The following is a 55,705-nucleotide window of genomic DNA, read 5'->3' on the forward strand; positions in this document are numbered from 1 at the left end:
GGGGGGGGGGGGGGGGGCGCGGCGCCGCCCCGCGCCCCCCCCCCGGGGGGGGGGGGCCGCGCCGGCGGGGGGGGGGGGTGTTGGGGGGGGGGGGGGGGGGGGGGGCCGCCCCCCCCCCCCACTGCTCACCCACACTCCCTTGCCCTACCCGCCCGGGACTTCACCAGCTTCGGAGAACTCCCCGATCAGAGCCAGCATGCGATCAATCAGCCGTAGCTGCGTCTCGGGGCCGAGGTCGTTCAGGTTCACCGCGCCCGGCGGCAGCCCCGGAACCTCGCTGGAGTCGATGACGTAACTCCAGTGGGCACCGGTGCCGTAGCCGAGGACCCGCCGACACAACCACTCCTGAAAGCCGTTCAACGGCCGCCGATCCAACGCCTGGTTGAACCCCTCGACGAATGCGACTGCGGTCAGGTACCTGTCGTCGAGCAGATACATGCGCCGACGACGTGTGAGGTGAAAAAGCAGCTCAGGAACATCCATGTTCAGTGCATCGTCGCACCGCGGCGGGGTCAGACCCGGGTGAGCCGGACGGCGTCGGCGATGACCAGGCCGGTGGCGCTGCTCCACCGGCTCACCGCCACCCGGTTGGCGTCCCCGGCCGGAAGCGTGAACGTGCCGAGGGACCGCCACTGCCCGCCGGTGGCCCGTTGGTCGACGATGATCGTCCGGTTGCCGGTGCTGGTGGCGACGATGTACGGGGTGGCGCTGTTGTAGCCGGAGGTCGCCGGCCACCAGGCGTCGACCCGGTAGTTGGCCGTGGCCGGGACGTTGAACTTGTACCACGCGGCGTCGCTGGACGCGACGGGTTCCGCGTACCGGTAGTCGGCGCCGTACCGCTGCCCGGAGTACGTCGACACGCCCCAGTTGGCGCTGGCGGTGAACCGGCCAGCGGTGGTGTTGTCCACGATGGAGGACCACGCCGGGGGGTTGCCGCCGGACATCTTCGCCGCCACGTCGGCGCGCATCACGTTCAGGTCGATGAAGGACGGGTCGATCTTGCCGCTGGTGCTGGTCTCCCGGTGCCCCCGGGCGTAGCTGCTGTCCCTGCCCAGCCGGGTGAGCACGGCAGCGGTGGCGGCGATCGACGCGTTGTACTGCGCGGCGGTCATCTCCTGGTTGACGCCGTTGTAGTCGATCTCCCACCCGATCATCAGGGTGTTGCCGTCCCCGGCCGGAATCGGCCCACTGCCGCCGCTGGCCCCGGCGTGGTTGCACCGGCCGGCCGAGATGACGTGGAAGACCCCGTTGTAGTCGACGAGCGCCTGGCAGAGCGGGCCGGCCAGATCCGAGCGGCCGTTGATGCAGATGCCGAGCGCCGGGTGCGGATTGCTGGCGCTGGAGGTAGCGGCGGTGTGGTGCCAGAGCACCCCGATCGGATCGAAGGATCCCGGCCGCATCCGGTTGAGCCAGTCACCCTCGACGACGACCTGGACCCCGGCGGCGCGCAGCACGTCCACGAGCCAGGGAATCGTGGCCATCAGGACGCCCCGAGAAGGTCGGCCAGGCACTCGACCTTCGGCGCGGCGCTCGCCGGGGTGGGCCGAGCGACGGTGGTCAGCGCGACGGCCACCAGGGCGGGGATGCCGAGCATTCCGCGGCGGCGCAGACGAATGGATGGTGACCGGGCCATGAAAATCCTCCAGCGACGACGGGTTCGAACACATCGACGAACGCGATGACGGGCACGCTATACCGTCATGAGCGTCGATGTCGATACCCTTCATCAACGGGCCGGTCACTGAAGGAATTTGGCAGCGGGAGCGCCGTCAGGCGCCGCCGAGCGCATCGATGTCGCGCATCTCCTCCGCGGTCAACGAGAAGTGGAAGACGTCGAAGTTGGCGGTGATCCGTTCCGGGGTCACCGACTTCGGGATCACCACGATCTCGTGGTCGATGTGCCAGCGCAGCACCACCTGCGCGGGCGAGACGCCGTGCGCAGCGGCGATCCTGGTCAGCACCGGGTGGCTGAGGTCGCTGGTCTTGAACGGGCTGTACCCCTCCAGCACCACGCCCCGGTCCCGGTGCTCGGCGTGCCGCTGCCGGTCGTACAGCGCCGGGCTCCACCGGATCTGGTTGACCGCCGGGTTCTCCTCGGTCGCCTGGATCAGCTCGTCGATCTCCGGGGTGCTGTAGTTGCTGACCCCGACCGACCGGGTCAGGTTCTCGTCCCGGGCGGCCAACAGCTCCCGCCACATCGGGATGCTGTCGGTGGGCGACGGCGGCCAGTGGATCAACCAGAGGTCCACCTGGTCGACGCCGAGCGCCTCCAGGCTGGCCTCCAGCGTCTCCCGCTCCCGGCCCACCCGGTTCGGCGGAACCTTGGTGGTGATGAAGACGTCCTCCCGGCGCAGCCCGCTCTCCTTCACCGCCCGGCCGACCTCCCGCTCGTTGCCGTACATGGTGGCGGTGTCGAGGTGCCGGTAGCCGGTGTCGAGCGCGGCCAGCACCGCGTCGTAGCCGGCCTGGCCGGTGGCCTTCCAGGTGCCGAACCCGAGCAGGGGCATCCGCACTTCACCGGGGAGCAGGACGGTGGGCTGGTCGGTGAGGTCCATGAGGACCGTTCTACCCCGCCGCGGACCCGGCCGGCGAGCGAACCGGACACTCCGGTGTCCAGCGTAACCGTCCGGTTTGCCGGAGAATGCGGGTGTGACGGACCGGCTGGAGGAGTACCGGCGCCGACGGGACGCGGCCCGCACGCCCGAGCCGGTGCCGGAGCGGAGCCCGACCGCGGCCGGCCCCGGCGACGGCAACGCCCGCTTCGTCATCCAGCAGCACCACGCCCGCAGCCTGCACTGGGACCTGCGGCTGGAGCACGAGGGCGTGCTGGCCTCCTGGGCGGTGCCGCGTGGCCTGCCCCGCGACCCGGGCCGCAACCACCTCGCCGTGCACACCGAGGACCACCCGATGGAGTACCTCGACTTCGCCGGTGAGATCCCCGCCGGCGAGTACGGCGGTGGCCGGATGGTCATCCACGACCGGGGCACCTACCACTGCGAGAAGTGGCGTGACGACGAGGTGATCGTGACGCTCTCCGGTGAGCGGACCGCCGGCCGCTACGCGCTCTTCGCGACCGGTGGGCGGGACTGGATGGTCCGGCGCACCGACCCGGCTCCGCCCGGCTGGACGCCGATGCCCGAACTGGTCCGCCCGATGCACCCCACGCCCGCCGCCGGGCTCCCCCGGGACGGCGCCGCGTGGGGGTACGAGCTGCGCTGGGACGGGGTCCGGGCGATGGCGTACGTCTCCGGCGGACGGCTCCGGCTGCTCTCCGAGACCGACGAGGAGATCACCGCTGGGTACCCGTGGTTGCGCGCGCTGGCCGAGGCGCTGGCGCCGACGGAGGCGGTGTTGGACGGGGTGCTGGTCCGCATCGACGGCGCCGGCCGGGTCCGCCCGGCCCGTCCGGCCAGCGGCGGTCGGGTTCCGGCGGGCGCCCAGTACCTGCTCGTCGACCTGCTGTGGTTGGAGGGCGTGAGCAGCGTCGACGTGCCGTACGCGCAACGCCGGGAGCTGCTCGATGGGCTGGCATTGACCGGTACGCACTGGCAGACTCCGCCGTGGTTTCCGGGCGCCGGCGACGAGGCGCTGCGCACCGGGCGGGAGCAAGGTCTGCCCGGCGTGATCGCCAAGCGGCTGGACTCGGTCTACGAGCCGGGCCAGGGCAGCCGACGCTGGCTGAGCATCGACGCGGTCTGACGGCGAGGAGCGACGTGTACCTGACCCACCTGGACTGCCCGCGCTGCGGCCGGGAGTACGCCGCCGACCGGTTGCAGAACCTCTGCGAGTGCGGCTCCCCGTTGCTGGCCCGCTACGACCTGCCGGCGGTGGCGAAGGCGGTCACGCCGGAGCGCTTCCCGCTGCGCCCGGCCGACCTGTGGCGTTACCGGGAGCTGCTGCCGGTCGCCGACCCGCGGCACATCACCACGCTCGGCGAGGGCTGGACGCCGCTGCTGCGCGCGCCCGCGTACGGCGCCGAGATCGGCATCACGGACCTGATGGTCAAGGACGAGGGGTTGATCCCGACCGGCTCGTTCAAGGCGCGGGGCGCGGCGGTCGGCGTGAGCCGGGCCCGCGAGCTGGGCGCCGAGCGCATCGCGATGCCCACCAACGGCAACGCCGGATCGGCCTGGGCGACGTACGCGGCGCGGGCCGGGATGGGTGCCACCATCGTCATGCCGCTGGCGGCGCCGACCATCTGCCGGAACGAGTGCGTTGCCGCCGGGGCCGACCTGCGCCTCGTCGACGGGCTGATCAGCGACGCCGGCCGGCGGGTGGCCGAGCTGATCGCGGAGTCCGCTGGCGCGATCTTCGACGCCGGCACGCTGCGCGAGCCCTACCGGCTGGAGGGCAAGAAGACGATGGGGTACGAGATCGTCGAGCAGCTCGGCTGGCAGGTGCCCGACGTGATCATCTACCCGACGGGTGGCGGGGTCGGTCTGATCGGCATCCACAAGGCGCTGCACGAGATGCGCGAGCTGGGTTGGATCGGCGACAAGCTGCCCCGGCTGGTGGCCGTGCAGTCGAGCGGTTGCGCGCCGATCGTGCGGGCCTTCGCCGCCGGCGACGAGCGGGCCGAGCCGTGGGCCGACGCGCACACCGTGGCGTTCGGCATCACCGTGCCGGCGCCCCTGGGCGACGAGCTGATCCTGGGCGCGCTGCGGGCGTCCGCCGGCACCGCGGTCGCCGTCGACGACGCGGACATCCTGGCCGACCTGCGGGACTTCGCCACCCGGGAGGGGCTGCTGCTCTGCCCGGAGGGCGCGGCCTGCCTGACCGCGGCGCGGCAACTGCGCGCCGGCGGGTGGATCCGCGCCGGTGAGCGGGTCGTGGTGCTCAACACCGGCGCCGGGCTGAAGTATCCGGAGACCGTCGACGTCTCCGGCGTACCCGTGCTGGCCTGAGACCGGCGGGTCCCCCGCGGACCGTGCGGTCCGCGGGGTGCCCTCCGGCCGGCCTACTGGTAGGTGATGTCGGACGGCGCGTAGAGGCAGTTGACGCCGTCGGCGCCCTCGCCGATCTCGGTCGGCTCGTCGCCCTTCGGCACGCCGCGGTACTTGACGCAGATCGAGGTGTCCCGGTCCGGGTCGTCGACGATCGTGATCCGGCTGAACCGGGCGGTGTCGCCCCAGTTGGTGTTGATGCCGGCGATCGCGTCGGTGTCCCGGACGACCACGTTGTCGATCACCACGTGCCGCTGGTACGAGGTGGAGCAGTTGCCGCAGGCCCGGTAGAGCTTCCCGGCGTTCTCCACCCGGAAGTTCTTGATGTAGACGGTGCCCGAGCCGTTGTGCTGGAAGACCTTGTCGCTGGCGGACCGGGCGCCGCCTCCGTCGACGGTGTACGTGGTGCCGCCGCGGAAGGTGGCGGCGTCCTCGCCCACGTCCTCCCACCAGACGTTGATCAGGGTGCAGTTGCCCTCGCAGTGCACGCCGTCACCGGCTGGCGCACCGATGATCACGTTGCGCAGGGTGGCCCCGGCGGCCAGCTCGAACATCGGGTCCTGGCTCTCGCTCTGCCCGCCGTCGCCGATGCCGTAGTAGCGCTTGAGCCCGCCGTCGAAGGTGCCGGAGACCGGGATCGTCGCGTCGACCTTCTGGCTGCCGGTGGGCGTCGGCCAGCCTGCCGGCGGTGGGGTGGTCGGGCCCGGCGTGGTGGGTGGCGGCGTGCTCGGCGGCGGCGTGCTCGGCGGCGGGGTTGTCGTCGGCGGGGTGGTCGGAGTGCCGCCACCGGCCGAGTCGACAGCCACGTCGTCGAAGCTGCCACTGGCGTACGCGGTGACCAGGCCGATCCGGCCGGCGCCGGCCAGGCTGTTGCTGCCGGCGGCGATCTGGGTGCCGTTGACGAAGCCCCGGATGGTGCTGCCGCTGGTCTCGATGCGCAGGGTGTACCAGGTGCCGGTGCCGATGCCGAGCGACGCGGAGCCGATCGCGGTGATGGCACTGCCGTTGACGTCCTGGAGTTCGGCCCGACCGGAGCCGAGCAGGGCCAGCCGGTACATCTTGGTGCTGCTGGTGGACCGTGCGGCCAGCCCGACCAGGGCGCTGGACGAGCCGAAGCTCACCGGCCTGACCCGGGCCTGCACGGCGTAGTCGGTCCAGCTGGTCTGGCCGGCGAACTGCCGGGCCAGTTCGCTGCCGGCGTTGGACTGGTTGAACACGCCCGAGCCGTCGACGGCCCAGGTGCCGCCGGACTTGGACCAGCCGGAGGCGTTGCCGTCGTTGAAGTCCTCGGTGAAGACGGTGGCCGCGAAGGCCGAGGTCATGCCGGCCGCGAGGGCTGCCGCGGTCGCGCCGGCGCCCACCGCGAGCAGCAGTGGTCGTCGGCCGGGGAGTCGTCTCTTCTGCACAGTTGTCCTCCTTGACGCATGTGGTGGCGATCCCCCGGCCGTCCGGGCGAGGACGTGTGGGCACCACGTGATGCCACGACCTGGGATCGGTGCGCCCCGTCGGATGCCCGGTTTCCGGAGCGGGGTGAAGCGGGATCAAAACCCTGGGGAAAGGGCTTTCCCGTCTCTTCGAGGCTAGGACCGCGTACGCATCAGCGTCAATGCCTGGCGCTTGCAGGTCTGTTGCAGGATTCACCGCACGGCAACGCGGCACGTCGCGGTCGATCCCGCCGGCGTACCCCGGTCAGTAGCTGTCCGGCTCGGTCAGCCGCCAGGCCGCGTTGATCAGGCCGATGTGCGACAGCGCCTGCGGGGTGTTGCCGAGCTGCGCACCGGTGACCAGGTCGATCTGCTCGCTGAACAGACCCACATCGTTCGCGTGCTCCACCACCTGCTCGAACAACTCCTCGGCCCGTCGCCGCTCGCCGGCCATCACCAGGCACTCCACCAGCCAGAACGAGCAGAGCAGGAAGCCCGCGGGGTCGTCCGTCCAGCGCCGGACCAGCCCGTTCTCGGTGCCGAGTTCCCGCTCCACCGCAGCGATGGTGGAGCGCATCTGGGGGTCGGTGGCCGGCAGGAAGTGCGCCACCGGCATGAAGAGTGCCGAGGCGTCCATCTCGGCCGAGCCGAACGCGCCGGTGAACGCACCCAACCGGTCGTTCCAGCCCTGACGGAGCACCTCACCGCGGATCTCGTCGCGGATCGCGGCCCAGCGACGTGGATCGGCCCGCTCGCCGAGCCGGTCGGCGAGCCGCACCGCCCGGTCCATCGTCAGCCAGCAGAGCACCTTCGAGGAGAGGTAGTGCCGTTCCCGGTCCCGGGTCTCCCACATGCCCCGGTCGGGCAGGTGCCAGGTGCTCGCCACCTGCTCGGTCAGGCCGAGCACCATCTCCCGCAACTCCCCGTCGAACGTCGTGCCGAGGTAGTCGCGCAGCCGCCAGACCGCCGACATCACCTCCCCCGGCACGTCGAGCTGCCGCTGCCGCCAGGCGTCGTTGCCGATCCGGACCGGCGCGCTGCCGACGTGGCCGCGCAGGTGCGTGCACTCGTGCTCGCTGAGGTCCCGCTCCCCCCGCAGCCCGAACAGCACCGGCACCGGATCGTCGCCGATCCGGCCGATCGAGCGCGACACCCAGGCGAACAGCCGGGCCGCCTCGGTAGGGCAGGCCGCCACCCAGAGGGCGCGCAAGGTCATCGAGAAGTCGCGCAGCCAGGAGTACCGGTAGTCGTAGTTACGGTCGCCGCCGAGCCGCTCCGGCAGCGACGTGGTCAACGCCGCGGCGACCGCGCCACTGCGGGCGTACGTGAGGCCGGTCAGCACGGTCGCGCTGTGCCGGACCAGATCCCGGTACCGGCCGTCGTACCCGTGCGCATCCCGGTACGCCTCCCACGCCTGCGTCGTCTCGGCGAGCGCGGCCACCGGATCCAGCCGAGCTGGCTGGGCGCCGTACGTCTCGCCGAACGCCACGTCCAACCCGACCACCTGGCCGGCGGAGACCTCGAACTCGTGGGTCACCCGGTCCCGGCTGGCGCGCAGCGGCAGGTCGCCCGCGTGCAGCACCAGCACCACCGGACCGGCGCCGGCCAGCACCCCGCCGTCCGGCCGGTTGTGCAGGTACGGGGTGAGCAGCCCGTACTCGGGCCGGGGCGCGAAGTCCAACGCCATCCGGACCCGACCGGACAGCCCCTCGACCACCCGGATCAGCACGGCCGGCGAGTTCTTGCCCAGTTCGTGCGCGCGGGCACCCATCTCGGCGGCGAGCGCGTCGGTGACGGCCACGCTGCCGTGCGGTGTGTGGTGCACCGTGCGCAGCACCAGCGTGTCCGGCCGGTACGCGCGCTCCACCCGGTACCCGGGCCGGCCGGCGCCAACCGGCGCCAACCGGAAGTGCCCGGCGCGCGGGTCGAGCAGCCGCCCGAACACGGACGGGCCGTCGAACCGGTCCGGACACCACCAGTCGATCGAACCGTCCCTGCCGACCAGCGCGCCGGAGCGGGAGTCCGAGAGGAACCCGTAGTCGGAGATCGCCGGCTGCTGCTCCACCCGCCGCGGGTACCCGGATCGGCCCGGATCAGACCGCGCCAGCGGCTCCGTCAGCCGGTCGGCGGCTCGTCCTCGCCGGCCTCCTCGGCCGCGTCGGCCTCCTCCTTGGTCCGGTGCACGGCCTGGTCGGCGTGCTCCGGGGGGCCGTAGACGGTGTACAGCACCAGCGGGTTGGGGCCGGCATTGACGAAGTTGTGCTTAGTGCCCGACGGCACCACGACGAGGTCGCCCGCGACGACCTCCCGCTTCTCGCCGGCCACCCGCGCCTCGCCGACGCCGCTGACGAAGGTCAGGATCTGGTCGATGCCCTCGTGCACCTCCTCGCCGATCTCTCCACCCGGCGGAATGGTCATGACGACCAACTGGGTGTGCTCCCCGGTCCACAGCACTCGGCGGAAGTCCGGACTCTTCTCGGCGACGGTTGCGATCGTGAAATGCTCCATGTCGCGCTCATACCCGGTTCGGGGGCGCGCCACGCCGGGACGCGCAGATGGTGGAATTCCCCACGCTGGGCAGGTTTGGATCTGCCCCGACCGGGGATCGACAGGCTGACCGGTGCACGCGGCCGGTCGAGCCAGGTCCCCGCCGGCGTACCGCCGAACGGCTGCGGTGGTGGGAGACGGCCAGAGCGCGGCGACGTTCCGACCACGGTCGAAGCGGCGCCGTGCGCTCGTCTGTGCACCCCGGCCGGCTGGTCAGCCGTCGCGGTGCAGCCAGGCGAGCAGGTCCGGCGGCGCGAGGGCGGCCGTTCGCGCCCGGTAGCGCGCCTGCCCGGCCGGGTCCAGCAGGTCCCGCCCCTGCCCCGAGCCACCTTGGCGGAAGAAGGCCCGGCGGTCGCGCAGCACGCCGAGCGTGTCCGGGGCGAGCTGGTCGGCGCGCTCCCGCATCCGGCCGAAGGTGGCCGCCTCGACCAGCTCGGGCCAGCGCTCGGCAGGCACCGTGAGGCCCCACCGGTCCGCGAGGCGACGCATCTGGCCGCCCAGATCGGCCCGCAGGTCGTCGTAGTGCACCAGCTCGACGTTCGGCTCGTGCCGACGGGCCCAGGCGTCGCTCAGGTGCCACAGCACCCCGGCCAGTGAGTCCAGCTCGGTGCGCGGGTCGGCCTCCCGGTCGACCCAGCTCGGCAGCCACTGGCGTACCGGCAGACGCGTCCGGGGCGGTCCGGCCGGCGCCGGTTGACCGGTCAGCTCGGCGAGCCGCACCCGGTCCAGGTTGCCGGCCTGGTGGTAGAGGGACACCGCCATGTCCAGCGGGTGCCGGGCCACCACCACGTAGTGCACCCGGGGGTCGAGCGGCACACCGTCCAGCGGGGTGTGCGTCTTGATGAACCGTCGGTGCGGCTGGGCGGCCAACCGGCGGTACACCTCGTCCTTCGGCTCGACCAGCCAGTCCAGCCACGGTGACAGCTGGGTCAACGGCGCCGGCAGCTCCGGGGTGCCCAGCACCAGCAGGGCACAGATCATCTGCATCCAGGTGGTGCCGCTCTTGGACCGGGTGCTGATCACGATGTCGCCGTCCCGGAACGGGAAACCCGTCCAGCGCCCGCTGTCCTCGTCGTCGGATCGGTAGCGGTGGGCCGGCGTGAGCATCCGGCGAGCGTAGTCGCCGAGCCGACAGCCGAGCAGCCGATTTTAGATTGGACGGCCTGTGACATATGCGCATGCCTGGCTAGATTTGACGTATGGTGCCCGCCCACGGAGGCCGGGCGGCGGAACCTGTCTACCGCCCCATCCTCGCCAGCCGGCGCGGCGAGCTGGAAGCGTTGAGCCACCTCGACCCCGCGGCCGCCCCACTGCTCGCCCCGATCCTGGAGGTCGGCGCTGTCGATCGGTCCACGATGGACGTTCTCCGCCGGATGCCGGCCGGACTGCTGACGGCCGTCGACGTCACCGGCCTCCCGGACAGCCCCGACACGGAACTGGCCCGCTGGGGCGTACCGCTGGTGCCGGTGGTCGGGCTCGCCGAGAGCGACCGGCGTCTGGTCGCGCACGGCGCGGCGGCGCGGACGTACGCCCGGCGGGCGCTGGTCCGGCTGCGTGCCGGTCAGGACCGGGCTGGGCCGGCCGCGAGCACCACCGCCGTCGAGCGGATCTGGCGGCTCACCGGGCTGGTGCCAGAGGAGTGCGACCTGCTGGTGGACGCCGGGGACGTGTGCTGCCCGGCGGACGTGCGGCTGGCCGAGCCGCGGGTACGCCGGCTGCTGGACTGGGCCCGCCGGCACTCCTGGCGGTCGGTGACGGTGGCGGCGGGCGGGATGCCGCCGACGCTGTCCCGGCTGCCCACGGACGAGCCGGTCCGGCTCGACCGCTGGGACTGGCAGCTCTGGCAGCGGCTGACCGACGCCGGGGTCGGCTACGGCGACTACGGCGTCGGCCCGGCCCTGCCGGGATCGGGTGACCCCGGAGACCGGCTGCCCACCGTGCGCTACACCGCCGACGGGAGCTGGTGGGTCTACCGCTGGTCCCGGCGGGGCGGGCGGGGCGACGACCGGTTCGCCGACCTGTGTCGCACGCTCGTGTCGGCGCCGCACTGGCCGAGCACCGGCGCGGCCTTCTCCTGGGGCGACCACGAGCTGCTGCGCCGGGCTCGACGGGGTGCCGGTGCCGGCTCGGCCGCCAACTGGGCGGCATGGAGCACGTCGCACCACCTGGCGCACGTGCTGACCGCGCTGTTGCGCCCGGCCGGCGGCAGCGCCCCGGGTTCGCAGCCCAGGCCGGACCCGCCGCAGCGCGGGCGATCGCTGCGACAGCCGCGCGGCGGCGAGACCCGCCGCGCCGGTTGAGCCGGGCTGCTACTTCTCGGTGAAGCCGAACTGGATGATGCCCTCGTCGTCGACGGTGGCGTCCACCGAGGCGTCGCCGAGCAGTTCGGCGGCGTCCTCGTCGAGGAAGATCCGGGCGCCCTGGTTGTCGACCACGCGGTCGCCCTGCGCCGGCTCGGGCACCAGTTCCACGGTGAGCGATCCGGCCTCGGTGTCGGCGGCGATCCGCACCCCACCGTCCTCGGCCACGTCCTGTTGGTTGGCGAGGTCACGGATGACGAGCACGGCGTTGTCGGTCATGGTGAGCATTGGCGGAACTCCTCGTGGATTCTCGGCTCGCGGTCGGTTACCGCGCAGACCGGACAGTCGGTCCGCGTACGAGCACACGTGGGAGGCGACAGAAGGGGCGAACGGTCGTCGCCGTCGCATCGCGTCGGGGCAGCTGACGGGCCCCGTCATCACCTACGTTGCCCGCTGCCGGGCGATCCGTCAAATAGAGCCGGATCAGTCGAGAGCGGCGACCAGGGCGAGCCACGCACGAATCTCGTTGACCGCCGCGCGGCCGGCGCGGTTGGCCCCGATCGTGCTCGCCGACGGGCCGTACCCGACCAGGTGGATCCGCTCGTCGGCGGCCACCCGGGTGCCGTCCATGGTGATACCGCCGCCCGGCCCGCGCAGCCCCAGTGGGGCGAGGTGGTCGAGTGCGGCCCGGAAGCCGGTGCACCAGAGGATCACGTCGGCGGGCACGAACCGCCCGTCGGCCCAGGCCACCCCGTCGGGCGTGATCCGGTCGAAGACGGGTAGCCGGTCGAGCACACCGCGCTCGCGCAGCCGGCGTATCTCCGGGGTGACCGGCAGCCCGGTCACGCCCACCACGCTGCCCGGCGGGCGCCCGGCGCGCACCGCCACGTCCACCCGGGCCACCGCGGCCCGGCCCAGCTCGGTGCCGAACTCCTCGTCCCGGAACTCCGGCGGCCGACGGGTCACCCAGGTGGTGGCGGCCGCGACGGTGGAGACCTCGGCGAGCAGTTGCACCGCCGAGGTGCCGCCGCCGACCACCACCACCCGGCGGCCGGCGAACTCGGCCGGCCCCTGGTAGTCGGCGGTGTGCAGCTGCCGGCCCCAGAAAGACGACCGGCCCGGGTAGTGCGGCCAGAACGGCCGGGTCCAGGTACCGGTCGCGTTGATGAGGGCCCGCGTCGTCCACTGGTCGCCGTCGGTGTGTACGTCCAGCCGGCCGTCCGGGCGGGAGTGCACCGCGCGGACCCGCACCGGCCGCTGGACCGGCAGGTCGAAGGCCTTCTCGTACTCGGCGAAGTAGGCGCTGACCTGCTCGGCCGCCGGCCCTTGCGGGTCGGCGGGCGGGAAGGGCAGCCCGGGCAGGTCGTGGATGCCGTGCACCCGGTCCATCCGCAGGGTCGGCCAGCGATGCTGCCAGGCTCCGCCAGGGCCGTCGTCGCCGTCGAGGATGACAAAGCCGCTGCCCGGGGCGAAGCCCGTGCGGCGCAGGTGGTAGCCAGCGCTCAGGCCGGCCTGGCCGGCACCGATCACCACGACGTCGACGGAGTGGGTGTCCACGTGGGGTGCAACACCGCGGGTACCGCCGCTGTGCCCGCCGCCGGCCGTCGCGCCGATCACAGACCGCCGATCCGACACGAAACCGCCTAAATTATCCCTAGGCTGGACGAATGGAAGACGCCCGCCGCGCCGCCGCCGAGTTCCTCGGCACCCTGCTGCTGGTCTTCTTCGGGGTGGGCAGCGCCGTCGCGGCGCGGGTCCAGGGCGGCGTGGTGGTGGTCGCGCTGGCCTTCGGGTTCGTCATGCTCGCCCTGGTTTACACCATCGGCCCGCTCTCCGGCAGTCACGTCAACCCAGCGGTGACGCTCGGCGTGCTGCTCTCCGGAAAGATCTCGGCGATCGGCGCGGTGGCCTACTGGATCGCGCAGTTCGCCGGCGCGACCGTGGCCGCCTTCGTGCTGTGGGCACTGACCCGCTGGGGTGACGTGGCGGACCAGTCCGGGGCGCTGGGCTCGAACGGGTACGGCGCGCACATCAACCGGGGCGGCGCGGCCGTGCTGGAGGTCGTACTGACCTTCCTCTTCGTGCTGGTCGTCCTGGTGGTGACCAGTCGTAGCGAGAATCCCGGCACCGCCGGGGCCGCCATCGGACTGGCCCTGGCCGCGACCCAGCTGGTCGGCCTGACACTGACCGGCGCCGCGGTCAACCCGGCCCGCGCCTTCGGCCCGGCGGTCTTCGAGGGCGGCGTGGCCCTGCGGCAGCTCTGGGTGTTCATCGTCTTCCCCCTGCTCGGCGGGGCGCTCGCAGCACTGGTGGCACCGCTGATCATGGGGGCGCAGCGGCACTACTGGGGCGGGCACGACAAGTCGGTCGGCCGGCCGACCTAGCACGACTGGCAATAACCTTCGTCTGAGACTCTTCTCCGGCGGATACCTTCGTGGCAGCATCAGCGCATGCATCGTCGTCACTTTCCCAGGGCCCTCGCGCTGCTCGCGCTGGTCGCCACCGCGGCCACCGCCGGCGCGCCCGGCGCCACCGCCGAGTCGCCCACCCCCGCGACGACCCGACTGAACGCCACCATCGACATGATCCTCGCCGACACCCGGCTCGCCGGCGCGCAGGCCTCGGTGGTCGTGGTCGACACCAGCACGGGACAGACCCTCTACGACCGCAACGGGGACCGTCGGCTGATCCCGGCCTCCAACACCAAGCTGCTGACCTCGACCGCCGCCCTGGAACTGCTCGGCCCGGGGCACCGCTTCACCACCGACGTACAGACCACCGGCAAGCGTCGCGGCGGGCTGCTCTCCGGCAACCTGTACCTGCGCGGCGGGGGCGACCCGACCATGCTCGCGGCCGACTACGACGCGCTCGCCGCGCAGGTCGCCGCCGACGGCGTCCGGGTGGTGACCGGCACCCTGATCGCCGACGACTCCCGCTACGACCGCACCCGACTCGGCCCCGACTGGACCTGGGACGACGAGCCCTACTACTACGCCGCCCAGGTCTCCGCGCTGACGGTCGCGCCCGACACCGACTACGACGCGGGCACCGTGATCGTGCACGCCGCCCCGGCCGACCGGGCCGGCGCCCCGCCCGTGGTCAGCACCACCCCGCCCACCGATTACGTCCGAATCGACAACCGGGCCGAGACGGTCGCCGACGGCGAGACCTCGATCTCGATCGAGCGCGAGCACGGCGGCAACACCATCGTGGTGAGCGGACAGATCGCGGTCGGCGATGCGCCGGCCAGCGACTGGGTGACCGTCTGGGAGCCCAGCGGCTACGCGGCCGACGTGTTCCGGGCAGCGCTGCACCGGCACGGCGTCCGAGTGCTCGGCCGGACCGTTCTCGGCCAGCCCACCCCCGAGGCGGCCCACCCGGTGGCCCGGCACGACTCGATGACCCTGGGCGAGCTGATGACGCCGTTCCTCAAGCTCTCCAACAACGGGCACGCCGAGGTGTTGACCAAGGAGATCGGCAGGGTGCTCTCCGGTTCGGGCACCTGGTCGGCAGGGCTCACCGCGATCAGCGAGTACGTCGCCGACACCGGGATGGACACCGGCAAGCTGCGCCAGCGCGACGGATCCGGCCTGTCCCGGCGCAACCTGGTGCCGGCGACGGAGTTCGTCGACCTGTTGGCCGCCGTCCGGGCCGAACCCTGGTTCGCCACCTGGTACGCGGCGCTGCCGATCGCCGGGCAACCCGAGCGGTTCGTCGGCGGCACGCTGCGCAGCCGAATGGCCGGCACCCCGGCCGCGGGCAACGTGCACGCCAAGACCGGCAGCCTGACCGGAGTCTCCGGCCTGTCCGGCTACGTCACCAGCGCGGACGGCCGGCTGTTGGCGTTCTCGATCCTGCTGAACAACTACCTGACGGCGTCGGTCAAGGCGCTGGAGGATCAGATCGCCGTGGCGCTGGCCGGATACCGCGAGGACGGCTCGACCGCGGCGCGGACGGCAGTGCCGTCGGTGCCGGAGACGCCCCGCACCCCGGAGGGTGTGGAGTGCTCCTGGGTCAAGCCGATCACCTGCTGAACGGCGCGGCGCGTACCCCAGCCGCCGGTCAGGCCGGACGGTCCGGCACGGGGATCACCGCCGTCGGATCGCCGCGCTCGATGAGCGCGGCGATCTCGGCGGCCCGCAGGCCGCGCAGCGCCAGCACCCGGGTGCCCCAGCGGTGCAGCCGGCATGGGTGCGGACTGGCGTCGTTGCGGCAGACCATCCCGCCGGACCACCGCTGGGGCGCGTGCACCACCACCGCCCGCACCGCGAACTGGGCGTCCTCGCCCGTCACGTACGGCGGCAGGGGGATGTCGCGGAGCACCTCTCCGGACGCTTCACCGGCGCCGGACGAGGCGGCGAGACGGACGCGGTGGGCGGTACGGGCGCTCATCTTGCCTCCACACTGGATGGTCGGACGAGGACAGCAGAAAGTTACGTCCTCCTCGACCCCGCCCGACGGACAAACTGTCCCGCAGTCTGAGCGCGACAACAGACGCCAGGTCAGACCCGTTCCAACACCACCACCGGGATCTCCCGGTCGGTCTTGGCCTGGTAGTCGTCGTACGCCGGCCAGATGGCCGCCATCGTGGACCACATCCGCGGCTTCTCCTCCGGCGTCGCGGTGCGGGCCCGCGCGGTGAACGTCTCCCCACCGACCTGCACCTCGACCTGCGGCTCCGCCAGCAGGTTGAGGAACCAGGCCGGGTGCTTCGGGGCACCGCCCTGCGACCCGACCACCAGGTAGCCGTCACCGTCCCGGCCGTAGATCAACGCGGTGCGCCGCAGCTTGCCGCTGTGCCGACCCCGGGTGGTCAGCAGCAGCGTGTAGACGCCTGGCCGCCACTCGTGCCCCTCGGCGCCGCCGGTCTCGACGTACCGCTGGATGTGCTCGGCGACCCAGCCCTGAGGGCTGTCCACCACCTGCTCGCTGGCCGTCATCGGCGCTCCCTACGGATCGGTGGCACTCGCGCCCAGGCTACTGCCGCCAGCCGCTGCCGGCAGGGCGAATGCCGTGCTGACGGCGGCCGGTCAGCGCACCGCCACGGCCTGGAGGCCGACGTTGCCGCAGTGCTCCGTGAAGACCTTCTCGACGGTCCAGGTCAGCACCAGACGGGCGCCCTTCGGCAGCCGGAACCGGATCGTGAACTGGGCGCTTCGGCTGGTGTACGGGTCCTCCAGCCGCACGGTGCTGGTCGGCCCACCGGTGGACAACCGCGCGTCCAACCGGCCGCGGGCCATCCAGGTCCCGGCATAGAGCTGGACCGTGCGTGGCTCGCCGCTGCCGGCGACGGCAAGGCTGAACCCGTTGCCGGCCCCGCAGGTGTAGACGCCGTTCGGGCTGCCGCTCACCGACCGCTCCGGCGTGCCGTCGGACCAGCGGACGGTTTCCTGGTTGCCGTCCCAGCCGACCCGGGTGCCGGCGCCGCCCCCGTCGATGATCTCCCCGGAACCGGCGCGCTTGCGGACCGTCGATTCGCCGCCGCTCAGCCCCCAGTGCATCCAGTCCCTGGTGCCCACGGCGGTGAGGTTGACCTCGGCGGGTATCTCACCCTGGCTCACCGACAACGTCGATCCCGCTGCCGGTGGTGGCGCCGGCGGGACCGACGCACTGACCGACGGCGTCGGGTCGGGCGAGGGTGGACGCTGCCGGGGACGCAGGCCGGGCGTCGCCGGCCCGGTCTCGGTGGTGCGCCCCTCGGCACCCGGGAGGCGGGTGGAACGGGCGACGGCTCCGGCGTGTACGCCGTCCGGGCGACCTGCCTGCTCGTCGCCGGCCTCCGGCTCGGATCGCGTGCCGAGGTACGTGACCAGGACCACCAGGCAGACGAGCACGGCGAGCCCTTCCACCGCCCAGAACCGACGTCGCCGGGCACGGGCGAGGCGGCGCAGCGCGCTGCGGGTCTGCCTGATGGTGACGACGCGCGGTCGATGCGCCGGTAGGTCGGAGGACTCGTCCCCGGCCCGCGAATTCGCCCGCGTGCGGTCTTCGTCCGCCACCGACCCCTCCAACTCCGCCGCCCGGCCGTCATCGACCCGTGCCTATCGCACCGTCCACTGTGGGCCTTCTCACGTCTGCGCCGACGTGATCGACACGCTAGATCCGGACGGGCGGGCGTGTCCAGCCGTTACCGGAAGTATCGGACGCACGGGCACGCTCGGACGGGGACGTCGGTCGCCGCGAGCACCCCTCGCGTCAGCCGATTTGGAAGCCGAGCGCCTGCGCGATGATCACGGCCTGCTCGCCGTCGATGATGGCACCGGCCCGCTCGACCACCGTCGGGTCGAGCGCGGTCAGGTCGCTGCCGCGCAGGTCGGCGCCGCCCAGCCGGGAGCTGTGCAGCTGCGCGCCGGAGAGGTCCACGCTGCTCAGCGTGGCGCCGGTCAGGTTGGCGCCGGTCAGGTCGGCCTCGCGCATCCGCACATCGGTGAGCCGGACGCCGCGCAGGTCCGCGCCGGGCAGCGCGACGAAGGACCAGTCGCCGCCGGAGACCGTCAGCGGACGCAGGTCGCACTGGGTGAAGGTGCTGCCGACCATCTTGCAACCGGTGAACTCGGCCTCGAAGAAGTTGCACCGCTTGAAGGTGCAGCGAGTGAAGGCGGAGTCGACGTGCCGGGAGGCGTTGAACAACACGTTGCCGAACGTGCAGCCGGTGAAGACCGCGCCGCGGCTCACCGCCTCGGTGAGGTCCACGTGGAAGAACTCGCAGCCCACGAAGTGCCGGTCGGTCAACTCCTCGCCGTACCAGTCCTCGTGGCGGAAGGTCACGTCCTCGGTCAGCTCCGGCATCCGACCAGGCTAGTGCCGGCCACCGAACGACGGGTCCGGGCAGCCCCTTCCGGTATGGGCGAACCGACTAGTAGTTTCGGCGACGTGAGTGTGGCCCGGAGCAAGGACCCCGATCAGATCGGCTTCGACCCGGCGCGACTGGCGCGGATCGACGAACACTTCGGCGGGTACGTCGACGACGGCCGGCTGGCCGGCTGGCAGGTGGTGGTCACCCGCCGCGGCGAGGTGGCGCACTCCTCGACGTACGGGCTGCGGGACCGGGAGTCGGGTGCTCCGGTCGAGGCCGACACTCTCTGGCGGATCTATTCGATGACCAAGCCGGTCACCTCGGTCGCGGCGATGATGCTGTGGGAAGAGGGCCGGTTCGAGCTGACCGACGAGATCAGCCGCTGGCTGCCGGAGTTCGCCGACCTGCGGGTCTACTCGAAGGGGTCGACGCTCAAGCCGTACACAGTTCCGGCGATCGAGCCGATCCGGGTCTGGCACCTGCTCACCCACACCGCCGGCCTGACGTACGGCTTCATGCAGACCTCGGTGGTCGACGGGCTCTACCGGGCCGCCGGCTACGACCTGTACCCGCCAGCGGACGTCGACCTGGCCGGTGCCTGCGCGGCGTTCGGCGAGCTGCCGCTGCTGTTCCAGCCCGGCACCGCCTGGGGCTACTCGGTCGCCACCGACGTGCTCGGCCGGCTGGTCGAGGTGGTCTCGGGGCAGAGCCTCGACGCGTTCTTCGCCGACCGGATCTTCGGCCCGCTGGGCATGACCGACACCCGGTGGTGGGTCGAGGGCGACGAGGCCGAGCGGCTGGCGGCGCTCTACGCTCCGGACCCGCGCAGCGGCCAGGCGGTCCGCTACGACAGGCTCGGCTCGCTCGCGTACCGCAAGCCGGTGTTGCACTCCGGCGGCGGCGGCCTGATCTCCAGCGCCGCCGACTACCACCGCTTCACGCAGATGCTGCTGCGCGGCGGCGAGCTGGACGGGGTCCGTCTGCTCGGGCCGCGCACGGTGCGCTTCATGACCCGCAACCACCTGCCCGAGGGTCAGGACCTGGGCACGCTGTCCACCGGCGGCTTCGCCGAGACGACCCTGGACGGGGTCGGCTTCGGCCTCGGCTTCGCGGTGATCGACGACCCGATCCCCAGCCGGGTGCCGAGCAGTGTCGGCGAGTACTACTGGGGCGGGGTGGCCAGCACCGCGTTCTGGGTGGACCCATCCGAGGAGATCACCGCGCTCCTCTTCACCCAGCTGATGCCGTCGAGCACGTACCCGTTGCGCTCCCAACTGCGCCAGCTCGTCTACTCCGCCCTGGTCGCCTGACGGGGATCGCCGTTCCACCGACGGGCGGTGCGCCCGGTCCCTAGCCTGGGCTGGTGAGCACCATCGTCGTGTTTGGCGCGGGCGGCACCGCTGGTTCGCGGGTCACCGCCGAGGCGATCGGCCGGGGGCACCGGGTGATCGCGGCGGTCCGTCGCCCGGAGGCCACCTCGTACCTGCCCGCCGGGGTACGGGTCGTGACCGGGGACGCCACCAGTGAGCGGAGCGTCCGGGAGGTGGCGCCGGACGCGGACGCGCTGGTGGTGGCGATCGGCGGTGGCGGACCCGAGCTGTGGCGGAACGCGGCGGAGAACCTGGTGACCACGCTGCGGGGGATGCCGGCCGCGCCGCGGATCATCCACCTGGGCGGCGGGTCGACCCTGCTCACCCCGCGCGGCACCCGCATCGTGGACGAGCCGGACTTTCCGGCGCAGTACCGGGACTCGGCGCTGGGCCAGGCCGATGCCCTGGACTACTACCGCACCGCCGCCGACGGGGTGACGTGGACCTACGTCTCCCCGCCGCCGCTGGAGTTCCACCCCGGCGAGCGCACCGGGCACTACCGCACCGGCACCGACCAGCCGGTGACCGACGATCAGGGCCGCTCGGTGCTGACCTACGAGGACCTGGCGGTGGCGATCGTCGACGAGATCGAGCAGCCTCGGCACCAGAACGCGCGCTTCACCGCCGCGTACTGACTCGGCGGCCGGCCGGTCATGGTCAGCCGGCGAGCCGCGCCGGGAAGCCGCCGGTGGCGATCGGACCCCACGCGTCGATGGTGACCCGGATCAGCGACTTGCCCTGGCGCACCATCGCCGCCCGGTAGTCGTCCCAGTCCGGGTGCTCGCCGGAGATGCACCGGAAGTACTCGACCAGCGGCTCCAGCGCTTCGGGCAGGTCCAGCACCTCGGCAGTGCCGTCGAGCTGCACCCAGGGCCCGTTCCAGTCGTCGGAGAGCACGCAGGCCGAGACCCGGGGGTCGCGGCGGATGTTGGTCGCCTTGGCCCGCTCGGGGTAGGTGGAGACGACCAGCCGGCCCTGGCCGTCGATGCCGGCGGAGACCGGGGAGGACTGCGGGCGGCCGTCGGCCCGGGTGGTCATCAGTACGACGCGGTGTCGCGGCCGAAGGAAGTCGAGCAGGGTGTCCCGGTCGACCCGGGTGTTCTTCGCGATGCTGGGCGCCATCACTCGTTCCTACCAGGGCGGCGGCCGATCGGTGGCGGCGGGTCAGGAGGGCCGGGTGGCGGCGCGGTGCACCACCTGGGCGGGCACCCGGGGCCGGCCGGACGGGCGCCAGGCCCGGCCGTTGGCGTAGATAACCCGGAAACCGAGGTACGAGGCGAGCGGCGCCCAGTGCGCCGAGCCCATTCGCAGCTCGGCGGCATTGTGTCGCTGGCCGTTGGCCAGCACGTCGAGCAGTACGGTTTCGAAGGCCGCTGATTCGACCCAGTCGACTTCCCGGGTAAAACCGCAGATCAGCGCGGCGCCGGTGACCTCCAGAAACTCGCGCAGCACCGCGTCCGAGGCGCGCAGCACCGAACAACTGCCGAAATAGAGTCGGCGCCCTTCGGCGCGGCCGGCCATCAGCTCGGCCACCTCGTTCAACTCCACCGACTGCCAGTCGGTGAGGCAGAGCCGGCTCGGCTCGCCGTGCATGGCGAAGAAGCCGACCCGGTGGTCGGCGTACTGCTTGAGCAGCCAGCGGTCCAGGAAATAGAACAGCTCGTCGCGGGTCGCCGCGTCCTTGTGGATGAAGCGGATCTTGCCCAGCCGTTCCAGCAGCTCGAGGGTGGGCAGCACGGAACCTCGCTCGTTGAGGTCGCGGTGCCACTGCCCCTCGACACAGAAGACGCCACCGCGTGCCACGTGCACCTCCGCCAGTCCGCCGCCCGGGGCTGACGTTACCGCTCGAGTACGACAGGGGAACATCACCCTCGGTGTGGCTAATCGCGACGTTCGGTGTGGTTAGCCCCGTACGCGGGGCTAACCGGGTGAATGGCTGTTTCACAAATCAGCTCAATTCCCAGCCAAGACCCAGGTAACGCGAATCGTGAGAACATTTCTCGTTAATTACCGCCAACGGCACTGATCAGTGCGAGGGTGGAAATCACGGGACGTCCCGGTCGATGTCCCGAAGCCCACCCCATTCGCTCTCCTATCGGGAGGACTTCTGTGCGCGTAAACACCTTGAAGCGGGCTGCCGTCGCATTCGCCCTGGCACTGCCCGGGGCAGCGATCGCCGCGGTGATCGCCGCGCCAGCGGCGCACGCGGACGGCTGCTACACGTGGAACCGCACCCTGAACCAGGGACGCTCCGGCGACGATGTCCGCCAGTTGCAGATCCGGGTCGCCGGCTGGGCCGGGAACCGGGACATCGTGGAGCTCGACGGCCGCTACGGACCGAAGACCGCCGCCGCGGTCAAGCGGTTCCAGCAGGCGTACGGGCTGCGCGCCGACGGGATCGCCGGCCCGCAGACCTACGCCAAGCTGTACCAGCTCCAGGACAGCGACTGCACGCCCGCGCACTTCACCTACAGCGAACTGGACGACGGGTGCGGCCGGGGCGGGTACAGCGGCGGCCCGCTGTCGGAGGCCCAGACCCGGCAGAACGCGCTGGAGACCATGTGGAAGCTGGAGGCGCTGCGCAGGAGCCTTGGCGACAAGCCGCTCAACGTGACGAGCGGGTTCCGCAGCCGGGCCTGCAACAACCAGGTCGGCGGCGCGTCGGACAGCCAGCACCTGTACGGCAACGCGGCCGACGTCACCTCGCGGACGTCGTCGCTGTGCGAGGTGGCCCGTGGTGCCCGCAACAACGGCTTCAGCGGGATCTACGGGCCGGGCTACCCCGACCACGACGACCACGTGCACGTCGACTCGCGGCGGGAGAACAACAGCGACCGCAGCTCGAACACGACGAGCTGGTCCGCACCGGACTGCGGAATCGGGGCGGGCAACGACTGACCCGTACGGACAGCACGACGTCGGCCCGGCGTGGGTGGGGAAACACCCGCGTCGGGCCGACGTCCTGTCGCCCCGGGCCGGGCGGCGGAGGGGTAGTGCCGCTCAGCTCGCCCGGGGCCAGCGCGGCGCGGTGACGGGGGGAGTCACCGGCCGGCCGGGAGCGGTGGGCCGTACCCCGGGTGGGACGACCCGCGCGGCCTGGTGCCGCGCCGGCAGGCCGCCGGTACGCGGCGCCTGGGCCGGGTAGCCAGCGGGACGCGCGGGCGCCGACCCGTTCGCGGTGAACGGGAAGGGCACGTGCACGAACGGGTTGCCGTGCCGGATCAACGCTTCGATCTGGCGTTCGTTGAGCCCGTGCGTCTCCAGCACCCGTCGCCCCCAACGGTGCAGGCGACACGGGTAGGAGGCACCGTCGTTGCGGCACAGCGGCCCGGTCGGCCACTCCTCGGCGGTGTGCACCACCACCGCCCGGACCGCGAGCCGGACATCCTCGGGGGTCAGCGGCGCCGGCATGGGCACCTCACCCAGTACCTGATCGATGGGATCCGTCGACTGCTCACCAACTCGCACGGCAGGCCTCCCGCAGTTCGGCAGCGGTACGGCGGACCCACCGCACCGACATCCTCGGGCAGTGGTACGGCCGGCATCGGACAAAGGTTCAATTCCGGTACCCGGTAAGGAGATCGTCCGGGGACAACACGCGCACCCCGTCGACGGCCGCGCCGCTGCGCGACACGGCCAGGGCCGGCACAGGCGGCAGCTGCCTCCACGAATACATCCACCGATGGAACACTCAAAAATGAGTGTGACCTCAGACCAGGCCGGCGTCGTGCACCAGCAGTGCCACCTGGACCCTGTTGTTGAGGTCGAGGCGGGTCAGCAGCCGGGAGACGTACGCCTTCACCGTCGCCACGCTCATGAACAGCTCCCCCGCGATCTCCGCGTTGGTGCGGCCCCGGCCCACCGCGACGGCCACCTGCCGCTCCCGCTCACTGAGCCCGGTGAGCAACCGCAGTGCCCGCTCCCGGCGCGGGTCGGGGCCGGCCGGACCCGGGGCGGCGGCGGTCACGTGGGCGATCAGCGTCCGGGTCACCGTCGGGGAGAGCGTCGCCTCGCCGGCCGCCACCCGGCGCACCGCGTGCACGATCTCCGCCGGCGGGGTGTCCTTGAGCAGGAAGCCGGCCGCCCCGGCGCGCAACGCCCGCAGCACCTGCTCGTCGGCGTCGAAGGTGGTCAGCACCAGCACCTCCGGCGGTTGCGGCTGGGCACGCAGCGCCTCGGTGGCGGTCAGCCCGTCCACCCGGGGCATCCGGATGTCCATCAGCACCACGTCCGGGGCGTACGCGGCCACCGCCGCCGGCACCTCGCCGCCGTCGGCCGCCTCGCCCACCACGATCAGGTCCGGCAGGCCGCCGAGGATCATCGAGAGCCCGGCCCGGACCAGCGCGTCGTCGTCCACGATCAACACCCGTACCGGCGAGGTGCCGGTAGCTGCCCCGGCCTGGCCGGGCGGCCCGGTCACGCCGGCCACGGCAGCCAGGCCGCCAGCCGGAAGTCGCCCGCGTCGTCCCGCCCGTACGCCAGCCGGCCGCCGGCCAGCGTGACCCGCTCGGTGATGCCGACCAGGCCGGTGCCAGCGCCCGGCACCTCTCCCCCGGCCGGGGCGCCCACCGGCCACCGGTTGCCGATCGCCACGGTCAGGCCGGTGCCCGGCCCGCCGGCCAGGTCCACGGTGACCGCCGCGCCGGCCGCGTGCTTGCGGGCATTGGTCAGCCCCTCCTGCACGATCCGGTACGCGGCCCGACCCAGCGCCGCCGGCACGTCCCCCGGCGCGACGACGCTGTCACTGACGTTGACCCGCACACCGGCCGTGCGGGACTCGTCGATCAGCGCCGGCAGGTCGGCGAGGGTGGGCTGCGGAGGTTCCGGGGCGTCGCCGTCGCCCTCCGCCCGCAGCACCCCGATGACCTCCCGCAGGTCCTGCAGGGCGGCGTGCGCGCTGCCCCGGATCACCCCGGCTGCCCGGGCCACCTCGTCCGGCGGCGCGTCCGGGCGGAACTCCAGAGCGCCGGCGTGCAGGCTGAGCAGCGAGATCCGGTGAGCCAGCACGTCGTGCATCTCCCGGGCGATCCGGGTGCGTTCGAGATGGCGGGCCTGGGCCACCCGGAGCTGCTGCTCGGCTTCGGCCCGCTCGGCCCGGTCCCGCAGCGACACGATCAACTGCCGCCGGGCCCGCACGAACATCCCCCAGGACAGCACGACGAAACTGAGCACCACGCCCCACGACGCGGTGGCCCAGTACGGCATGTTCGGGTCCGGGCGCAGCAAACTGAAGACCATGTTGGTGACCAGTCCGGCGCCGGTCACCGCCACCGCGACGGCAGTCCGCCGGTGCACCACCACGGTGAAGTAGAGGATCAACAGCGGGATGGCCGCGGCCATCGAGAACAGCGTCAGCGGTGTGGTGGCCACCACCAGCCCGAGCGGCCACCGCCGACGCAGCCAGAGCAGCCCGCAGCAGGTCAGCCCGAGCAGCGCGTCCACGCCGGCCATCCAGTCGTGCGGAAGCGCGGTCGTCATCGCCGGGTCGGGCGACAGGGCGTCCGCGGTGGCGAAGAGCACCCAGACCAGGGAGAGCAGGAACGCCAGGGTGTCCACCGCCCAGTCCCGGGTGGTGCGGCGCGGTCGCCGGGTGGCCGCGTCCGGGCTGGCCGCGCCGGCCAGCGCCCCGGGCAGCAGCCAGGGGTGTTCCGGCACGGCGAGGCTGGTCACGAGGCCATGCTAGGCAGCCGACCGGCACCACGACCAGCTACCAAAGTCGAGACCGGTCGGTCGACCAAGGTCGGTGCGGCGCCGACCGGTGGCCGCAGCGGATGGCCGGGCGGCGCGGGCAGGCTCGACGACATGATCACCGTGGAGAACCTCACCAAGCGATACGGGCCGCACCCGGCCGTGGACGACGTGTCGTTCCAGTGCGAGCCGGGCACGGTCACCGGCTTTCTTGGCCCGAACGGCGCCGGCAAGTCCACCACCATGCGGATGATCTGCGGGCTCACCGCACCGACGGCCGGCCGAGCCACCGTCTCCGGTCGGCCGTACCGGGAGCTGCCCAACCCGGGGCGGGAGGTCGGGGTGCTGCTGGACGCCTCCGCGCAGCACGCCGGACGCACCGGCCGCGAGGCGTTGACGCTGTCCGCGTACACCATGGGGTTGGACCGGCGCGAGGTCGCCGCGAAGCTCGACCTGGTCGGGTTGAACGCGGTGGCCGCCAAGCGGCGGGTACGGGCGTACTCGCTGGGCATGCGCCAGCGGCTCGGGCTGGCGCACGCGCTGCTCGGTGACCCCCGGGTGCTCATCCTCGACGAGCCGGCGAACGGCCTGGACCCGGAGGGGATCTTCTGGATGCGCGGCCTGCTGCGCGACTTCGCCGACCGGGGCGGCACCGTGCTGCTCTCCTCCCACCTGCTGCGCGAGGTGGAGGCGATCGCGGACCGGCTGGTGGTTATCGGGGGCGGCCGGATCGTGGCCCAGGGCAACAAGAACGAGCTGCTCGCCGGTGGCGGCACGCTGGTCCGGGCCCGCGACGGCGCGGCGCTGCGCCGGGCGCTGGACGCGGCCGGCCTCACCGCCGCGGACGGCTCCGACGGGCTGCTCGTGCAGGCCGACGCCGAGGTGGTCGGCCAGGCCGCCGCGGACGCCGGTGTCGCGCTGGCCGAGCTGCGCCCCGCCAGCGGCGGTGGCCTGGAACAGCTCTTCCTCACCCTGACCGCCGGCGAATCCACCAAGGAGGCCGTCCGATGACCACCACCACCGCGCCCACCGCCGGCGCCGTCGCGCCCCGGCAGCACAATCCGGTACGCCGCCCGTCGCTGCTCCGGCTCACCGCCGTGGAGCTGCGCAAGCTCGCCGACACCCGGGCCGGCCGCTGGCTGCTGATCACCATCGGCCTGGTCGCCGCCGCGATCGTCACCCTCCAGCTGATCTACGCCAGGGAAGCCGAACAGACCTTCGTCAACTTCTTCACGCCCTCGCTGCTGCCGATCGGGGTGCTGCTGCCGGTGCTCGGCATCCTGTCGATCACCAGCGAGTGGTCCCAGCGCACCGCCCTCACCACGTACGCGCTGGTACCCCGCCGGGAGCGGGTGGTGGCCGCGAAGCTGATCGCGGTGGTGGTGGCCGCACTCGCCTCGGTGCTGGCCAGCCTGGCCATCGCCGCCGCCGGGACGCTGGTGGCGTCGGCCACCGGCGGCGCGGGCAGCTGGCGCATCGACGGGGCGCTGATCCTGAACGCGGTGATCCTCCAGGTCACCGGCGTACTGATGGGTGCCGCCTTCGGTCTGCTGCTGCTCAACCCGCCGCTGGCCATCGTCGGCTACCTGCTGCTGCCCACCCTCTGGGGAGTGCTCGGCGAGGTGGTCCGGCCCCTGCGCGGCCCGGCCAGTTGGCTGGACACCAGCCGGACCATGGAACCGTTGTTCAGCAGCGACACCATCACCGGCGAACAGTGGGGGCGGATGGCGGTGTCCCTGCTGGTCTGGATGGTCCTTCCGCTGGCCGCCGGCCTGGTCCGGACGCTCCGCCGGGAGGTGTCCTGACCATGGATGTCGCCGGCAACCGTCCGCGCACCGTGGTCAGCGGCGGCCCACTGGAGCTGGTGGTCATGTGGGGCGGCTTCCCGCTGCTCGGTGCCGCCGCCGGCGGCCCTGCTCGCACTGGCGGCGGGCTGGGTCGCCGGGCTGCCCTGGGCACCCGTGCAGTGGCTCTTCGGGCTGCTGGACCGGCTGCCCGACGCGCAGGCCATCGCCGGCACGGCCGCGGTGGGTGCGCTGGCCGGTCTGGTCGTCGCCGGGAACGGCACCGCCGAACGGCTCATCGTCACCGTCGACGCGGCGCAGGTCCGGCTGCGCCGCGCCGGCAAGGACCGGACCGTCGGGCGGGCCGAGACCCGGGTGGTCTTCGTCGACGACGGGCGCCTGATGCTGCTCGACTCCGACGGCGCCGAGCTGGCCCGGGAGTCGACGGACCTGCCGGCCGACCGGCTGGCGGCGGCGTTCCGGACGCACGGATGGGGGTGGGCGGACGGCGATCCGCACCGGTCGGCGTACCGGCTGTGGGTGCCCGAGCTGCCCGGTCTGCCCACCGGAGCGGACGCCCTGCTGCAGGCACGCGACCGAGCGGTCCGGAAGGATCGCCGAGACGACGCCCGGGAACTGCGCCGGGAGTTGGGCCGGCTCGGGGTGGTGCTGCGCGACGAGGAGAAGCGACAGTACTGGCGGCTGAACGGGCGCGCCGTCACGCCCGGGCAGCAGGAGACGACTTCTGCCGAGCGCGGGCCGGAAGGGCGGTAGCGTCTCTCCCAGGAGATCACTGGGAGCGCGCGATGACCGATCGGCAGCCGTACCGGGTGGTGGCCCGACACCCGGGCTTCGAGCTGCGCCGGTACCCGGCCCACCTGGTGGCCGAGATGCAGGTCGAGGCGTCGTTCACCAGGGCACCGCTGGAGGCGTTCCGGCCGCTGGCCGCGTACCTCGGCGGCGCCAACCGGGCGCGGCACCCGGCCGGGCTGACGACACCGGTGATGCCAGAGGCCACCGGCACGGAGAAGATCCCGATGACCGTGCCGGTGGTCCAGGAGGAGGGCGAGCGGCCGGGCGCGTACCTGGTTCAGTTCGTCATGCCGGCCAACTCCACCGCCGCCACCCTGCCCGAGCCGGTGGACCCCCGAGTGCGGATCCGCGAGATCCCGGCACAGCTCGCGGCGGCGATGCGTTTCTCCGGGCGGTGGACGGAGCAGGCGTTCGGGCAGCGGGCCACCGCGCTCGGCCGGGCGGTCACCGCGGCCCGGCTACAACCCACCGGCGCCATCCGGTACGCCCGCTTCGACTCGCCGTGGAAGCCGTGGTTCCTGCGCCGCAACGAGGTCGTGCTGCCGGTGGTGGAGTGAGTCAGCGACGGTCGACCAGGGTCGGTAGGGCCAGCAGCAGCGCCATCCCCAGCCCGGAGAGCAGCCCGGCCAGCGAGAGCAGCACGTCGGAGTCGGCGGCGTTGATCGGGCTGTTGCCCGCCAGCGCCGTGAACGTCGCGCCGATCGGCAGCAGCACCATCATGGCGATGGCCGCGACCACCAGCATCGGCACCGGGCCCACCAGCGCGGCGAGGCCAGCCAGCGCGTGACGTCGCCAGGCCGGTCGACCGCCCGGCCAGTCCCAGGCCAGCAGCGTGACGCCGGTGAGCAGCACCGCCCCGAGTGCGAGCTCCACCAGGAGCCGCGGGCCGGGCGGGACGGCACGGATCAGCCCGACACCGAACGCCGCCGCGACGCCGAGAGCCGCCGCCAGCCAGAACCGGGCACGGGCCAGAGCCGGAGCCGCAGCCAGGGCGGCGCCGATGGTCAGGGCGACCAGCAGCGCCGCCGTGGCCACCGCCGCCTGGTTCAGCTCCGGCTCGCGGTCAGTCGGCGACTCCATGCCGGCGGCCACGAGCGTCAGCACCCCGGCCACGCAGGACGCGGCGATCAACGCCGGCCGGTCCGGACCTGCCGGCGGCGCGCCTCGCTCCCGCCACAGCAGGACCGCCGCCAGCGCGCCGACGACCGCGCAACCACCGGCGGCGATCAGTACGGTCGCCCCGTCGCCGCTCGGATCGGCCCGGTCGATCGCCACGTCGGCGGCGACCCAGAGACCACCGAGCAGCACCGCCGGGCCGCTCCAGCGCAGGCGCCCCCGGCCAGCCAGCACCAGCCCGAGTGCCACCGCGACGATCGCCGCGAACCGCAGGTCCCGCGCCCAGTAGGCGTTGTTACCCGGCAACCGCTCCGACCACGGGCCGAACGGTTCGGTCAGCGGTTGCAGCACCGTCATGCCGATCGCCCAGAGCACGACGGCGGCGGCGGACAGGAGCAGCCCGACTGGGCGCGCGGATCGCATCCGTGGACCGTAGCGGCCCGACCGCCCCCTCGGGACCCTCGGAAGGCGGCCGGGCCGGAACGCGGGTCATCCGGCGATGACGCCAACCGGCGATCGGGCGGGACGGTGGCGCAGCAGCCGCCACGTCGGCAGCACGCTCGCCACCACCGCGAGCAGCAGGCAGAACCCCACCACCCCGCCGATCACCGGCCACGGCACGACCAGGCCGACCGGGGCGCCGACCTGTTCGGCGAGGCCGGCGCGGATGCTCAGCAGGCCGGCGAACGCGACAGCCCCGCCGAGCACCGCGCCGATCAGCACCACCAGGGCGGATTCGGCTGTGACCAGCCAGAGGACCTGCCGCCGGGTCGCCCCGGCCAACCGGATCAGCCGCAGATCCGCGGCCCGGCCGGCGGCGGCCAGCAGCACCGTGTTGGCCACCGCGATTGCCCCATAGCCGGCCGACACCCCGATCAGCAGGAGCGTGAACAGCCAGACGAGGCGGTCCTCGGCGCGGTCCGCCTCCGCCGCCCAGGCGGCGACGTCGACGATCCGCGCCCCGACCGGAGGATCGATCCGGTCCCGGACGTACACCGCGGAGGTCAGCGCCGACGGGTCGTGCGCCCGCACCACGGCTCGGGGCAGGAGCAGGTCGCCGGGGATCGAGTCGTCGGTGACCACGGCGACGACACGCAGCGACACCCGTTCCCCGTCGGCGAAGACCACCGGGTAGGGCTCCGGCGGCAGCCCGACCGCCGGCACCGCCGAGGCGGTGAGCACCACCGTGTCGTCGCCGCGCAGGTCATCGAGCGAGCCGGCGACGACGGTGAGCACCCGGTTCGCCGCGGCGAAGCCCGCCGGGTCCACGCCGAGCGCGTTCAGTGGCAGGTCCCCGACCCCTGCGCCGGGGTCGGTGCTGAAGACCGTGGTGGGCAGGAGGGCGGTGCCGCCCGTCGAGGTGACGGCCCGGTCCGACAGGCCGGGTGCGCGGTCGGGCACGACGACCCAGCCGGCGTTCACGTTGTCCGCCCGGCCCGCCGTGTACGCGGCGGTCGTGGTGAGCACCATCCCGGACACCAGCACCGCGAAGGCGACCGTGAGCAGCACCGGCGCGGCGGTCGACGCGGTCCGTCTGGTCGCGGTCAGCGCCCCGGCCCGGACGAGCAGCCCGATCGCGCCGCCGCGCCGACGCACCGGAGAACGCAGCAGCCGCACCGTCGGCCCGACGACCGCTGGGGCGAGCACGGTGGCGCCGGTGACCAGGGCCATCACCGCGTACAGGGCGTAGGTGGCACCGTCGCGGGCGTCGTCGGAGGTGGCGGTCGCGAGGCTGAGGGCAGCCCCGGCCGCGAGGAGAAGCGCCCCGGCGGCGACGCGCAGCCGACCGATCGGTCGCTGCTCCACCGCCGCCTCGCGCAACGCCTCCAACGGGCGAACCCGCGCCGCTCGCCGGGACGCCGACCAGACGGCCAGCAGTGCGATCACTGGGCCGGCGGTGAGCGAGACCGCGACCGGCCAGTGTTCGTACCGGACCCGGAAGGTCGCGGGCTCGAAGCCGACATCGACCAGCAGTCGTCCCAACGCCGGGGCGAGCGCCGCGCCGACCAGCAGGCCGACGAGCCCGGCCGAGGCACCGACTGCCAGCGCCTCGGCGTACACCATGCGGCGGACCTGGCGCGGGGTGGCGCCGACGGCGCGCAGCAGGCCCAGTTCGCGGCGGCGCTGCGCGACGGTGAACGCGAAGGTGGAGGCGGCCACGAAGACCGTGACGAAGCCGGCGAGGGCCGCCGTGGCGGTGAGCACCTGCATCCCGATCCAGCGGGTCCGGGCGTCGCCGCGTGGCTCCAGCGCGCCGCGCCGGTCGCCGGTGAGCACCCGTCCGTCGCCGCCGACGACACCGCGAGCCGCCACGGCGAGTTGCTCGGGATCGACGTCCGGCGCGAGCACCAGCCCAATGGCCCGGACCCCGGGTGCGAGCGCGGCGGCCACCTCGTCCGCGACATGGACGCCGGGCGCGTCGACCAGACCGGTGACGGTGTACGCCTCCGGACCCGCCGCGGTCAGCAGGGTGACCGCCGCGCCGGAGCGAAGCCCGAGCGCGCGGTCGACGACCACCTCGCCGGGCCTCCGAGGCGGCTCGCCGGCCGTGAGGCGCAGTCCACCCAGCCGGGCGCTGGACCAGCCGTGCCCCTGGTGGGCGTCCTCCCGCTGGCCGTCGGTCGCCGGGGGGCGGCCGTCGACGAGCGGCTGGGCGTAGAAGGTCCGGTCCGGCACCGCCGCCGCGACGCCAGGCAGGCCGGCCAGTCTGCCGACGAGTTCCGCCGCCCTGGTGGCGGACCAGGGCCGGGTCGGCGCGAACGAGTCGGCCGCCGTACCCGCCTCGGGGCTCTGCACGACGACCGCCGCCTGCGCCAGCCGGTCCGGCACCTGTGGTCGCCCGGAGGCGAGCAGCAGGGTGGCCGCCGTGACCAGCGCGACCCCGATCGCGACGGCCACGAACGCGCCGGCCGACCGCCGGACGCTCAGCACGACAGCTCCACGGCCGGGTCCGCCGCCCGTCGGGACGTGCCCACCGGATCCGTCTCCCGCTCGGCGATCCGTGCGGCGACGACCGCGGCGGTGATCCCACCGGTCAGTTCGTCGGCGAGGCGGCCGTCGGCGAGCAGGAGAACCCGGTCGGCGTACGCGGCGGCGCTGGGGTCGTGGGTCACCATCACGACCGTCTGCCCATGCTCGTTGACGAGCGCCCGCAGCAGCCGGAGTACCTGCCGGGACGCGGCACTGTCCAGCGCGCCGGTCGGTTCGTCGGCGAAGACCACCGCCGGACGGGTGATCAACGCCCGAGCCACGGCGACGCGTTGCTGCTCGCCGCCGGAGAGCTCGCTCGGCCGGTGCCCGGCCCGATCGGCCAGTCCCACCGCGTCCAGCGCGGCGGCGACCTCCCGGGCCGGCGGGCGGCGACCGGCCAGGCGCAACGGCAACTCGACGTTCTGCGCCGCGGTCAGCGTGGACAGTAGATTGAACGCCTGGAACACGAAGCCGATGCGGTCGCGCCGCAGTCGGGTCAGCTCGTCCTCGCTCAGGTCGTTCAGGCGGGTGCCGTCGATCGTGACGGTCCCCTCGGACGGGTGGTCCAGCCCCGCCGCGCAGTGCAGGAGGGTGGACTTCCCCGAGCCGGAGGGGCCCATCACCGCCGTGAACGTGCCGCTGGCGAAGCTGGTCGTCACACCGTCGAGCGCCGTCACCTGCCGATTCCCGGTGCCGTACACCGCGCGCAGCCCCGTCAGGGTCACCGTGTCTGTGGTCATGACCGTCACGGTGCCCGTCCCACCTGGTGCCGCGCGTCGGACCGGGGCCGGCATTTTCCGGCCCTCCCAGAGGTGGAGCCGGGGCCTGTGACGAGGCCGGGCGTCGTCCCCGAGGATGACGTCCTGCGGGTGGACGCGCGGGCCACGTCCGGCCGATACCGTCTGACGGGTGACCGCTCTCCTGCTGACCCGGCGGCTGCGGCCGGTGGATCTGTACACCGTGGACGCCGTGCTGGCCGTGGTGGTCGGCGGGATGCTCTGCGCGTACGCGGCGCTGGAGTCACCCCTGCACGGGGGCGTACGCGAACCGGCCTGGGTGTCCGTGCTGGTCGGGCTGACCATCGGGCTGCCGCTGGCCGTGCGCCGACGGTGGCCGGTCGCGGTGGCCGTCACGATCAGCTCCGCCGCCGCCGTCGCGCTGATCACCGGGCTCATCCCCAACTTCGCCGCCGCCGCGCCGGCGGTCGCCATCGGGCTGTCCTTCTACACGGTGGCCGTGTCGATGCCCCCACGCCGATCGGTGGTCTGCGCCGCCGGCTGTCTCACCGTGATCAGCCTCGGGTTGGCGACGACCGCGGGCGACCTCTGGTCCGGGGGCGGCGCGGTCGGTTACGGCATCGTCATGATCGCGCCCGCCTGGCTGATCGGGTGGTTGATCCGGGAACGCCGCGCCCTCGCCGCCCGGCAGGGTGAGCACCTGATCCGTCAGGCCGCTACCGAGGAGCGGCTGCGGGTGGCCCGGGAGCTGCACGACGTGGTGGCGCACACGATGAGCCTCATCGTGGTGAAGGCGGCCGTCGCCAACCACGTCGCCGAGGCCGACCCGCGCGAGGCGGGGGCCGCGTTGCGGGTGATCGAAGAAACCGGCCGCAACGCGCTGACCGACATCCGCCGGGTGCTCGGCGTACTGCGCGAGGGCACGCCGTACGCGCCGACGCCCGGGCTGGACGAGCTGCCGGGGCTGGCCGAGCAGGCGGCGATCGGCGGCGTCGACGTCCGGCTCGACGTCCGGCGCGAGGAACCGGACGGCGCGGTGCCGGAGTCGGTGGGCCTCGCGGTGTACCGGATCGTGCAGGAGGCGGTGACCAACGTCGTGAAGCACGCCGCGCCGGCGGCCTGTCGGGCGACGGTGACCGTGACGCCCGGCGAGGTGCGGGTGGAGGTGACCGACGACGGCCGGCGCCCGGTCCTGCCCGTCGGGGACGGGCACGGGCTGACCGGCATGCGGGAGCGGGTGGCGTTGCACGGCGGGGACTTCCGCGCCGGGCCGCGCACTGACGGGGGTTTCGCGGTGACGGCGCGCCTGCCCTACCGGGTGGCCGCGTGATCCGGGTGCTGATCGCCGACGACCAGGCGCTGCTGCGCGGCAGTTTCCGGTTGCTGGTCGACCTGACCCCGGACTGCACCACCGTCGGCGAGGCGGGCACCGGCGTGGAGGCCGTCGCGCTGGCCGGCCGGCACCGGCCGGACGTGGTGCTGATGGACGTGCGGATGCCGGAGATGGACGGCATCGACGCGACCCGGCGGATCTGCGCCGATCCGGCGACAGCGGGCACCCGGGTGCTCATCCTGACCACGTTCGACCTGGACGAGTACGTCTACGGTGCGCTGCGCGCCGGGGCCAGCGGCTTCCTGCTCAAGGACACCCCGCCGGCGGAGCTGCTGGCCGGCATCCGGGTCGTCGCCGCCGGCGAGGGGTTGCTCGCACCGACCGTGACCCGCCGGCTGATCGACGAGTTCGCCCGGCGGCCGGAGCCGGCCCGGCCACTGCCGCGACGGCTGAACGGGGTGACCGAGCGGGAACGGGAGGTGCTCGCGTTGGTCGCCCGGGGCCTGTCCAACGCGGAGCTGGCCGCGCACCTCAGCCTCAGCCTGGCCACCGTGAAGACGCACGTAGGGCGGCTCCTGACCAAGCTGGCGGTACGCGACCGGGCGCAGCTCGTCATCGTCGCGTACGAGACGGGCCTGGTCGGTCCGAGCGGGCCGGGGCCGGTCGACCTACGCTGAGCGGGTCCGCCCAGTTTCCGAGGAGGAGCCCCATGACCCGCTACGTCGCCCTGCTGCGCGGGGTCAACGTCGGCACCACCCGGCTCGCGATGGCGGATTTGCGCCGGCTGGTCACCGACCTCGGGCACGACGATGTCAAGACGTACCTGCAGAGCGGCAACGTGGTGTTCGGCAGCAGCGTGCGCGACGCCGAAAAACTGGCCGGTGGGATCGAGCGGGCGCTCGCCGACGAGCTGGGCCTGACCGTGCCGGTGCTGGTGCGCAGCGCCCGGGAGCTGGCGGCGGTGGCCGGCGGCAACCCGTACGCCGAGCGGGAAGACGACCCGACGAGGCTGCTGGTGGCCTTCCTGCGCAGCGGGCCGACGAAGTCGGCGGTGGGCGCGCTCACCGTCCCCGGCAGCGAGAACGTGGCGTTCACGGTCAGCGGTCGGGAGGTTTTCCTGCACTACCCCGACGGTGGCTACGGGCGGTCGAAGTTCACCAACGCGTACCTGGAGAAGAAGCTCGGCGTGGTGGGCACCACGCGGAACTGGAAGTCGGTGCGCGCCCTCGCGGACCTGGCCGCTGGCTGACCCGGCGGGGGTCGCGACGGCCACGCCGCGACCGCCCCCGGGGTCGGTCAGAAGTGGTACGCGGTCTCGTACTCGGGTACCAGCACCCGGCTGCGCGGCGAGATCCGACGCACCGCGGCGATCATGTCGTCCAACCGCTGGCGGTCGGCCGGGGCGACGACCGGCGGGTTCTGCAACCCGGTCTCGAAGTTGTCCCAGTGCACCGGCACCACGACCTTCGGGTAGTCCAGACCGGCCAGCAGCCGGGGCAGGTAGTCGCCCGTGGTGGTGGCGTTCTGCAGTGCCACCATGGCCACGTCCGGCGCCAGGCCGGTGAGGTTGCGCTCCGCGACGTCGCTGGCCCCGGTGAAGTAGACCGACGGGCCGCCGTCGACCCGCAGCAGGTAGCCCAGCGTGTCCCCCTCCGGCAGGTCGGCGATGGTCGCCGGCCGCGCCGGCTGGCTCACCCGCACCCCCGGAAAGGCCAGCGAGTACGAGGGGTTACGGCTGTGCAGCGAGCCGACCACCTCAACGGTGTGATCGCCGAAGTCCAGCACCTCTCCGCCCTTCACCGGGCTGAGCTGCGTCGACGGCACCCCGTAGGCCAACCCCAGGTGGTACGCGGTCAGCGTGCCGAACACCCGCGCGCCGGTACGGCCGGCGATGTACGGCACGTCCATGAAGTGGTCCCAGTGGGTGTGCGTGACCAGCACCGTCGTGGCCCGGTCGACCCGCGGGTCGATCACGTCGGGGCGCACGGTCAACGCGGTGGCCGGCTTGAACGCGCCGGTGAAAAGCCCGGTGTCGATCCGGCTGAGGAACGGGTCGACCAGCACCGTCCGGTCCCTGATGTCGATGCGCCAGCCGGCCGTACCCCACCAGCGGAAGCTGACCGCGCCGCTGCGGCGGCTGGTCGGCGCGGGAGCGGCGGCCGGCGGCGCGGCCTGGGCCGGGGCGGCCGAGCTGGTGGCGGCGAGGCCGCCGGCGGAGACGAGGGCGGTGGTGGCGGCGGCGTCGCGGAGGAAGCGACGGCGGTCGAGACTGGGCATGAAGGATCTACTCCCCGTGGTCGGGCGGTTGGTCGCCACGAGCCAATCAGCGCCACTCGGCCCAGGTCCAAGATCCAACACCACCCGCACCGATACGCACCCGCATATCGGGCCGGCTCAGGGACGGTGTGGCGAGGCTCGGACGAGCGAGAAATCAATCGCCGCGCAGCGCCTCGACGGCTGTCCGAGCGGCGTGCCCCATCGCCAGGTCCACGTCGATCCGGCGCGGGGTCAGCCGGTCGGCACGGGCGAAGACGGCGATGGCGTACCGGCCGCCGTCCGGATACTCGGCGACGCCGGCCTCCAGGTGCAGGCCGGGCAGGGTGCCGGTCTTGCCGGACACCCGCACGCCGGGCGGGAACCCGGCGGCCAGCCGGGTCCAGAAGATCTGCCGGGCCATCCAGGTGCGGACCATCGCGCAGGCCTCCGCCGGGCCGGCCTCGTCGCGCCAGATCAGGGTGAGCAGCCGGGTGATCTCCCGGGCGGTGCTGGACGTGGTGCGCGCCGGGTCGAAGACCCGCATGGCCCAGACCCGGTCGTCCGGCAGGGTGGGGAAGATCCGGGCGAACTCCGCCTCGGTCCGCGCGCCCACGTCGGCGAGCATCCCCTCGACCAGGTCCCGGGGGCCGCCTCGGACGCGGGTGCGGGTCAGCCCCAGCTCGGCGGCGAGCATCGGCAGCAGGTCCGGGCCGACCCGGCGCAGCAGCAGGTCGGCGGCGGTGTTGTCGGTGACCGACATGGCGAAGTACGCCAGGTCACGCAGTGACACCTCGGCGTCGTCGGCGCAGCCGGCCAGCCCCCACCCGCCGAGCCGGTCGGCGGCGGTGACCAGGACCCGTTCGGTCGGGTCCAGTTGACCGGCGACGACCTGCCGGGCGAACTCCAGCACCAGCAGGATCTTGAAGATCGAGGCGATCACCACCTGCTCGTCGGCGCGCACCCCGACCTCTCCACGGCTGCCGGCCGCACCGCTGGTGGACCCGGCGGTCAGGTCCACGGCGTCCAGGTCGACGGCGTGCAGGTTGGCGGTCACGCCCGCACTGGCGAAGATGACCTCGATGCGCTCCCCCACGTTCACCCCGGAACGGTATCCAGCAGCACGATGCCGGCGCTGGCGTAGGGTCCGGCCGTGGACCTGCTCCGGCATTTGCGGCACTTCGTGGTGGTAGCCCACGAGCTGCACTTCGGGCGGGCCGCGGAGCAACTCGGGATGGCCCAGCCGCCACTGAGCCAGTCGATCCAGCGGCTGGAGCGGGAGCTGACCGTCGAGCTGTTCGACCGGTCCCGCCGTCAGGTGCGGCTCACCACCGCCGGTGAGCTGCTGCTCGGCGAGGCCGAGGAGCTGCTCGCCGGTGAGGGTCGGCTGCGCAACCTGATGGGGCAGGTCCGCGCGGGTGAGCTGGGTGTCCTGCGGGCCGGGGTGCCACCGGAGACGCCCGCCGTGACGCTGCGCGCGCTGCTGGACGAACTCGCCGCCCGGGCACCGGGGCTGGACGTAGAGCTGCACGAGCTGACCACCGGCGAGCAGGTGCGGATGCTCGCCGAACGGAACCTGGACGTGGGGCTGGTGCATCACCCGGTGGCGGCGGACGGGCTGCGCTTCGGCACCCCGGTCGACGTACCGCTGGGGGTGCTGTTGCCGCGTACCTCGCCGCTGGCCCGCGACCGGGAGGTGACGCTCGCCGCGCTGGCCGGCCTCGACCTGGTGGCCGCGCCCCGGGCCACCGCACCCGGCTGGCACGACCACCTGCTGGCGGTGTGCCGACGGCACGGCTACCGGCCGGCCCGGGTCCGGCCGGCACGCAACCCGGAGTTCCTCTTCGGGCTGGTGCTGGCCGGTGGCGCAGTGGCCGTGGAGCCAGCGACGGTGGCCCGTCGGGAGCCCCGGATCGCCTGGCGGCCGATCGCCGGCACACCGCTGCCGAAACGCACCTCGGCGGCCTGGCCGGACCGCTCGGCGCACCCAGCGGCGCCGATGTTCGGGCAGCTCGCCGCCGAGGTGCTGGCTGGCGAGCCCACGCCGCCCGGCCCACCGTCGGTGCCGGCGGCGCGACCCTGGCCGGTGCTGTTCGACACGACCGGGTGAGCGGCCGGCACACGGCGTTGCGCTCGTCACCACGGGAGGGACGGTGAATCGACCTCCCGCTCGGGTATGGATGACAAGATCGACCTCCCGCTCGGGTATGGATGACAAGGTGGCGGACGTGGACGCGACTCCGCGCCCCGGATGCCTCCGACGAAGACGCGAAGGAGCCGCAGTGGCCAGCACGATTCCCGACATCAGCCTGAACGACGGCACCACCATTCCGCAGCTCGGCTTCGGGGTGTTCCAGATCGAGCCGAAGGACACCGTCGCCGCGGTGGCCACGGCGCTGGAGGTGGGCTACCGGCACATCGACACCGCTGAGATGTACGGCAACGAGGCCGAGGTGGGCGAGGCCGTGCGCAGGTCCGGCCTCGACCGGGGCGCGGTCTACATCACCAGCAAGCTGAACAACGGCTTCCACCGCCCGGACGACGCCCGCAGGGCGTTCGACTCGACGTTGGCGGCGCTGAAGATGGACTACATCGACCTGTTCCTGATCCACTGGCCGCTGCCGACGCTGTACGACGGCGACTTCGTCTCCACCTGGAAGGTGCTGGAGGAGTTCCAGCGCGACGGCCGGGCCCGCTCGATCGGCGTGTCGAACTTCCAGGTGCCGCACCTGCAGCGGCTGGCCGCCGAGGCGGACGTGGTGCCGGCGGTGAACCAGATCGAGGCGCACCCGTACTTCGGCAACGAGGAGGTTCGCGCCTACGGCCGCAAGCACAACATCCTCACCGAGGCGTGGTCGCCGATCGCGCAGGGCATGGTGCTGGGCGACCCGACGGTGGTCGACATCGCCGAGCAGCTCGGCCGGACCCCGGCGCAGGTGGTGCTCCGCTGGCACGTGCAGCGCGGCGACATCATCTTCCCGAAGTCGGTCACCCCGAAGCGGATCGAGGAGAACATCCGGATCTTCGACTTCGAGCTGGACGACGCGGCGATGGAGCGGATCGCCACGCTGGACAAGGGCGAAACCGGCCGGCAGGGCGCGCACCCGGACACGTTCGCCTACCTGCCGGCGTAACACGTCGGCCGGCGACGGCGCACACAGAAAGGGGGCCCGGCCGGGCCCCCTTTCCGCGTGAAAGGACCGCGCCCGACGATGTCGCTCCGCCGTACCATCCTGGCCCTGCTGTCGTTGCTCCTGCTCGTGCCGGCTGCCTGCTCCCCGAGCCAGGCCGCCGAGGCCCCCCGCTGGTCCGCGCCGGCGGTGTCGGCGTCACCGACCCCGCCGAAGCCGCGCCCGGCGCCGACCTCCACCGCCGAGGTAAGCAGCCGGGTGACGGGGGCGATGCTGGACCTGGACGCGGAGTTCCACCCGGAGACGGCGCAGTACACCGACGAGAACACCGACGCGTGGAAGCTGATCTCGTTGTGTAAGGCCAGCCTGCCGTCGGACCGTCAGCGCACCGCCTACCGCGAGCGGAGCTGGGACGGCGAGACCGTGTGGGTCCGGCAGTACGTGGTTGGCTACCTGAAGGTCCCCGGCCGCAAGCTCGCCGACGAGCTGCGGTCCGTCCTCGCGACGTGCAAGCAGTACGAGGTGCCCAACGACGGGCGTACCTCGACGATCGTGCGGCCCTCGCCCCCGCCGGTCCCGAACGGCCCGGACGTGATCACCTTCTGCGAGCGGCTGAAGGGCAAGGCGACCAGGCACCAGTGCACGCTCATCCTGGTACGCGGCAACTTCGTCATGGAGGTGGACGCCTCGGCGAGCGACGGCGACCTGGCGGCCGGCACCGCCCTGATCGCGAAGATCGCCCCGCTCGCGACGGCCGCCCTGGAGAAGATCGCCTGAACGCCGCCGTGGGCGGGCGCTGCTGCTGCCGCGCCCGCCCCTCCCCCCGGATGGCGACCCCCCTGGTCAGATCCGGCCGACGGAATCCTGGTTCTGCAGCACCAGCCATCGGCCGTGCTGGTAGGTGTAGCTCACCCCGATCAGCAGCGGCACCCGGGTGCCGCTGGCCGGCACCGCGTAGACGGAGTCGAACAGCACGAAGCCGGTGCGGCAGCCCGCCACGGTCTGCTTGGCGACGCTGAACGACTGGGTCCAGGAGTCGTCGGCGAAGAACCCGCGCAGCCAGTCGACGGTGGCCCGCTTGCCGTCGAGCACCTCCCCGTCGGTGGCGAAGACGGAGGTGACGTCGGGGTGCAGCAGCGCGGCGAAGCCGTCCAGGTCGCGCCGGGCGGTGGTGTCCACGTACGCCCGGACGGCCTGGTCGAAGGAGCGCTCGCAGCCCCGGGCGGCCGCGTCGCCGGTAGTGGTGTCGCCCGGGCCGGGGGTGGCGGCCGACACCGCGGCGGGAGCCGCGGCCAGCAGGCCGGCGGTGATTCCGACCAGGGCGATCGTGCGGCCGAGCCGGCCGGCGGGACGGGCGGAGGCAGGTGGGAGCATCGGGTTCTCCTCAGGACGAGTGGCTCTGCCGTCGCAGCCAACCCGGCCCGCCGCGTCGCCGGGTAGTGATTCGAACCAGCTCGAATGCGGACCGCGCATCGACGCCACCGCTTGTACGATCCGCGCTGTGATGGTCGCGCATCTGGACGGCCCGAGCCTCGCCCGGCTCCGGTTGGCGATCTCGCCGGCCTCGGAGGTGACGTCCTGGATGCGGGCCGCGCTCTCCCGGTTCGGGCATCCGGTGCACGGCGATCCCGGGCCGGCCGCCCGCGCCGCACTGCGGCACCCCGACGTGGCCCTGGTCGCGGCGCTGGTGACGCCACCCGGCCGGCTCGGCTACACGCCCGACCTGCTCACGCCGAAGCCGCCGCTGGGCCCGCTCGACGCGGTCTTCGACCGACAGTTGGCGGCCATGGCGGCGACCCCGGACGACGAGGTGACAATCCAGGTGAACGCCCGGTACCCGGCGGAGGGGATGCCGGCGCGGGTCCGCGCGGCGGTCGAGGACGGCACCCTGGCCCGGCGGGTCACCGACGGGCTGCGGCACTTCTGGCTTGCCGCGCTCGCCGAGCAGTGGCCGGCGGTGCGGGCCATGCTGGAGGCCGAACTGGCCGTCCGAGCCACCGCGATGGCGACCGCCGGGGTGGGCAGCATGTTGAACAATCTGCACCCGAAGGTCGGCTGGACCGGCAGGTCGCTGACCATCGACAGCTCGTACCGGATCACCACCGCGCTGACCGGCGCGGAGCTGGTGCTCGCGCCGTCGGCGCTGGCCTGGCCGCAGGTGTCCACCCAGCTTTGCGACGAGGGCAACGCGGTGCTGGTCTACCCGCTCGGCGTGGGGCGGGCGGAGCAGCGCCGGGCGGGCCGGCTCGATGACCTGGTCGGCGCGAGCCGAGCGGCGATCCTGGCGGACCTGGACGTGCCCCGCTCCACCGGGCAGCTCAGCGAGCGGCACCGGCTGGCCCCGGCCACCGTCTCCTACCACCTGGGGGTGCTGCTGCGCTCCGGCCTGGTGGTGCGCAGCCGCGAGCGGCACAGCGTGTTCTACCGGCGATCCGCCCACGGGGATGGGCTGGTCGGCTGTCGGTCGGGTCAGGAAGCGACGCTCTCGGCGAGCCGGCGGAACACCGCCTGGGTGGGCGAGCCGGGCTCGGGGACGTAGACGATCATCCGCTGGTCGGTCTCCTGCACGTGCAGTACCCGGCACTCGAACTCCAACGGCCCCAGCTCGGGGTGCGGCACCCGTTTGACGACGGGCCGGCGTTCGGCCACGTCGTGCTCGGCCCAGAGCTGGGCGAACCGGGGCGAGGTGCCGAGCAGTTCGGTGACCAACTGCTGGACCGCGCGGTCGCCGGGGTAGCGGCCGTAGGCGGCGCGCAGGTCGGCGACCGAGGTGCGGACGAACCGAATCAGGTCGGGGTCGGTCCAGTACCTGTCGTCGGCGGGCCGGCGGAACATCCAGCGGATCATGTTGCGGTCCGTGGTGGGCATGGCCGCAAGATCCCCCACGAAGTACGTGGCCAGCCGGTTCCAGGCCAGCACGTGGTACGCCGCGTCGACGAGGTACGCCGGGGTCTCGGTCATCGCGTCGATCAGGTGCCGCAGCCCGGGGGTCACCTCCCGGCTCGGCCCGGCCGTCAGTGGTGGGCTCTCCCCCGCCACCCGGAACAGGTACTCGCGCTCGTCCCGGCTGAGCAGCAGCGCCCGGGCCAGCGCGGACAGCACCTGCCGGGACGGGTGCGGGCCGCGGCCCTGCTCGATGCGGATGTAGTAGTCGACCGACATGCCGGCGAGCTGGGCAACCTCCTGCCGGCGCAGGCCGGGCGTGCGACGCCGGACCCCGTCGGGGAGGCCGACCTCGGCAGGGCGCAGTCGGGCACGGCGGCTGCGCAGGAACGCCGCCAGTTCGTCGCGTCGCAGGCAGTTGCGGTCCATGTCCCCAAGCTTGCCTCAGCCACCGGCAGTGAGGGTGGTACCCCTGGTCCCAGCCTCAGCCGGTCTCTCCCGCCGGCCGGGCCCGGCGGGCAGTGTCGAGGGCATGACAACGAACATGATCGCCCTGATCACCGGGGCCAACAAGGGCATCGGCCTGGCCACCGCCCGACAGCTCGGCAGCCTCGGGATGACCGTGCTGGTCGGCGCGCGGGACGCCGAGCGGGGTCGGGCAGCGGAGCGGGAGCTACGCGACGGCGGTGCGGACGCCCGGTTCGTGCCCGTGGACGTCACCGACGCCGAATCGGTGTCGGCCGCAGCGAAGCTGGTCGAGGCCGAGTACGGCCGGCTGGACGTGCTGGTCAACAACGCCGGGATCGTGCTCGGCGACGGGCAGCGGGCGCTGCCCAGCGACACCACCGTGGCGACACTGCGTCGGGTGTACGAGACGAACGTCTTCGGGGTGGTGGCGATGACCAACGCGCTGCTGCCGCTGCTGCGCCGGGCACCGGCGGCCCGGATCGTCAACGTCTCCAGCGAGGTCGGCTCCATCGCGGTGATGACCGACCCGGCGGGCGCGCTGTTCGCCTTGACCTCGGTGCCGTACCCGTCGTCGAAGGCGGCGCTGAACATGATCACCGCGATGTACGCCAAGGAGTTGCGGGACACCCCGATCAAGGTGAACGCGGCGAACCCCGGTTACTGCGCCACCGACCTCAACGGCAACAGCGGCTTCCGGACGCCGGAGCAGGGCGCCGAGGTCAGCGTGCACCTGGCGACGCTGCCGGCGGACGGGCCGAGCGGGCTGCTGTGGGGCTTCCAGATGGACGCCGGCGGCGGGTACGGGGAGCTGCCCTGGTGAGGGGTTGACCTCGAGTGCGCTCCAACCGGCAGGGTGGCGGGCGGGCGCCCACCGGTAGGGCGCACGAGAGGAGATCCCATGCGGTACCGCACGATCGGCACCGACCCGGCGACCCGGCGCGAGGTCAGCGTGCTCAGCCTCGGCGCGATGCTCTTCGGCAGCGCCACCGACGAGGCCACCTCGTACGCGATCCTCGACCGGTACGTCGAGGCCGGCGGCACCTTCATCGACACGTCGGGCAACTACGCGTTCTGGGTGGACGGCGGCCAGGGCGGGCAGAGTGAGGAGCTGCTCGGCCGGTGGCGGCGCAGCCGGGGCGTCGGCGCCGAGATCGTCATCGCCACCAAGGTCGGCGGCCGTCCGCTGGCTCCGGGGACCAGCTACCTGGACAACGCCGAGGGCCTGTCCGCCAAGGTGATCCGCGAGTCGGCGGAGCGCAGTCGGGACCGGCTCGGCGTGGAGCGGCTGGACCTGCTCTACGCGCACATCGAGGACCGCGCGGTGCCGCTGACGGAGACCGTGGAGGGCTTCGCCGAGCTGGTCGCCGAAGGGACGGTGGGCCTGCTGGGGGCGAGCAACCACCGGGCCTGGCGGGTCGAGCGGGCCCGTGCGCTGGCCGCCGCCGCCGGCCTGCCGGGGTACGAGGTGCTCCAGTACCACCGCAGCTACCTGCCGAACCGGACCGACCTGGCCAGCGACCTGGACCCGGACGGCGAGCCCGGCGGCGTCAGCGGCGACCTGCTGAGCTACCTGCGCGCCGAGCCCGAGCTGACCCTGGTGGCGTACTCGCCGCTGCTCAAGGGGGCGTTCACCCGGGCGGACAAGCCGCTCAGCGCGGCGTACGACCTGCCGAGCGCGCCGCGGCGGCTGGCCGCGCTGCGGGAGGTGGCCGGGCAGACCGGCGCGACGGTCAACCAGGTGGTGCTCGCCTGGTTGCTGGGCGGCGACCTGCCGTCGATCCCGCTGGTGGGCGCCTCCTCGGTGGCTCAGCTCGACGAGAGCCTGGCGGCGGTGGACCTGGAGCTGACCGCCGAGCAGCGGCACCACCTCGACACCACCTGGTGACCGCGCCCTCGCGGTGACCGCCCCGCCGGCGTCAGCCCTCGGCCGGTGGGGCGGTCAGGTCGAGCTGCCAGTCGTTGGCGCGCATCATGTGCCCCGGCGGGTACTCGAAACCGGTCTCGCCCAGCAGGGTGAAGCCGGCCTTGCGGCAGACCGCGTTCGACGCGGGGTTGTCGACCGAGGGATACGCGTGCGCGTAGCGGCGGGCCCGCCGAGCGCGGGCCACGTCGACGACCGCGCGCACCGCGGCGGTGGCCAGCCCCTGCCCCCGGTACGCGGGCAGCACCGCCCAGCCCATCTCGTACACCGGCTGCTCACGCCACTCCCGCGCCCAGTAGCCGACGCTGCCCGCCCGCGCGCCGTCGGGCAGCACCAGGGTGAACATGCAGCCCTGCCCGGCGTCGGCGAAGTGCACGTATCGGTCGTGCCGGGCGAGCACCTGCTCGTCGGTCTCCGGACCGCCGGTGTGCTTCCGCGTCTCCGGTGAGTTGAGCTGTCGCAGCAGGCCGAGGTCATCCTCGTGCCACGGCTCGATGCGTACCTTTGCCATTCCTCAACTGTGTCGCAGCCGAGCGACCCGCAGGGTCGCCTGGGCAAGTCGGTCGACCCGGTCCGAAAAACCCGTGCGCGGCCCGTCCTTGGGCTCAGCGACGGGGACCGGCGCTTCGACGGAGCTCCCGGCATCGCGGTCGCCTGAGGGTGTGACCGACAGGTTCGCCTCGTCGATCAACGCACGGGCGCGATCCTCGACCTGACGACGCTGCTGAGGCGACTCCCGGGCCTCAGCCCGGAGCGTCGACATGGTGAGTGACCAGGCCCGGTTGAGGCGCTGAGGATCGTCGAAGAGGCTCGTCTCCAACGGCGGCCCCGGGTCCACGTAACTGCTGGACGGCAACACCCAGACGGCGTCGTCGACGAGATACCGATCCTCGGGCTGACCCTCAGATTGTGGTGTGTCGGGTGTCGCCACAGGTCCTCCAGTCTCTCTCATCATCGCCATGCGAAGTCACCAGCACCAAGGTCTTCGCGCCTTATCAGGTCATTGAAGTGCACGAGCTTGAGCGCGAACCGGTAGCTGATATAGGTCAGGTTCAACGCCGAGACGATACAGAGCGCGATCCAACGCCAGTCAGTGATTCCAACGAAGGTCAGCGGGTCGGCGATGCTCCCCCCAGCGATCGGTGCCGGTGCGCTCGGTGGCGGGGAGCTGAGATACAGCACAACCGCGATCACCGAGACCACCCCGCTGACGACGAGTGACAGACGCGCAAGCAGTGAACCACCGACCAGCGCGTCCTTGTCCGACGAGAGGCCGAACCACGAGGCGGCCACTGCCGGCAACGCGAGCATCAGGGCCGGCAGACCTCCCACCTGGGTGCCCTGCGGGCTGTTCAGGAGGTTGCCGGCAACCGCCAGCAGGAGGGTGGTGGCCAGGGCGGTGATCGCCGCGCGCCCACGGGCACCGGGTGGCGTTTCTTTGAAGGTGGTGATCAGTTGCAGGTCTCGCAGTTTCGGCGCGGCCCTGGAATATCCCCGCATATAGACATGCACAAAGTTTTGCCCGCGCTTGCGACGAACTCGAAAATGGTGGTCGGTGACCCGGTCGTCGTCGGTCGCACTTCTCGTCTGGTCGAGCTCGTGCGCGCAGAGGTGCCTTTTGTTGTCGGGCTTCTTACCGGCCCGGTCCTCGTCGGCGGGGATCCCGACCGGCGCCCTGCCGCGCCACTGGCGAGTCAGCAGGACCCGGCAGTGCCGGCACTGCAGGTACTGCTTGATGACGTACTTGTTCGCCGGAGCGTTGACCCGCAGGTGGTAGCTTTCGGCGGTGAGCGCCAGTTCCACCGGTATCGCCACCTTGTCCGGCTTGAGACCGAGCCCGAGCCGGAGCAGCCCCCGCCAGCTCGTGGTCAGCGACGCCGGCACGAAGGTCCGCTCGTACTTGATCAGGAATCGCCCGCTGGATGCGTCAACCGTGGAGACAACGGCGACGATCGGGTACGACCAGCTGAGGGCCGCGACGTATTTGCGGACGCGCTCGCGGCTGTCGTCGTCGGGAAATTTGATCTCCTCGAGAATGACGTCCAACCGTCCGTGCACCTGACCGGTGTGCAGTGGCCCGCGGGTCGCCACGATCTGAAGCATGGCCAGCTCGGCCGCGCGCACGGGCTCGTCCAGGGTCTTCGGCGGGGAAGGCGCATCCTTGGCAGCGAAGATCTCCATCAGGATGAGCCGAAGCCCCGCCGCAGCCAGCTTGGTGGTCTCCTCGTAGGAGAGCGTCGGCAACGAACTGCCGCCGGCCGACTGGAGCTGGAAGTTGTCCACCAGCTCGCCCTTTATCGGCTGCAGGATCGGGATGTAGAGAGCCCTTCCGCCGTCCTCGGCGTCGGGCAGCGCGAACGAGATCGACACCTGCTGCCTTACCGCCCGCTCGTCGAGGTCGACGGTTTCCGCCAGCCGAGAGCGGGAGCGGGCCGGGTCGACGATGAGCTCCACGAACATCGTGATCGCCTTGCGGTCCTGCTCGCTGAGGCGCTCGGCCGCCGACGCCTGTAGGCGCTGCAACCACGGGACGTCGGGTTGTCCCGGGCGCTGCGCCACGGTCTTCTCCTCGCCCAGACGCTGCCGCAACCTCGAGAAGATCACCCCGCCGAGGATGAGCGCCGCCGCCAGGCAGAGGGTTCGTGCGAGGCCCTCCAGAAGGTTGCCGTTGCGGACGAACCATTCGCCGTACGCATCGAGGCGGTGTCGGAGCCAACCTGTGCCGCCTGCGGCGGTGACAAGAACGGCGGCCGCCCCGGCGAAGGCAATGTTCATCATCATCTTTCGTACGGAGTGCGGCTCGTCCATGACCATCACGCTCCCCGCCCTGCGACAGCGATGAGTACCCGAGGGGGTACACGCTGCTACAGCACCACGAACCATGTCGAAGTCCCGACCAAATAGGACAGCTCGCAATGTTTAGGAAGAGACTCGTGTGACGGAGAACACTGTGACCTGCCGTTGTGGGTACGGGCGCTAAATGCCGACAGATCTACACCGCTAATACTTGTTACCACACCGTGATGCGGCCTCACCGGAACGGTCATCCCTGCCTGCCCGTGCCGCCAGGAAACGTACAAATATCGGGCCTCATTACTCAATGGAATGGCCGCAACACTGTCGTCTGGCTGACTGGATGCACTGGTCAGAGGGCTGATACAGCCGGACGGCCAGCATCGGTCGTCGACTTCGGTTGGGGCATCAGGGCACCGTTGGCGACAAGGAGTCCGCGCCCGCTAGATCGGATCTAGCGGGCCGCCGGCCGTCCCCTCGCGCCTGACTGGTGAGAGTCCGGAGGCCGGGAGGGGAAACGATGACACCGCTCAGGATCGCCGTGATCGTCGGCAGCACCCGCGAGGGGCGGGCGGGGGACAGGGTCGCCCGCTGGTTCGTCGATCAGGCCGAGCGGCACGACGACCTCACGGTGACAGTCGTTGACCTCAGCGAGTACGACTTCCCGGCCAGCTATCCGGCCGAGCCGACCGCATCCATCCGGGCGTTCGTCCGCGAGGTCGGCCGGGCGGACGCGTTCGTCGTGGTCACCCCCGAGTACAACCACAGCTTCCCGGCACCCTTGAAACAGGCGATCGACTATGCGTACGACGAGTGGCAGGCCAAACCGGTCGGCTTCGTGTCGTACGGTTGCCGGTCCACCGGCCTGCACGCGGTCGACCAACTGCGCACCGTCTTCACGGCGCTGCACGCGATGACGGTGCGCGACGTCGTCGGGATCGACCTGCTCGCCGGTGAACCGACGCCGCAGTGCACCGACGAGCTACGCCGGGACACCCGCGTCCTGCTCGACCAGCTCCGCTGGTGGGGTCTGGCGTTGCGCGACGGCCGCGCCGCCCGGCCGTACGCCTCCTGAAAACGTCTGACGAAAGGTAAGGATCATGAGTAGACGCACCACCGGCCTGGCCATCGAGGCCGAGGGGCTCACCCGCTCGTTCGGGGACACCCGGGCGTTGGCCGGCATCGACCTCCAGGTGCCCGCCGGCACCGTCTACGGCCTGCTCGGCCCCAACGGGGCGGGCAAGACCACCGCGGTCCGGGTGCTCGCGACGCTGCTGCGACCCGATGGCGGCAAGGCGCGGGTCTTCGGGCACGACGTGGTCACCGAGGCCGACGCCGTCCGCAGCCGGGTCAGCCTCACCGGCCAGTACGCCTCCGTCGACGAGGACCTGACCGGTACGGAGAACCTGGTGCTCCTCGCCCGCCTGCTCGGCCTGCGCAAGCCGGCAGCCCGCGACCGCGCGGCGGCCCTGCTCGCCGCGTTCGGCCTGACCGAGGCGAGCGACCGCCAGGTGAAGAAGTACTCGGGTGGGATGCGGCGGCGCATCGACATCGCCGCCAGCATCCTCAACACCCCCGACCTGCTCTTCCTCGACGAGCCGACGACCGGTCTCGACCCGCGCAGCCGCAACCAGGTATGGGAGATCGTGCGGGCGGTGGTGGCACACGGCACCACGGTGCTGTTGACCACCCAGTACCTGGACGAGGCCGACCAGCTCGCCGGGCGGATCGCGGTCGTCGACCACGGCCGGGTGATCGCGGAGGGCACCCCGGGCGAGCTGAAGTCGTCGGTCGGCTCCGGCACCGTCCACCTGCGACTGCGGGACCCGGGGCAGCGGCCTGAGGCGGAGAAGGTGCTCCAGGCGGCACTCGGCGTACCGGTGCAGCTCGAAGCCGATCCGGTCGCGTTGGTTGCTCGGGTCGGCGAGGCCGGCAGCGACCTCGACGCCAGCGCGCAGGCCGCCCGCGCGCTCGGCGACCTGGCCCGCGCCGGCATCGTCGTCGACGACTTCTCCCTCGGCCAGCCCAGCCTGGACGAGGTCTTCCTGGCCCTGACCGACCACCCCGCCGTGCCCGCCGACGAGCGGGACGACCAGCTGGAGGCAGCCCGATGAGCGAGGCCACCACCACCACGACCGAACGGGCGCCGTCCGTCTACGTCCCGTCCGCCGAGGCGCTGGCGACCGTGCTCGCGCCCGGTGCACGACCGCCCCGGCCGAGCGCGCTGGGCGCGTCGCTGATCTTCGGCTGGCGGGCCATGCTGAAGATCAAGCACGTGCCGGAGCAGCTCTTCGACGTGACCGCGTTCCCGATCATCATGGTGCTGATGTTCACGTACCTGTTCGGCGGCGCCCTCGCCGACAGCCCGCGCGACTACCTGCAGTTCTTCCTGCCCGGCATCATGGTCACCAGCGTCGTGATGATCACCATGTACACCGGCGTCGGCCTCAACACCGACATCGAGAAGGGCATCTTCGACCGGTTCCGGACGCTGCCGGTCTGGCGGCCGGCCGCCCTGGTCGGCATGATCTTCGGCGACGTGCTGCGGTACATCCTCGCCTCCCTGGTGATCCTCGGCGTCGGGCTGGCGCTCGGGTTCCGGCCCGACGGTGGGGTGGGCGGCGTCGCCGCCGGGATCGGGCTGTTGGTGGTCTTCTCGTTCGCGTTCTCCTGGGTGTGGACGTTCTTCGGGCTGGTCCTGCGCAGCGAGAAGTCGGTGATGGGGGTCAGCATGATGGTGCTGTTCCCGTTGACGTTCCTGAGCAACGTCTTCGTCGAGCCGAGCACCATGCCCGGCTGGCTCCAGGCGTTCGTGAACGTCAACCCGGTGACGCAGCTGGTGGCCGCGGTCCGCGCGGCCATGTCCGGCTCGTCGGATGCGTCCGCCACGATGTGGTTGCTGGTGTGGAGCGTCGGGTTCGTGGTCGTCTTCGGCACGCTCACCATGTACCGCTACAACCGCCGCTGACCCTGCTCTGATCGACGGGCGCCGCCACCGACGTGGCGGCGCCCGTCGTCGGTCGTCTGACCGCCGGGGTGTGTCCGCCGGCGGTCAGACGACCGCCGGCACATCGGCGCGGGTGATGCCGTGCAGGCGGGCGGCATCCTGGCTGGGAGGCGCGCCGAACTGGCGACGATATTCGCGGCTGAACTGCGACGGGCTCTCGTAGCCGACGCGGATGCCCACCCCGGTGACGTCGTTGGGGTGTGTGGCGAGAAGGAGCCGCGCCTCCTGCAACCGAATCTGCTTCTGGAACTGGATCGGGCTCATGGCGGTCACGGCCTGGAAGTTGCGGTAGAACGCCGACACGCTCATCCCCGACAGCCGCGCCAGATCCTCCACCCGGAACGGCTGCGCATAGTGATCGCGGATCCACCGGACCGCCCGGGCGACGTGACTGAGGCTGCTGTCGGCCAGACCGAGTTGCCGGACGGCGGCACCCTGCTCGCCGGCGAGCAGCAGCCACAGGATCTCCCGTTTGATCAGGGGCGCGAGCACCCTGACGTCCCGCGGCCGGTCCAGCAGCCGAAGCAGTCGGATCACCGCGTCGCCGAGTTCGTCGGGAGCGTCGCTGACCACCATCCCCGACGGCGTCCCGCCGGTCAGGGGCGGGAGATCGCCCGGTGCCGCCTGCAACAGCAACTCCGCGACCGTGGCCGGGTGCAGCAGCAGCCCGAACCCGAGAGCCGGCGAGTCGGCACTGGCCTGGGTGAAGTGGCCGGTGACCGGCAGGTCGACCGACGCGACAAGGTACTGACCGGCGCGGTACTCGTACACGCGGTCGCCCAGCGCCATCTGTTTGGCGCCCTGGGCGATGAGTGCCAGCACGGTGCCCGACATCGACGTGGTGGGCGCGGTCTGGTGCTCGACCTTCGAAATCAGCACCCCGTCGATGGCGGTGCTCATGTCCGGGCGGGCGTGGCGGGCCAGCAACGCCCGCAGCTCTTCGAGGTCCACGGCCCGATTGAAGCACAAGGCCAATACTCGCCACAACAGTAGGATCAGGCAAGAGGCCGGGAGCATCTGTCTAACGTTTTCCCTGGTGGCGATGCTTCCATAGGAGTGTCAATTTCCCACGAGCTGATCGCAGCTCGATGATTGAGGAGACACTTCGATGACTGCCCAGCACGGGTTCCAGGCCACCATGACCGCCCAGCCGGGAAAGGCTGACGAGCTGATCAAGCTGTTGCTCGACGCGCCGTCCCTGCCCCACGACGACTGCCTCGTCTTCCTGGTGTCCCGCTCGGCTTCCAACCCCGACGTCGTCCACGTCATCGAAGGCTGGACCAGCGCCGAGGCGCACAGCGCGTTCTTCGGCGGCGAGCAGGCGCAGGCCCTGGTCGCGAAGCTTCAGCCGCTGCTGGCCGGCGAGTCGACGTACACCGACGCGGTGCCCGTTGGCGGCAAGGCGACCTTCTGAACCGGCGACCACACCCATCACCCCGACCCTGATCAGCGAGAGGACCCTGATGAACACCCCCCGACCGGGCATCGACCCCGAGTTGCTCGTGCCCCTGGCCGAACTGCCGCCCATGCCGCCCCTCGGCCCCGAGACGATCGAGCAGCTGCGCCACTTCCCCCAACCGCCGATCGAGACCCACCTGGAAGGCCGCGCGGTGAAGCGGCGCGAGGTCACCGTCCCGGCCGGTGACGGGGTTCCGATCCCGCTGTCCATCTTCAGCCCCACCGATCGTGCCGCTGGAGCGCCCTGCGTCTACTGGATCCACGGCGGCGGGATGATGTGGGGCGACCGCTTCTCGAACATCGACATCCCACTGGAATGGCTCGACCTGTTCGGCGCCGTCGTGGTCTCCGTGGATTACCGGCTGGCGCCGGAGGCAACTGGCGAGACCCTGGTCAACGACTGCTACCAGGGCCTGCTCTGGGTGGCCGAGAACGCCGCAGACCTCGGCATCGACCCCGCCCGCATCGTCGTAGCCGGTGCCAGCGCCGGAGGTGGCCTCGCGGCAGGGGTGACGCTCATGGCTCGCGACCTCGGCACCCCGGTCATCGCCGCCCAGTTGCTGTCGTGCCCCATGCTCGACCACCGCAACACCACCACCTCCAGCCGTCAGTACAGCGGGCTGGACGGCGTGTGGACCCGGGAAATGAACGAATTCGGCTGGCGCAGCGTCCTTGGTGAGCACACCGGCGAGAACGTCTCCGCGTACGTCTCACCCGCGCTGGCGGACGACCTGTCCGGCCTGCCGACCACCTACATCGACGCCGGGACCGCCGAGGTCTTCCGCGACGAGGACGTCACCTACGCGACCCGGATCTGGGCCGCCGGCGGCCAGGCGGAGTTGCACCTGTGGGCCGGTGGCTTCCACGGTTTCTCGGCGCTGTTCCCGCATGTCCGCGTCTCGGCCGCGGCCCGGCGCACCCAGACCGACTGGCTCGCCCGGGTCCTGGACCCCAGCCCTGACAAGGACTGAGCCGGACCCACGGCCGGCGCCGATCGGGCATCGCGCCGGCCGTGGATACCCGCGTCAGTCCCGGCATCCCGGCCCTCGGATGGCCGGGTCCATGCCTCACGGTCTTCAGAGCCGCCAGCGCAGCGGCTGGGTCGGCAGGTAGCGGCAGGTGCTGCCGGTCGAAACGGCTTCGCGCAGGTGGCTGGCGAGCGCCGGGTGCCGCTCGTCGAGCTTGCGCAGCGTGTCCCGGATCCGCGCGGTCACCGTCTTGCGCGCCCGCTCAGCCTCATCGCCCAGCCGCCGACTCCGACCGGCCAGCCCGGCAGCCGCACGCAGCTCGTCGAGCAGCGCGCCGCGCTCGGCGTCCAACTCGGCCACCTTCCGGTCGTCGTCGCGCACGGCAGCCCGGTCGATCTCCTCGTCGAGGCGCGCCAGGTGCCGTCGGTAGCGGGCCTTCGCCTCGTCGTCGAGGACCGGGTCGCCACCCATCCGGCGGGCGGCGACCAACTCCGGCCCGGCCGCCGGGTCGAGCAGCTCGACCGCCGGTACGTCACTGCCGGGCCGGCTCAGCAGCAGGTGCAGGTCGTGCAGCCCCTTGGCGTCGGGCAGGTGTACGACGGCACCGCCGTAGGCGAGTTGCCAGACCGGCCCGTCGCGGCGGAACTCGTACTCCTCGAACGGCGCTCCGGCCGGCGGAACCTGGCGCAGCCCGATGGCCTGGCCCGACCCGGCGGCCTGGTCCGGCTTGACGACCTGGCGCGGCGCGACGGCCTGGCCCGACCCGATGACCTGGCCCGGCTTGGCAGCGTCGGTGGGTGCCGGGCCACCGAGCCGGTCGAGCACCTGCGCCATGCCGAGCGCGGTGGCCTCCCGGGCGGTGGCGGCGCGCAGTGCGGCCACCGTCGCGGCGTCGCCCGGCTCGTCACGGCGGGCCAGGGCGGTCGCCAGCCCGGCGTTGGCGATGAGCGACCAGGTCCGGGCACCCATCCGGTCGGCCGCGTCGCGGGCCGCCGCGAAACCGGCGATGGCGTCGCCCCAGCGCTCCTGCGCGGCGTCGACCACCGCCAGCCAGTGGTCGACGGGACCGCTGATGTCACAGCCGAAGAGCCCCACCATCCACTCTCCACGGTGTGGGGCCAGCGCGGCTCGTGCGTCGTCGCAGCGCTGCGGGTCGCGGGACGCCGCGGCAGCCTGCGCGCGCAGCCGCAGCCACAGCGGCGACACCGGACGCGGGTACCGGATGTCGGCGGCCTCGATACCGGCGGTCAGCCGGACCGCCGTTTCGTCGTCACCGCGCTCCGCCGCGGTGATCGCCAGCAGGAGATCCCGGTAGGGGTAGTCGGTGGGACCCAACCCGTTCAGCAGAGTGCCGGCCTCCTCGAACCGGCCCTGCAGCAGTAGCCGGGACCAACGCAGGTGATGGCCCATGAACGCGAACTCGGCATGGCCCGGGTCGGCGATGTCGGTGAGGACGGTGAAACGCTCGTCGGCCTCGACGAAGTCACCCCGGAACGCCGCGATGATCCCACCGTCCACGGCTGCCGCCATCCGAGGTCGGGCCAGGCCGTCCTGCTCGCTCGCGGCGACGAAGGTGGTGAGCTCCTCGACAAAGCGGGGGTCGCCGAGCTCCACCAGCGCCACCCAGCGCAGCGAGGTGGCCCACAGCTCGGTCTCCCGGTCGCCGGTGCGGCGCGCCACGTCCCGGATCTCGGCGGTCAGCGCCGCCCGTGCACCAGCGGTGCCCAAGCCCCAGGTGGTGTCGTGGCGGGCCCACAGGCTGAAGGTGAGCGTCTCGTCGTCCCGGCCCCGGCGGGCGATCGTCTCGGTGGCGGTGATCAGGTCGGCGATCAACGTGCCGACCGACGCGGCGCCATCCGGCTCGCCGATCAGCCTCCGGTACGCCTCCCGCAGCAGCTCCACCCCGTCGACCGAGCGCCCAATCTCCACCTGGCGGGTGCGGTTGACGGTGAGAGCGACGCGGGCCAGCAGGACCGGGTCGTCGACCTTACGGGCCAGCGTTGCGGCCTCGGCGAGCAACTGCCCGGCCTCTTCCCGGCCGGCGTGGTGGTAGCGCAGCTGACCGAACTCGACCAGGATCCGGACCCGCTGTGCCCGGTCCTCGACGACCTCCAGCGCCCGGCCGAAGTGCACCCTCGCCTCGTCGGTCGCGAGCCGGGAGGACGCATCCCGTGCCGCGGTCACCAGCAGCTCGGTGGCCCGGGCCCGGTCAAGCGCGGGGCCGGCCAGGTAGGCGTGGCGGGCCAGGTCGGCCGGGATCAGCCGCTCGGTGAGCTCTGCCAGAGCGTCGACCGCCCGGACGACGTCGGCATGCCGGGCCCGGCGGTCCTCCTCGGTGAGCCCGTCGTAGAGCGTCTCCCGGACCAGGTCGTGGGCGAATGCGAAGCGGCCGCCACCCCGGGCGACCACCAGTCGGGCGGTCACCGCCCGGTCGAGCAGCCGGTCGACCTGCGCCGCCGGCGCCGCCACGCTGGCCGCCAGGACCTGACGGTGAAACTCCCGGCCCAACACGGCGGCGACGGTGAGCGCCTCGACGACGGCCGGGGGCAACTGAGCCAGCCGACGCCGGACCGCCTCCCGTACGCCGGGTGCGATCGTGCCGCCCGCACCGTCGGCGCGCCACAGCCGGGCGGTCTGCTCGATGAAGAACGGATTGCCCCCGGTACGGCGGTGCACCTCGTCGACCAGACCGGCGTCGGGCTCCCGCCCGGCGGTGCGCGCCATCAGCGCGGCCACCTCGTCCCGTGACAGGCCGGTGAGGGTGATGGTGGTCGCCTTCGTGACCAGCGGCATCAGCAGCGGGCGCAGCGGGTGCTCGCCCGACTCGACCTCCGCGTCGCGGTAGGTGCCGATCAGCAGCAGCCGCTCGAACCAGGTGTGCTGGGCGGCGAACCCCAGCAGCCGCAGCGAGGCCGGGTCGGCCCAGTGCAGGTCGTCGAGGACGACCACGACCGGCCGCTCCTGGGAGACCGCGACCAGTGCGGCGGTCACCGCGTCGTACA

57 protein-coding genes (1 of these 57 cut by a window edge) are annotated in these 55,705 nt (G+C 72.6%); 26 read left to right on the forward strand and 31 right to left on the reverse strand.

Going from position 1 to position 55,705, the window contains the following annotated elements:
* Positions 1-144: 144 nt before the first annotated feature.
* The 4 genes from ACFY29_RS09415 to ACFY29_RS09430 all read right to left on the reverse strand — a co-directional run bounded on the left by ACFY29_RS09415 (position 145) and on the right by ACFY29_RS09430 (position 2,555).
* Entirely contained in the window at positions 145-483 is a 339-nt protein-coding gene (locus ACFY29_RS09415) for a hypothetical protein (RefSeq protein ID WP_386984718.1), read from the reverse strand.
* Between the two features lie 29 nt (positions 484-512).
* Positions 513-1,481 (reverse strand): N-acetylmuramoyl-L-alanine amidase, encoded by a 969-nt coding sequence (locus ACFY29_RS09420; protein WP_386984720.1) that lies wholly within the window; start codon positions 1,479-1,481, stop codon positions 513-515.
* On the reverse strand, positions 1,481-1,633 hold the full coding sequence (locus tag ACFY29_RS09425) for a hypothetical protein (protein ID WP_328424093.1): 153 nt from the start codon (positions 1,631-1,633) through the stop codon (positions 1,481-1,483). The genes ACFY29_RS09420 and ACFY29_RS09425 overlap by 1 nt, the downstream gene beginning before the upstream one ends.
* A 136-nt stretch (positions 1,634-1,769) precedes the next feature.
* Positions 1,770-2,555, reverse strand: a complete 786-nt coding sequence (locus ACFY29_RS09430) for an aldo/keto reductase (RefSeq protein ID WP_386984723.1) — start codon at positions 2,553-2,555, stop codon at positions 1,770-1,772.
* Between the two features lie 94 nt (positions 2,556-2,649).
* Between ACFY29_RS09430 and ACFY29_RS09435 the strand changes: the two genes are divergently transcribed.
* Together ACFY29_RS09435 and ACFY29_RS09440 are read left to right on the forward strand one after the other, a co-directional pair.
* On the forward strand, positions 2,650-3,699 hold the full coding sequence (locus ACFY29_RS09435; RefSeq protein ID WP_386984725.1) for a DNA polymerase ligase N-terminal domain-containing protein: 1,050 nt from the start codon (positions 2,650-2,652) through the stop codon (positions 3,697-3,699).
* Between the two features lie 14 nt (positions 3,700-3,713).
* Positions 3,714-4,904: a threonine synthase gene (locus tag ACFY29_RS09440; RefSeq protein ID WP_386984727.1), complete on the forward strand. Its 1,191-nt coding sequence runs from the start codon at positions 3,714-3,716 to the stop codon at positions 4,902-4,904.
* 53 nt (positions 4,905-4,957) lie between these two features.
* On the opposite strand, the gene ACFY29_RS09445 is transcribed toward ACFY29_RS09440, so the two are convergent.
* From ACFY29_RS09445 to ACFY29_RS09460, 4 genes are all read right to left on the reverse strand, one after another.
* Positions 4,958-6,349, reverse strand: coding sequence for a pectate lyase (locus ACFY29_RS09445; protein WP_386984729.1), 1,392 nt, complete (start codon positions 6,347-6,349; stop codon positions 4,958-4,960).
* 283 nt (positions 6,350-6,632) lie between these two features.
* Positions 6,633-8,432 carry a glycoside hydrolase family 15 protein gene (locus ACFY29_RS09450; protein WP_386984731.1) on the reverse strand — a complete coding sequence of 600 codons (1,800 nt, stop codon included), beginning with the start codon at positions 8,430-8,432 and terminating at the stop codon, positions 6,633-6,635.
* Positions 8,433-8,482: 50 nt separating this feature from the next.
* The gene (locus tag ACFY29_RS09455) at positions 8,483-8,875 is read right to left on the reverse strand and encodes a cupin domain-containing protein (protein WP_386984733.1); all 393 of its coding nucleotides are present in this window, start codon (positions 8,873-8,875) and stop codon (positions 8,483-8,485) included.
* Between the two features lie 252 nt (positions 8,876-9,127).
* On the reverse strand, positions 9,128-10,021 hold the full coding sequence (locus ACFY29_RS09460; protein WP_386984735.1) for a sulfotransferase domain-containing protein: 894 nt from the start codon (positions 10,019-10,021) through the stop codon (positions 9,128-9,130).
* A 92-nt stretch (positions 10,022-10,113) separates the two neighbouring features.
* Here ACFY29_RS09460 and ACFY29_RS09465 point away from each other — a divergent pair, with 92 nt between their 5' ends.
* A complete protein-coding gene (locus ACFY29_RS09465) occupies positions 10,114-11,214 on the forward strand; it encodes a hypothetical protein (protein WP_386984737.1) in 1,101 nt (366 codons plus the stop codon).
* 9 nt (positions 11,215-11,223) lie between these two features.
* Here the strand turns inward: ACFY29_RS09465 and ACFY29_RS09470 are convergent, their stop codons facing one another.
* Together ACFY29_RS09470 and ACFY29_RS09475 are read right to left on the reverse strand one after the other, a co-directional pair.
* Entirely contained in the window at positions 11,224-11,502 is a 279-nt protein-coding gene (locus tag ACFY29_RS09470; protein ID WP_328424075.1) for an adhesin, read from the reverse strand.
* 195 nt (positions 11,503-11,697) lie between these two features.
* Positions 11,698-12,771, reverse strand: a complete 1,074-nt coding sequence (locus ACFY29_RS09475; protein ID WP_386984739.1) for an NAD(P)-binding domain-containing protein — start codon at positions 12,769-12,771, stop codon at positions 11,698-11,700.
* A 110-nt stretch (positions 12,772-12,881) separates the two neighbouring features.
* On the opposite strand from ACFY29_RS09475, the gene ACFY29_RS09480 reads away from it, so the two are divergent.
* Both ACFY29_RS09480 and dacB read left to right on the forward strand, forming a co-directional pair.
* The gene (locus ACFY29_RS09480; RefSeq protein ID WP_328424071.1) at positions 12,882-13,598 is read left to right on the forward strand and encodes an aquaporin; all 717 of its coding nucleotides are present in this window, start codon (positions 12,882-12,884) and stop codon (positions 13,596-13,598) included.
* 66 nt (positions 13,599-13,664) lie between these two features.
* The gene (gene dacB, locus ACFY29_RS09485) at positions 13,665-15,248 is read left to right on the forward strand and encodes a D-alanyl-D-alanine carboxypeptidase/D-alanyl-D-alanine-endopeptidase (RefSeq protein ID WP_386984741.1); all 1,584 of its coding nucleotides are present in this window, start codon (positions 13,665-13,667) and stop codon (positions 15,246-15,248) included.
* A 28-nt stretch (positions 15,249-15,276) separates the two neighbouring features.
* Here dacB and ACFY29_RS09490 read toward each other — a convergent pair whose 3' ends face one another.
* The 4 genes from ACFY29_RS09490 to ACFY29_RS09505 form a co-directional block, all read right to left on the reverse strand.
* A complete protein-coding gene (locus ACFY29_RS09490) occupies positions 15,277-15,606 on the reverse strand; it encodes a hypothetical protein (protein ID WP_386984743.1) in 330 nt (109 codons plus the stop codon).
* A 110-nt stretch (positions 15,607-15,716) separates the two neighbouring features.
* The gene (locus ACFY29_RS09495) at positions 15,717-16,154 is read right to left on the reverse strand and encodes a nitroreductase family deazaflavin-dependent oxidoreductase (RefSeq protein WP_386984745.1); all 438 of its coding nucleotides are present in this window, start codon (positions 16,152-16,154) and stop codon (positions 15,717-15,719) included.
* A gap of 90 nt (positions 16,155-16,244) precedes the next feature.
* Positions 16,245-17,213 carry a hypothetical protein gene (locus ACFY29_RS09500; protein ID WP_386984747.1) on the reverse strand — a complete coding sequence of 323 codons (969 nt, stop codon included), beginning with the start codon at positions 17,211-17,213 and terminating at the stop codon, positions 16,245-16,247.
* 196 nt (positions 17,214-17,409) lie between these two features.
* Positions 17,410-18,003, reverse strand: coding sequence for a pentapeptide repeat-containing protein (locus tag ACFY29_RS09505; protein WP_386984748.1), 594 nt, complete (start codon positions 18,001-18,003; stop codon positions 17,410-17,412).
* An 84-nt stretch (positions 18,004-18,087) separates the two neighbouring features.
* Between ACFY29_RS09505 and ACFY29_RS09510 the strand changes: the two genes are divergently transcribed.
* Entirely contained in the window at positions 18,088-19,320 is a 1,233-nt protein-coding gene (locus tag ACFY29_RS09510; protein WP_386984750.1) for a serine hydrolase domain-containing protein, read from the forward strand.
* Between the two features lie 53 nt (positions 19,321-19,373).
* Positions 19,374-20,015, forward strand: coding sequence for an NAD(P)H-binding protein (locus ACFY29_RS09515; RefSeq protein WP_355610245.1), 642 nt, complete (start codon positions 19,374-19,376; stop codon positions 20,013-20,015).
* A 22-nt stretch (positions 20,016-20,037) separates the two neighbouring features.
* On the opposite strand, the gene ACFY29_RS09520 is transcribed toward ACFY29_RS09515, so the two are convergent.
* Together ACFY29_RS09520 and ACFY29_RS09525 are read right to left on the reverse strand one after the other, a co-directional pair.
* Positions 20,038-20,502 carry a PPOX class F420-dependent oxidoreductase gene (locus ACFY29_RS09520; RefSeq protein ID WP_328424054.1) on the reverse strand — a complete coding sequence of 155 codons (465 nt, stop codon included), beginning with the start codon at positions 20,500-20,502 and terminating at the stop codon, positions 20,038-20,040.
* A 42-nt stretch (positions 20,503-20,544) separates the two neighbouring features.
* Complete coding sequence (locus ACFY29_RS09525) at positions 20,545-21,183, reverse strand: DUF6642 family protein (RefSeq protein ID WP_328424052.1); 639 nt, start codon at positions 21,181-21,183, stop codon at positions 20,545-20,547.
* A 306-nt stretch (positions 21,184-21,489) separates the two neighbouring features.
* Here ACFY29_RS09525 and ACFY29_RS09530 point away from each other — a divergent pair, with 306 nt between their 5' ends.
* Positions 21,490-22,278: a D-Ala-D-Ala carboxypeptidase family metallohydrolase gene (locus ACFY29_RS09530; RefSeq protein ID WP_386984753.1), complete on the forward strand. Its 789-nt coding sequence runs from the start codon at positions 21,490-21,492 to the stop codon at positions 22,276-22,278.
* Positions 22,279-22,380: 102 nt separating this feature from the next.
* Here the strand turns inward: ACFY29_RS09530 and ACFY29_RS09535 are convergent, their stop codons facing one another.
* From ACFY29_RS09535 to ACFY29_RS09545, 3 genes are all read right to left on the reverse strand, one after another.
* Positions 22,381-22,848, reverse strand: coding sequence for a hypothetical protein (locus tag ACFY29_RS09535; protein ID WP_386984755.1), 468 nt, complete (start codon positions 22,846-22,848; stop codon positions 22,381-22,383).
* A 241-nt stretch (positions 22,849-23,089) separates the two neighbouring features.
* Positions 23,090-23,818, reverse strand: coding sequence for a response regulator (locus ACFY29_RS09540; RefSeq protein ID WP_386986613.1), 729 nt, complete (start codon positions 23,816-23,818; stop codon positions 23,090-23,092).
* Positions 23,797-25,050 (reverse strand): histidine kinase, encoded by a 1,254-nt coding sequence (locus tag ACFY29_RS09545; protein ID WP_328424043.1) that lies wholly within the window; start codon positions 25,048-25,050, stop codon positions 23,797-23,799. Before ACFY29_RS09545 ends, ACFY29_RS09540 begins: the two co-directional genes overlap by 22 nt.
* Before the next feature lie 132 nt (positions 25,051-25,182).
* Between ACFY29_RS09545 and ACFY29_RS09550 the strand changes: the two genes are divergently transcribed.
* From ACFY29_RS09550 to ACFY29_RS09565, 4 genes are all read left to right on the forward strand, one after another.
* The gene (locus ACFY29_RS09550; RefSeq protein ID WP_386984757.1) at positions 25,183-26,079 is read left to right on the forward strand and encodes an ABC transporter ATP-binding protein; all 897 of its coding nucleotides are present in this window, start codon (positions 25,183-25,185) and stop codon (positions 26,077-26,079) included.
* A complete protein-coding gene (locus ACFY29_RS09555; protein ID WP_386984759.1) occupies positions 26,076-26,873 on the forward strand; it encodes an ABC transporter permease in 798 nt (265 codons plus the stop codon). The genes ACFY29_RS09550 and ACFY29_RS09555 overlap by 4 nt, the downstream gene beginning before the upstream one ends.
* Before the next feature lie 90 nt (positions 26,874-26,963).
* Entirely contained in the window at positions 26,964-27,626 is a 663-nt protein-coding gene (locus ACFY29_RS09560) for a hypothetical protein (RefSeq protein ID WP_386984761.1), read from the forward strand.
* Between the two features lie 32 nt (positions 27,627-27,658).
* Complete coding sequence (locus ACFY29_RS09565; RefSeq protein WP_386984763.1) at positions 27,659-28,222, forward strand: SOUL family heme-binding protein; 564 nt, start codon at positions 27,659-27,661, stop codon at positions 28,220-28,222.
* A 1-nt stretch (position 28,223) separates the two neighbouring features.
* Here the strand turns inward: ACFY29_RS09565 and ACFY29_RS09570 are convergent, their stop codons facing one another.
* From ACFY29_RS09570 to ACFY29_RS09580, 3 genes are all read right to left on the reverse strand, one after another.
* On the reverse strand, positions 28,224-29,204 hold the full coding sequence (locus tag ACFY29_RS09570; RefSeq protein WP_386984765.1) for a hypothetical protein: 981 nt from the start codon (positions 29,202-29,204) through the stop codon (positions 28,224-28,226).
* 66 nt (positions 29,205-29,270) lie between these two features.
* The gene (locus ACFY29_RS09575) at positions 29,271-31,712 is read right to left on the reverse strand and encodes an ABC transporter permease (protein ID WP_386984767.1); all 2,442 of its coding nucleotides are present in this window, start codon (positions 31,710-31,712) and stop codon (positions 29,271-29,273) included.
* Entirely contained in the window at positions 31,706-32,491 is a 786-nt protein-coding gene (locus tag ACFY29_RS09580; protein ID WP_386984769.1) for an ABC transporter ATP-binding protein, read from the reverse strand. The genes ACFY29_RS09575 and ACFY29_RS09580 overlap by 7 nt, the downstream gene beginning before the upstream one ends.
* A gap of 169 nt (positions 32,492-32,660) precedes the next feature.
* On the opposite strand from ACFY29_RS09580, the gene ACFY29_RS09585 reads away from it, so the two are divergent.
* From ACFY29_RS09585 to ACFY29_RS09595, 3 genes are read left to right on the forward strand one after another with little or no spacing between them, the layout of a single operon-like run.
* On the forward strand, positions 32,661-33,818 hold the full coding sequence (locus ACFY29_RS09585; protein ID WP_386984771.1) for a sensor histidine kinase: 1,158 nt from the start codon (positions 32,661-32,663) through the stop codon (positions 33,816-33,818).
* Positions 33,815-34,498 (forward strand): response regulator, encoded by a 684-nt coding sequence (locus ACFY29_RS09590; protein WP_386984772.1) that lies wholly within the window; start codon positions 33,815-33,817, stop codon positions 34,496-34,498. Before ACFY29_RS09585 ends, ACFY29_RS09590 begins: the two co-directional genes overlap by 4 nt.
* 32 nt (positions 34,499-34,530) lie before the next feature.
* A complete protein-coding gene (locus ACFY29_RS09595; protein ID WP_386984774.1) occupies positions 34,531-35,070 on the forward strand; it encodes a DUF1697 domain-containing protein in 540 nt (179 codons plus the stop codon).
* A gap of 47 nt (positions 35,071-35,117) precedes the next feature.
* Here ACFY29_RS09595 and ACFY29_RS09600 read toward each other — a convergent pair whose 3' ends face one another.
* Both ACFY29_RS09600 and ACFY29_RS09605 read right to left on the reverse strand, forming a co-directional pair.
* Positions 35,118-36,098: an MBL fold metallo-hydrolase gene (locus ACFY29_RS09600; protein ID WP_386984776.1), complete on the reverse strand. Its 981-nt coding sequence runs from the start codon at positions 36,096-36,098 to the stop codon at positions 35,118-35,120.
* 154 nt (positions 36,099-36,252) lie between these two features.
* Positions 36,253-37,176: a serine hydrolase gene (locus tag ACFY29_RS09605; protein WP_386984778.1), complete on the reverse strand. Its 924-nt coding sequence runs from the start codon at positions 37,174-37,176 to the stop codon at positions 36,253-36,255.
* A 51-nt stretch (positions 37,177-37,227) separates the two neighbouring features.
* Between ACFY29_RS09605 and ACFY29_RS09610 the strand changes: the two genes are divergently transcribed.
* The 3 genes from ACFY29_RS09610 to ACFY29_RS09620 all read left to right on the forward strand — a co-directional run bounded on the left by ACFY29_RS09610 (position 37,228) and on the right by ACFY29_RS09620 (position 39,982).
* Positions 37,228-38,184: a LysR family transcriptional regulator gene (locus tag ACFY29_RS09610; RefSeq protein ID WP_386984780.1), complete on the forward strand. Its 957-nt coding sequence runs from the start codon at positions 37,228-37,230 to the stop codon at positions 38,182-38,184.
* Between the two features lie 172 nt (positions 38,185-38,356).
* On the forward strand, positions 38,357-39,208 hold the full coding sequence (locus ACFY29_RS09615; protein WP_386984782.1) for an aldo/keto reductase: 852 nt from the start codon (positions 38,357-38,359) through the stop codon (positions 39,206-39,208).
* Positions 39,209-39,286: 78 nt separating this feature from the next.
* The gene (locus ACFY29_RS09620) at positions 39,287-39,982 is read left to right on the forward strand and encodes a hypothetical protein (protein WP_386984784.1); all 696 of its coding nucleotides are present in this window, start codon (positions 39,287-39,289) and stop codon (positions 39,980-39,982) included.
* Positions 39,983-40,048: 66 nt separating this feature from the next.
* Here the strand turns inward: ACFY29_RS09620 and ACFY29_RS09625 are convergent, their stop codons facing one another.
* Positions 40,049-40,579, reverse strand: coding sequence for a nuclear transport factor 2 family protein (locus ACFY29_RS09625; protein ID WP_386984786.1), 531 nt, complete (start codon positions 40,577-40,579; stop codon positions 40,049-40,051).
* 130 nt (positions 40,580-40,709) lie between these two features.
* On the opposite strand from ACFY29_RS09625, the gene ACFY29_RS09630 reads away from it, so the two are divergent.
* Positions 40,710-41,744 (forward strand): winged helix-turn-helix domain-containing protein, encoded by a 1,035-nt coding sequence (locus ACFY29_RS09630; protein ID WP_386986616.1) that lies wholly within the window; start codon positions 40,710-40,712, stop codon positions 41,742-41,744.
* On the opposite strand, the gene ACFY29_RS09635 is transcribed toward ACFY29_RS09630, so the two are convergent.
* Positions 41,675-42,517, reverse strand: a complete 843-nt coding sequence (locus ACFY29_RS09635; protein ID WP_386984788.1) for a helix-turn-helix transcriptional regulator — start codon at positions 42,515-42,517, stop codon at positions 41,675-41,677. The two genes, ACFY29_RS09630 and ACFY29_RS09635, sit on opposite strands and share 70 nt — an antisense overlap.
* Before the next feature lie 103 nt (positions 42,518-42,620).
* On the opposite strand from ACFY29_RS09635, the gene ACFY29_RS09640 reads away from it, so the two are divergent.
* A complete protein-coding gene (locus ACFY29_RS09640) occupies positions 42,621-43,376 on the forward strand; it encodes an SDR family oxidoreductase (protein ID WP_386984790.1) in 756 nt (251 codons plus the stop codon).
* Between the two features lie 78 nt (positions 43,377-43,454).
* On the forward strand, positions 43,455-44,441 hold the full coding sequence (locus ACFY29_RS09645) for an aldo/keto reductase (RefSeq protein ID WP_386984792.1): 987 nt from the start codon (positions 43,455-43,457) through the stop codon (positions 44,439-44,441).
* 31 nt (positions 44,442-44,472) lie between these two features.
* On the opposite strand, the gene ACFY29_RS09650 is transcribed toward ACFY29_RS09645, so the two are convergent.
* From ACFY29_RS09650 to ACFY29_RS09660, 3 genes are read right to left on the reverse strand one after another with little or no spacing between them, the layout of a single operon-like run.
* The gene (locus ACFY29_RS09650) at positions 44,473-44,988 is read right to left on the reverse strand and encodes a GNAT family N-acetyltransferase (RefSeq protein WP_386984794.1); all 516 of its coding nucleotides are present in this window, start codon (positions 44,986-44,988) and stop codon (positions 44,473-44,475) included.
* A 3-nt stretch (positions 44,989-44,991) separates the two neighbouring features.
* Positions 44,992-45,408, reverse strand: a complete 417-nt coding sequence (locus ACFY29_RS09655) for a hypothetical protein (RefSeq protein ID WP_386984796.1) — start codon at positions 45,406-45,408, stop codon at positions 44,992-44,994.
* 20 nt (positions 45,409-45,428) lie between these two features.
* Positions 45,429-47,285 carry a hypothetical protein gene (locus tag ACFY29_RS09660; protein WP_386984798.1) on the reverse strand — a complete coding sequence of 619 codons (1,857 nt, stop codon included), beginning with the start codon at positions 47,283-47,285 and terminating at the stop codon, positions 45,429-45,431.
* 505 nt (positions 47,286-47,790) lie between these two features.
* On the opposite strand from ACFY29_RS09660, the gene ACFY29_RS09665 reads away from it, so the two are divergent.
* The 3 genes from ACFY29_RS09665 to ACFY29_RS09675 are packed head-to-tail and all read left to right on the forward strand — an operon-like array spanning position 47,791 to position 50,238.
* Positions 47,791-48,345 carry an NAD(P)H-dependent oxidoreductase gene (locus tag ACFY29_RS09665; RefSeq protein WP_328423996.1) on the forward strand — a complete coding sequence of 185 codons (555 nt, stop codon included), beginning with the start codon at positions 47,791-47,793 and terminating at the stop codon, positions 48,343-48,345.
* Between the two features lie 25 nt (positions 48,346-48,370).
* Positions 48,371-49,384: an ATP-binding cassette domain-containing protein gene (locus tag ACFY29_RS09670; RefSeq protein ID WP_328423994.1), complete on the forward strand. Its 1,014-nt coding sequence runs from the start codon at positions 48,371-48,373 to the stop codon at positions 49,382-49,384.
* The gene (locus ACFY29_RS09675) at positions 49,381-50,238 is read left to right on the forward strand and encodes an ABC transporter permease (protein WP_328423992.1); all 858 of its coding nucleotides are present in this window, start codon (positions 49,381-49,383) and stop codon (positions 50,236-50,238) included. Before ACFY29_RS09670 ends, ACFY29_RS09675 begins: the two co-directional genes overlap by 4 nt.
* Before the next feature lie 84 nt (positions 50,239-50,322).
* Here the strand turns inward: ACFY29_RS09675 and ACFY29_RS09680 are convergent, their stop codons facing one another.
* Positions 50,323-51,228 (reverse strand): AraC family transcriptional regulator N-terminal domain-containing protein, encoded by a 906-nt coding sequence (locus ACFY29_RS09680; protein WP_386984801.1) that lies wholly within the window; start codon positions 51,226-51,228, stop codon positions 50,323-50,325.
* Between the two features lie 157 nt (positions 51,229-51,385).
* On the opposite strand from ACFY29_RS09680, the gene ACFY29_RS09685 reads away from it, so the two are divergent.
* Entirely contained in the window at positions 51,386-51,691 is a 306-nt protein-coding gene (locus tag ACFY29_RS09685) for a putative quinol monooxygenase (RefSeq protein WP_386984803.1), read from the forward strand.
* 49 nt (positions 51,692-51,740) lie between these two features.
* Positions 51,741-52,706, forward strand: coding sequence for an alpha/beta hydrolase (locus ACFY29_RS09690; RefSeq protein WP_386984805.1), 966 nt, complete (start codon positions 51,741-51,743; stop codon positions 52,704-52,706).
* Between the two features lie 105 nt (positions 52,707-52,811).
* Here ACFY29_RS09690 and ACFY29_RS09695 read toward each other — a convergent pair whose 3' ends face one another.
* On the reverse strand, positions 52,812-55,705 hold the 3' portion of the coding sequence (locus ACFY29_RS09695) for an ATP-binding protein (protein WP_386984807.1). The gene runs 418 nt beyond the window's last position; the window shows 2,894 of its 3,312 coding nt (coding positions 419-3,312); its start codon lies beyond the right edge, outside the window — the gene reads right to left on this strand; the stop codon is at positions 52,812-52,814.

Source organism: Micromonospora sp. NPDC000668 (assembly GCF_042897975.1).
In the GTDB taxonomy this organism is placed as follows: Bacteria; Actinomycetota; Actinomycetes; order Mycobacteriales; family Micromonosporaceae; genus Micromonospora.

Bases quoted from the DNA above. Each gene is read 5' to 3' on its own strand.
- ACFY29_RS09625 (WP_386984786.1), bottom strand. From the start codon at position 40,579: ATGCTCCCACCTGCCTCCGCCCGTCCCGCCGGCCGGCTCGGCCGCACG.
- ACFY29_RS09595 (WP_386984774.1), top strand. From the start codon at position 34,531: ATGACCCGCTACGTCGCCCTGCTGCGCGGGGTCAACGTCGGCACCACC.
- ACFY29_RS09505 (WP_386984748.1), bottom strand. From the start codon at position 18,003: ATGCCGGAGCTGACCGAGGACGTGACCTTCCGCCACGAGGACTGGTAC.
- ACFY29_RS09490 (WP_386984743.1), bottom strand. From the start codon at position 15,606: ATGAGCGCCCGTACCGCCCACCGCGTCCGTCTCGCCGCCTCGTCCGGC.
- ACFY29_RS09570 (WP_386984765.1), bottom strand. From the start codon at position 29,204: ATGCGATCCGCGCGCCCAGTCGGGCTGCTCCTGTCCGCCGCCGCCGTC.
- ACFY29_RS09465 (WP_386984737.1), top strand. From the start codon at position 10,114: ATGGTGCCCGCCCACGGAGGCCGGGCGGCGGAACCTGTCTACCGCCCC.
- ACFY29_RS09690 (WP_386984805.1), top strand. From the start codon at position 51,741: ATGAACACCCCCCGACCGGGCATCGACCCCGAGTTGCTCGTGCCCCTG.
- ACFY29_RS09600 (WP_386984776.1), bottom strand. From the start codon at position 36,098: ATGCCCAGTCTCGACCGCCGTCGCTTCCTCCGCGACGCCGCCGCCACC.
- ACFY29_RS09675 (WP_328423992.1), top strand. From the start codon at position 49,381: ATGAGCGAGGCCACCACCACCACGACCGAACGGGCGCCGTCCGTCTAC.
- ACFY29_RS09430 (WP_386984723.1), bottom strand. From the start codon at position 2,555: ATGGACCTCACCGACCAGCCCACCGTCCTGCTCCCCGGTGAAGTGCGG.
- ACFY29_RS09630 (WP_386986616.1), top strand. From the start codon at position 40,710: ATGGTCGCGCATCTGGACGGCCCGAGCCTCGCCCGGCTCCGGTTGGCG.
- ACFY29_RS09640 (WP_386984790.1), top strand. From the start codon at position 42,621: ATGACAACGAACATGATCGCCCTGATCACCGGGGCCAACAAGGGCATC.
- ACFY29_RS09470 (WP_328424075.1), bottom strand. From the start codon at position 11,502: ATGCTCACCATGACCGACAACGCCGTGCTCGTCATCCGTGACCTCGCC.
- ACFY29_RS09660 (WP_386984798.1), bottom strand. From the start codon at position 47,285: ATGGACGAGCCGCACTCCGTACGAAAGATGATGATGAACATTGCCTTC.
- ACFY29_RS09420 (WP_386984720.1), bottom strand. From the start codon at position 1,481: ATGGCCACGATTCCCTGGCTCGTGGACGTGCTGCGCGCCGCCGGGGTC.
- ACFY29_RS09665 (WP_328423996.1), top strand. From the start codon at position 47,791: ATGACACCGCTCAGGATCGCCGTGATCGTCGGCAGCACCCGCGAGGGG.
- ACFY29_RS09635 (WP_386984788.1), bottom strand. From the start codon at position 42,517: ATGGACCGCAACTGCCTGCGACGCGACGAACTGGCGGCGTTCCTGCGC.
- ACFY29_RS09645 (WP_386984792.1), top strand. From the start codon at position 43,455: ATGCGGTACCGCACGATCGGCACCGACCCGGCGACCCGGCGCGAGGTC.
- ACFY29_RS09495 (WP_386984745.1), bottom strand. From the start codon at position 16,154: ATGACGGCCAGCGAGCAGGTGGTGGACAGCCCTCAGGGCTGGGTCGCC.
- ACFY29_RS09580 (WP_386984769.1), bottom strand. From the start codon at position 32,491: ATGACCACAGACACGGTGACCCTGACGGGGCTGCGCGCGGTGTACGGC.
- ACFY29_RS09670 (WP_328423994.1), top strand. From the start codon at position 48,371: ATGAGTAGACGCACCACCGGCCTGGCCATCGAGGCCGAGGGGCTCACC.
- ACFY29_RS09620 (WP_386984784.1), top strand. From the start codon at position 39,287: ATGTCGCTCCGCCGTACCATCCTGGCCCTGCTGTCGTTGCTCCTGCTC.
- ACFY29_RS09460 (WP_386984735.1), bottom strand. From the start codon at position 10,021: ATGCTCACGCCGGCCCACCGCTACCGATCCGACGACGAGGACAGCGGG.
- ACFY29_RS09455 (WP_386984733.1), bottom strand. From the start codon at position 8,875: ATGGAGCATTTCACGATCGCAACCGTCGCCGAGAAGAGTCCGGACTTC.
- ACFY29_RS09555 (WP_386984759.1), top strand. From the start codon at position 26,076: ATGACCACCACCACCGCGCCCACCGCCGGCGCCGTCGCGCCCCGGCAG.
- ACFY29_RS09425 (WP_328424093.1), bottom strand. From the start codon at position 1,633: ATGGCCCGGTCACCATCCATTCGTCTGCGCCGCCGCGGAATGCTCGGC.
- ACFY29_RS09415 (WP_386984718.1), bottom strand. From the start codon at position 483: ATGGATGTTCCTGAGCTGCTTTTTCACCTCACACGTCGTCGGCGCATG.
- dacB (WP_386984741.1), top strand. From the start codon at position 13,665: ATGCATCGTCGTCACTTTCCCAGGGCCCTCGCGCTGCTCGCGCTGGTC.
- ACFY29_RS09650 (WP_386984794.1), bottom strand. From the start codon at position 44,988: ATGGCAAAGGTACGCATCGAGCCGTGGCACGAGGATGACCTCGGCCTG.
- ACFY29_RS09550 (WP_386984757.1), top strand. From the start codon at position 25,183: ATGATCACCGTGGAGAACCTCACCAAGCGATACGGGCCGCACCCGGCC.
- ACFY29_RS09520 (WP_328424054.1), bottom strand. From the start codon at position 20,502: ATGGCGCCCAGCATCGCGAAGAACACCCGGGTCGACCGGGACACCCTG.
- ACFY29_RS09480 (WP_328424071.1), top strand. From the start codon at position 12,882: ATGGAAGACGCCCGCCGCGCCGCCGCCGAGTTCCTCGGCACCCTGCTG.
- ACFY29_RS09565 (WP_386984763.1), top strand. From the start codon at position 27,659: ATGACCGATCGGCAGCCGTACCGGGTGGTGGCCCGACACCCGGGCTTC.
- ACFY29_RS09685 (WP_386984803.1), top strand. From the start codon at position 51,386: ATGACTGCCCAGCACGGGTTCCAGGCCACCATGACCGCCCAGCCGGGA.